The sequence below is a fragment of the Campylobacter sp. RKI_CA19_01121 genome (genome assembly GCF_025771295.1).
GTDB lineage: Bacteria > Campylobacterota > Campylobacteria > Campylobacterales > Campylobacteraceae > Campylobacter_D.
This window is the reverse complement of sequence record NZ_JAKMQA010000009.1, coordinates 1-57,671: the sequence shown is the minus strand read 5'-3', so window position 1 is coordinate 57,671 and position 57,671 is coordinate 1. Positions and strand designations below refer to the sequence as shown.

Sequence of the window (57,671 nt, the reverse complement as noted above, 5' to 3'; positions counted from 1 at the left end):
TTTAGGAAAATCAATTTTTGTTTCATTTGTTATTTTTAGATTTTCATCAATACTTGCAAATGGAGCATTGCTAATATTATTATCAAATTGAATACCTAGTTTTTCACTAGCAGGCGCAAAAGCAAAGTCAGGTTCTTTAACGTCGCGTTTTCCTAAGAAAGAAATGCTTTTCCAGCTTTTGCTCCAACCTGAATCATCCCAAATGATATATTTTGGATTTAAACTAAAACGAACCGGATCGCCTTGTCCGCTATATGGAACAGGACCAGTGCTTACAAAAGCTTGGAATACATTTGAAGCTACAATAAAAGCAACAATAACCATAGCAGCTAGATTAAATTTAGTTAATTTTCTAAAGCTAGATCCTTCCATTTCTTTTTCAAAAGAACCAAATTTTGGAGCAAAGGCAAAAATAACACCAAGTAGTAAAACTACAGCCCAAAATACCACTTCAGCCCAAAAATAAGTATGTAAACCAAAAATAGGTAAACCAAAACCTTGATCAAGATCACGGTGTGCATGGCCGCTTATATGATTAAATGATTGCCATAAACCAAAAGCTGTTGCGATTAAAAGGAAAGCTAAAAATTTACCTTTCATACCATAACGTACAACAAATAAAGCCGCTACGCCGATGAAAATCATTGATTCTCTTTGACCCCAGCAAGAAGTACAAGGGCTATCACCTAGCATATAGCCAAAGATTAAATTTGCAATTCCAACAGGCAATAAAATAACCAAAAAGCCTGCTAAGCACATTAAAAAATAAAAGAATTTAGTTTTGTTAATATCACACATATTTGCCACCTTATAGATTCATTAGGCCTAAGATTGCGCCTGATTTACGACCTAAATAGTCAAATACCATAATAGCCCATGAAATTACAAGTATAGAAAAAGCTAATTTTTCTTTTTCTGGTTTAACTATCATGAGGACTATGGCGATAAAGATTAACAAAAGTTCTAAAAACTCCATCATTTCCCCTTTAAAATAAAATAAAAACCGCCGATTTTACTATATTAGAATAAATAAAAATAAAATATTAAACTGAAAAAGAGATTTGATTTAAAAAGTATAAAAAAATGAGTAGTTTTGAGACTTAGAAGTCATCAAAACTTAAGCTTCCTTTGGAGTAATTTGTAACCTTGCTTTCAAAGAAATTACTCTTTTGATCATTAAATTTAGAAAAATCATCTACCCATTTAATAGGATGTTTTGCATTATAGATTTTATCAAGATTAATTGCAATTAGTCTTTGATCAACAAGATAATGAATATATTCTTCTATAATATCATCTGTAAAACCCATGATTTGATTTTGAGTGATGTATTTACCCCATTTAATTTCAAGTTCACCTGCTTTTTTAAACATATCATAGATTTTATTTACATTGGTATCATTAAACAAATCAGGTCTTTCTTTGCGCACAGAATTAATCATATTTTGAAATAATAGCAAATGTGTAATCTCATCTCTTTGTATAAAGCGTATCATTTGTGCTGATCCTAGCATTTTCCCTGCGCGCGCTAAAGCATAAATAGCAGTAAAACCACTATAAAAATATACTCCTTCTAAGATTTGATTTGCTACCATTGCAAGTAATAGTTTGTTATCATCTACTTCACCGGCTAATTCTTCATAAATGCTTGAAATGAAATCATTTTTTTCTCTTAAAGTTTCATCATGTTTTTCCATTTCATAAATTAAGTCTGTATTTTCACAGATTGCTTCAACCATTACTGCATAAGATTTTGAGTGATTTGCTTCTTCATAAGCTTGTCTTGCTAAAACTGCATTGATTTCAGGTGCTGTGATGTAAGGATTAATATTATCAGCAAGATTGTTTGTTTGAAAACTATCCATTGAGATAAGTTGAGACCAAACTAAATCATACATTCTTTTTTCTGCTACGGTTAGATTACAGCGATAATCAAGTGCATCTTTGGTTGTATCTACTTCTTTTGGAAACCAAGTATTTGCCTCCATTAAATCCCAAAGCTTTAAAGCCCAAGTGTATTTTGCTTTAGTAAAATTTAAAATCCCATGAGGATTACCATTAAATACTTTTCTATCATTTAAAGTTTCATTTGATTTTGGATTATAAATTCTTTTTCTATTCATTTTTCTACCTTTGTGACAATAACACTTTGGCTTAAAATATCATGCAAAGCCAAAGTATCTTTTCTTAAAAAACTTACCAAAAACCCAATCAATAAACCAAAACTTACGATAAAAATTATATAGCGTAAGAGTATTCTAAAAAAATTAAGTTTTTGGCCATTTTTAAGATCAATTAAATATAAATCATAAGCTTTAAGTCCAGGACTTTGAGCTTTTTTTGCTAAAAATAAGGCCTGTATAAGCCCAAAAAGCAAAGAACATAAAAAAATTATAAGTTGATTGTTTAAAAAGGCTTCTTTAGAGCCAAGTGTAAAATAAAATAAATACAAAACAGGCACATAAAGCAAAAATAGATCAATCAAAAAAGCTTTAAATCTTAAAAAGCGAGTAGCTATTTTTGCTTTAGTTTTCATTAGTTTCCACGACTACCAGGCTTGATAGCTTTGGTGCCTTTTTCACAAAGTGGACAAGCATTTGCTTCATAAATATCAAATTCGAAATTTCCTAGTGCAAAAAGTGGTAAATTTTCAGGCAGTTTTGCATTTTCTTTTCTAGGGTTGTTTAAATTTTTTACCGCACAAAAACCACGATTTGCTAAAGCTGCAAAGCCTACTACTTCCCCACCTAAGCTTTTGATGATTTTTGCACTCTCAAGTGCAGAACCACCTGTTGTAATAATATCTTCACAAACGATAAATTTTTCGCCTTTTTTTACTTCAAAACCACGTCTAAGACTCATCACTCCTTCTACGCGCTCAGTGAAAATAAAGCGTTTATTGCAAGCTCTAGCAAGCTCATAACCTGCTAAAATTCCACCCAAGGCAGGAGAACAAATGCTATCAAATTCAATGTTAAAACTAGCAATAACTTTTGCAAGCTCCTCACAAAGTTCACCTGCTAGTTTTGGATTTTCTAAAACTTTAGCACTTTGAAGGTAAAACTCAGAGTGTTTCCCTGAGCTAAGCAAGAAATGCCCTTGTAGGTATGCCCCACAATCTTTATAAATTTGTTCTAAGTTCATTATCAAACCTTTAAAAGTTCTGCTTCTTTATTTTTAACTAATTCATCTACTTTTGCTGTGTAATTATCAGTTTGTTTTTGAACCTCATCATAAGCTTTTTTGGCTTCATCTTCTGAAATTGCTTTATCTTTTTCTAATTTTTTAACCGCATCATTTGCGTCTTTTCTAATGTTTCTAATGGCTACTTTAGCCTTTTCTCCCATAGCTTTGGCATTTTTAGCATTTTCTTCTCTTTGTTCTCTTGTCATAGGTGGAAAGAATAATTTCACACTTTCACCATCATTGTTTGGATTTACTCCTATATTTGCTGCAGCTATGGCACTTTCTATAGCTTTTAGCATTGATTTTTCCCAAGGAGTAATGCTTATGGTTGAAGCATCGGTTGCTAAAACTGTTGCTACCTGATTAAGCGGGGTTGCACTACCATAATAATCAACATGAATATGATCAAGTATGTTGATATTTACTTTACCAGTTCTTATAGTGGTAAAATCTTTTTTTAAGGCCTCTAAGCTTTTATCTGATTGTTGTTTTTGTTTGGTATAAATTTCATTTAGCATGGTTTATCCTTTTTATTTGCTAGTGTTGCTTTCGCTAATTGGGGCACTTGGTGCAACTGGAATGTTAGTTGTGTTTGTCTCAGGTGCTTTTGGTAAAATTTGTTCTGCTTTTTCAGCAAGTGAGTTAGAATTAGCATTATTATACATATAGCTAAGAGCAATTGTATTAGCAATAAGTAAAACACCCATTACAAAAGTAAATTTAGCTAAAAATCCCGCAGGACCTTTTGCTCCAAATAAACTTTCATTACTTCCACTATAAGCTCCAAGTCCTATGCTTGAACTTTTTTGTAATAAAACTGCAATACAAATAATTACAACAATTGCAAATTGCAAAATAATTAAAAGAGTAGTCATGAATTTTCCTTATTGAAAATAAAATGAGTATTTTAACTTAAAAAGTTTGATAAAAACTTGAAAGAGGTAAAGAAAATTTGCGAGAAAAAATCTCGCAAATTTTTATCTGCTATTAAAGCTTCTTAAAATATTAAGAAGAGAGATGAAAAGGTTGATAAAATCAAGATAAAGAGCAACTGCGCCTTCGATTGGTGTTTCATAGTTTCCTCTAATGATGTTTTGAGTATCATAAAGGATGTAAAAAGAAAATAAAATCGCACCAATACCAGAAATAACTAAACTCACAAGTGAGCTTTGGAAAAATAGATTAATTAAAGAAGCCACTACGATAACGATTAAAGCTATAAAAAGCATTTTTCCCATCATAGTAAAATCTCTTTTTGTATTCATAGCAAATACACTTAAAGCACCAAAAGCTACTGTTGTTAAAGCAAAAGCTTGAGCGATGATGCTAGCCCCTGCAGGAAGTGCTAAAACTGAATATAAAAGTGGTGTTAAAGTAAGCCCTGAAACAAAAGTAAAGGTAAAAAGTAAAATTAAATTAAGCGGAGTTTCTCTTTTTTTCCATTGTAATGCAAACAATAAACCAATTTCAACAACAAATAAAATCCAAAAAGTTGCTTGAGATTGTGCAAATAAATGCGCTAGAGCAAAAATTCCTATGTAAGCGCCCGCTGTTGCAGCTAATAATGAAGCAGCAAAAAGCTGATAAGTTTGTTTTATAAAAATGCTTAAATCACTTCTAGCATAACCTTCAAATTCTTGAGTTTTAGAGTTAGAATAATCTCTATCATAAAGACTCATTAAAATCCTCCAATAATTTTTAAAACCAAAATTTACAAAAAAAAGATAAATGAAAGATTAAAACTACATAAAAATATAACAAAAAATAAATTTATTGATTTGGTTTAAGTAAAAATAATTTTAGTATAATGTCTTGTTAAAATACAAAAAAGGACTATTCTTGAAAGACTTGATCGATGGTGCTTTAAAATTTATGCAAGAAGATTTTAAAGAGCATGCAGAGCTTTTTGAAAGTTTAAAAAACAAGCAAAATCCTCATACGCTTTTTATAGGTTGTGCTGATTCAAGAGTGATACCAAACTTAATCACTAATACAGGTCCAGGCGAGCTTTTTGTTGTAAGAAATATAGGCAATATCGTTCCACCTTATAGAGTCGGGGATGATTTTTTAGCAACTACTTCAGCTATTGAATATGCTTTTAATTCTTTACATATAAAAAATATTATAGTTTGCGGTCATAGTAATTGCGGAGGCTGCGCGGCTTTATATGCAAATGAAAATGATTTAAAAAATATGCCTAATGTCAAAAAATGGCTTACTTTGCTTGAGCCTATAAAAAATAAGGTTTTAAAGATTGCAGGTAGTGATTTAGCTATGCGTTCTTGGATGACTGAAAAAATGAATTTGGTAAATTCTTTGCAAAATTTATTAACTTATCCAGGCGTTGAAGAAGCTTTAAATAAAAAAGAAATTGAACTCCATGCTTGGTATTACATCATAGAAACGGGTGAAATTTATGAGTATGATTTTAATTTTGAAAATTTTGTTTTAATTCAAGAGAGAGCGAGAAAACCATGAAAAAGATTCTTAGCATTATTTTGCTTTTTTTATTTGTTAATGCTTTATATGCACAAGAAAAAAACGCTTTAGAGGATAAAAATAGTATTTTTGCCCTAGTGCAAAATTACATAGAGCTAAATTTACTTTTAGAAAGTTTTAAAAATAGCGATACAAATAGCAGTGAATTTCAAGATAATATTAAAGAAATAGAAAAACAAAAAGCTGCAATTTTAACTACTTTACCTTTAAAAATGGTATCTCAAAAAATTGATGATAAAGAGGCGAAAGACTTTTTGCAAACTAAAAATGCTTTGCAAAAAAGTGTTGAAAATGCTCAAGCTAAGAAAAGATATTATGATTATGTGGATAATAAAATTAAACTTTTAAATTTAACCTCTGCAGAACATTTTTACCTATGTATCTTTGAATTAGAAAAAGTTTTTATCGAAGGAGCACAAAGTCAGACTATAAGAAGCATTATTGATAAAAGTATTGATGTGCTTAAAGAAGATATGGTTTTTAATTTTACCTTAGATAAAGAAAAAATTAATGATATTACTCAGCTTAGAACCTTAGAAATCAATGAAAATAATTTAAGAAATGCTATTAAATCTTATAATGAAATTTTAGTTTATCTAAGAAACAATGCAAGCTTGCTTGAAACTAACTTTTTATTTACAGGTTTGGGTTTGCAAAATGCGATTAATTATATTAATGAACAAACTTCTATTAGTAGCGTAAATCTTGGAAAAATAGTCATTTCTATCGCTGTAATTGTCTTTTTTTATTCTTTGAAATTTTATCTAGCAAAGATTTTATATTTTATACTTATACGCTTATTTGGAAAAAATTCAGCTAATATGGAGATAAAAACTCATTTTCTAGAAAAACTTCAAGGGCCGGTAGGTTGGTTTTTATTTGCTTATGCTATAGGAATTTGTTTTACTATTTTTTACTATCCTGCGCCTGTAGATATAAGAATTAGCAATATTTTATCTATTGCTTATGTTATTTTAACTGCTTGGCTTGTGATAAATATCTTTGATAGTTATGGCATGGTGATTGTTGCAAAGCTTGCTGAAAAAAGTGGTAAGCGTGAAGTGGTTAATTTAATCATTAAAATTTTATATTTTATCATTATAGTGATAGCTGTTTTATTTGTTTTAGCGCATTTAGGGTTTAATATTTCAGCATTAATTGCATCTTTAGGTATTGGTGGTTTAGCTGTGGCATTAGCAGCTAAGGATATTATCGCAAATTTCTTTGCTTCCGTGCTTTTGCTTTTTGATAATAGTTTTAATCAAGGCGATTGGGTGGAAATTTCAGGTATAGAAGGAACCATAGTAGAAATTGGACTTAGAAAAACCACTATTAGAACTTTTGATAATTCTTTAGTATTTTTACCAAACTCAACCATCATGGGAACAAATATAAAAAATTGGAGCAAAAGAAAAATAGGACGCCATGTAAAATTATTTATCGGTGTCACTTATGATGCAAGACCTGAGCAACTTGAACAATGTGTAGAAGATATAAGATATTTATTAGCAACTAGTCCTTTGATAGCCCAAGTTGATGATAGCGCGTTAAATCATGGTGGAACGCGTGCTAGATACAGACAAAATTTGGTTTCAGTAAATGACTTAGAAGGGTATAAAAATAACACTTATGTGGCTGTGAGTGGTTTTGGTGCAAGTTCTATTGATATAGAAGTATATTTTTATACCAAAGCAGTAGATGCAGGTGGTTTTAGAGAGGCAAGACAAAGTATTTTGCTTGAGTTAATGAAAATTGTTGAAAGAAATAAACTCAGCTTTGCTTTTCCTTCGCAAAGTCTTTATATAGAAAAAATCAATAAAGAAGACAAAGAAGAGCTATTATCTTAATAAGCTCTTCTTTGATTATCGCATTCAACTATAATTTTTTCAGCGATGATAATACTTCCATTTTTACTGCCTTTAATTTTAACAAGGCTTCCTTTTTTTAAATCTTGTACATTAGCTTGTTTTTTATTGCTTCCAAAAATTCCACAATTATAAATATCAATACGTGTTTGGGGTAAAATTGTGATGATTAAATTATTATCAAAACTTGTTTGAATGCTTATTGTGTGAGCTGTGGTGTTTTTTAAGATGCCTTGAACTTTATAAGCAAATGCAAAAGTGCTAATGCAAACTAGTATAAGAAAAAAACGCATTAAAATAACTCCTTTTTAGGAGTTATTTTGCTTAATAAGCTCTTTTTTTGCATTCGATTTTGATTTCTTTAGCAGTTATATTTTGAACTTGATTTGGTGTTTGTGGATTTGGTGTTGTTTGAGCATAGCCATGGAAAACTTCAGCTTCTATAAAAGTTCCTACTTTTAAATCTCTAAAAGTGCCGTATTTATCCATACCAAAAATACCACAATCATCCATATCAATTTCAGTATTTGGTAGAATTTTTACATTCATTTTTTGACCGTAAGTGGTGTCAATTAAAATGGTTTTTGCACCATCATTTACATCTACTATCACTCCATAAATTCCATCTGCATAAGCAAGACTTGAAAGACCTAAAACTGTTAATAATGTAGCGATTTTCTTTTTCATTTTTTCTCCTTTATTTTTTATGCAAGAATTATATAATTTTTTGAGTGAAGCAAGAGTGAATTTAGATATAATTTGAAAAATTTACTAAAATGAGGTATTTATGAGAGGGTTTTTACATTGTTTTTTTGCATTTTTGCTTGCAAGTTTATTGTTTGCTTGTTCTAAAAATGAAGATAAAAGCTCTGCTATAAGAGCTTATGGTTTTAATGAAAACACGCAAAGTATTTTTATAGAGTTTAATACTAATATTATTAATCAAGAAATAGGCGTTATAAAAGAAAGAGAAATTATTGTTAATAATCAAAATACAAAAGTAAAATATGAGCTTGAAACACCCACAAGATTAAATATTTTTACAGCTTTAAAAGCAAATCAAGCATATGATATTTTTATAAACTTAAATGATATTTTAGCAAATGAAAAAGTGCAATTAAAAGTCCAAACTCCTTTTGAAAAACTAGATATTAAAGGATATTTTCAAAATATTTCAAATGATGAGAGTGTATTAATTTTAAATATTCAAAGTTTTTATACTCTTAATAAAGATGAATTGTTAAAAGCTATTAAAATTACTGCACAAGAAAAAGAAATTCAAATAGATAAAATCATTATCCAAGGTGATATAGCAAGTATATATTCTAAAGCACTAAGTATCAAAAATACTAATACTAATGTAAAAGTAGTTTTTGATAAAGAAATTTTAGGTTTAGAGAAAAATATAGATTTAGAGTATATTTTGCTTGCAAAGAGCGAATTTGTTTTTCAAAATGCAAATATAGTTAATAAAAACATAGAATTGCTTTTTTCTCAAAATATTTCACAAGATCAGAATTTAAAAGAATTGATTTTTATTACCCCAGAAGTAGATTTTAAAGCATTAGCTTTTGGAAATAAAATCAAGCTTACAGGTAATTTTTCCCCAAATAAAACTTATGAAATTCAACTTGCTCAAGGGATTAAAAGTGCTGATGGAATTAGTACAAAAGAAAATTACAAAACTCAAGTAAGTTTAAAAGACTATGAGCCTGCTATAAGTTTTACAAATCAAGGAGTGTTTTTATCTAGCAAGGCGAGTAAAAAAATAGCTTTTAAGAGTATGAATATTAAAAAGGTTCGTTTGGAAGTTTATCAAGTATTTTCAAATAACTTAAGTGAATATTTAAGATATAAAAATCTTCAAGGTGCTAAAAATTTAAGCGATTATGATAGTGATATTTTTTCAGAGAGTGATTATACTAGTGAAATAGTGTTAAAAAAAGACTTTGATATAAAAAATACCAAAAATCAATGGCAAGAAAATGAGATCGTATTAGATGGTTTGAAAGATTTAAGTGGCGTGTTTATAGTCAAGCTTTATTTTAAAGAAGAGGATGTTGATTATGTTTTTGATGAGGGAATGGAGAGTTGGAAAAAATATAGATTTTTTAACCAAAAAGCAAAAGTAAGCAAGAACTTAATTTTTTCAGATATAGCTTTGATTGCTCAAAATTTAAATAAAAAGCTTTTTGTAGATGTGAGAGATTTTACCACGCAAAAGGCTTTAGATGGGATCAAGGTTGATGTTATTAGCAAAAGTAATCAAGTTTTAGCTTCTAAAATGAGTGATGATAATGGTTTGGCTGTTTTTGATGATATTGATGAATCAAAAGCTTTATTTATCATTGCTTCAAAAGATAAACAAGCTTCTATTTTACGTTTAAGTTCGCCTTTATTGTATGATGGTTTTGATGTAGATGGTTTTGATTTAACTTCTCAAAATAAAGTATTTATTTACACAGAAAGAGGGGTTTATAGACCAGGTGATGATATCCATTTAACTATGGTTGCAAGAAATGATAAAGGAGTTGTTAATCATCCTATATTTTTAAGTTTTTTTGACCCACGCAATAAAAAGCTTTTGGATAAAATCAAGCTTGAACCTTTAAGTAATGGAACTTTTTATAAAAAGATTTCACTCGATCAACAAGCTTTAAGTGGAGTGTATTTAGCTAGAGTAGAATTTGCAAATATGGTTTTTGATAAAGAAATTTTAGTGCAAAATATAGTGCCAAATCGTATAAAAGTATCCATGCAAGCTCCAAAAAGTATAAAAGAAAATGAAAAATTAGATTTTAATATTAGCTCAAAATATCTTTTTGGAACACCAGCGAGTAATTTGCAATATCAAGCTGATTTATTTGTGAGTAAAAAAGAATATAAAAATTCAAAATACCCAGAATATATTTTTTCAAATCCTAGTGTTTTAGTACAAAAATATCAAGATAATTTAAAAGGTATGTTAGATAAAAATGGCTTTACAAAGCAAGAATTTACTTTAAATGACTTTTTAAAAAATACCCCATATAATTTAGAAGCTAGTATAAGGGCTAGAGTTTTTGAAAAAGGTTCAAGATCGGTTGAAGCACTTGTAAATTCACAAGTAATATTGCATGAGTATTTTGTAGGTATTAAGCGTTTAAAAAATCACTATTTAAGCTCAGGTTCTATTATCAATTTTGAAGCCATTGTAAGTGATTTAGATGAGAATTTGATAGCAAATAGGGAAATTAAATATACTATTTATGCAAATGATTATTCTTGGTGGTGGGATTATGATAATTATGATGATTTTTTAAAATCACTCAAAAAAGATAAAAACACACAAATCATTACTCAAGGAAGTATTTTAAGTAAGGATAAACCGGTTAAAATAGAATTTGATCCAAAAGAATATCATGGTGAAATGTTCATAGAGCTTGAAGATGTACAAAGTAAAACAAGCACAGGAGAGTTTTTTTATATTAGTAGTTTTGGTGCGCCAAGTAATGCTGATATAGTGAGTTCTTTAAAAATAAAAAGTGATAAAAAAGAATACAAGCCAAATGAAACAGCTTTTGTAGAATTTGAAAGTGTTAAGGGCGCAAAAGCCGTTGTTACTTTAAATGATAATGCAAAGGTTTTAAAACGCTTTGTGATAGATACGCATGAAGATATTACAAAGGTTGAAATTCCTATTCTTAAAGAATATATGCCAAATGTTTATGTGAGCGTGATTTTACTTCAAGATTATGATCAATATACCAATGATAGAGCCTTAAGACTTTTTGGTGTGGTGCCTTTAAATGTAGTAGATGAGCAAAGTAAAATTGAACTTGATTTAAAAGTACCGGATAAAATCATGCCAAAACAAGATTTTGAAGTAGAAATTCAAAGTAAAAACAAGCAAAGTTATACTTATACTGTAGCTATTGTAGATGAGGGCTTGCTTGATGTGAATGCTTTTAAAACCCCAGATATTTGGGAATATTTTTATCAAAAAATTCGCTTTAATATGAGCATATATGATACCTATGATAAAATCATTGCTAAAAATATTTCTAATGCTTCTAAGGTATTAACTACGGGTGGTGATGTTTTCTTAGAAAGTAGAGCAAATAAAAGCAAAAATGATGAAAAAGCAAGACGCTTTAAGCCTGTTGTGTTGTTTCAAGAGCCAGTACAAAGTGATGAAAATGGTTATGCAAAATTAAAATTTAATATGCCATCATACTTAGGTTCGGTTAGGGTTATGGTAGTGGCAAACAACTTAGCAGGTTTTGGCAGTGCTTCTAAAGATATCCAAGTTAGCGCACCTGCTGTAATGCTTGAAACTTTGCCAAGGGCTTTAAGGCTTGATGATGAGTTTAAGCTTTTGGTGCAAGTATTTAAAGTAGATGATGATGTAAAAAATGCAAAACTTAAACTAAAAACAAAAAATTCACTCATAAATTTTGAAAACGATGAAATTTTAATTGATTTTGGTAATGAAAAAACAAAAGATATTTATGTTAATGCAAAAGTAAATTCAAACAAGCTTGGAGTGGAAGAAATAGAGTTAAGTTTAAATGCAAAAGATTACACCTATGCTCAAAATACGCAAATTGATATAAAAGCGCTAAATACCATTACTTATGAGGGTAAATCTTTTAAAATTCCTGCAAATACTTCTATGGAATTTAAAATCACACAAGATTATATTAATCCAGTGGCATTTTTAAGTGTGAGTTCTAAGCCTATTTTAAATATAAATCATAGATTAAAATACTTGCAAAATTATCCTTATGGATGTATAGAGCAAAGTACTTCAGCAGTTTTACCACAACTTTTTTTACAAAAACTTGATCAAGGAGCAAGTGAGCAAAAAAATATTAACAATATCAATGCATTGTTAAGTAAATACGCAAATTTTCAAACCGCTAATGGTGGTTTTGCTTATTGGCAAGGACTTAAAGATTCTGATGCTTGGGGAAGTAATTATGCGGGTATGTTTATGATTTTGGCTAAAGAAAGAGGCTATTATGTGAGTGAGGGTATGTTTAAAGCATGGCTTGATTATCAAAAACGCTATGTTTTAAAAGCTCAAACAAATAAAGAAATAAGAATAAATTCTTTATATCTTCTGGCCTTAGCCAAAGAGCCAAATTTAAGCATAATGAATGCTATTTATGAAGATAGTGCTTATTTGCAAAGCCTAAATAATGTAAGTCTTTGGCAACTTAGCGCAGCTTATAAATTAGCAGGTTTTGATGAGGTAGCTTTAAATATAGCTAAAAATTTAAGCACAAAGCCTGATGAAAAAGCTAATTATACTCACACCTATGGATCTTTTCTAAGAGATGAAGCTATTATTGCAAATGCGTATAAAATAATCTATGGTAAAGATAATGATGAATTATTAGATGATATTAAAAAAACTTTAGAAAGCCAAGCTTGGCTTAGTACTCAAAGCACAGGTTATGCTTTATATGCTTTGGCAAATAGTTTTAGTGATGAAAACTCTAAAACTATCAATGCAAGAGTAAAAATTAATGGTGAGGATAAAAAGCTCAATACAACTTTTTCTAAATTTGAATTTAATCAAGGCAGCGCTTTGATAGAAGCTAAAGAAGATACTTATGTACATTTTGGAGTAGAGGGTATTAAAAAAGGTATTGCCGAGCCTTTTGCGCAGCGTATGTATATAGAAAGAAGTTTTTATGATGAAAATGGAAATGAAATAGATGAAAGTGCTATAAAAAGTTCTCAAATTTTTTATATGAAATTAAAAATATCAAATAAAAATTATCCAGGCGCTTCTAATATAGCTTTAACTCAAATTTTACCAAGTGGATGGGAGATAGTGCATGATCTTTTAGATGATGAAACTCCTGATTTTGTGAAAAATTCTTATTATGATTTTGTCGATATAAGAGATGATAAAATCATGTATTTCTTTCCTTTATATTCTGATGAATCAAGAGAATTTTTTGTGAAATTAAGTGCTGTTACTCCAGGTGTTTATACTTTGAGTGGAGCTTATGCTGAAGCAATGTATGATAATGCTTATAAAGCTTTAAGTGAGAGTAAAAGAGTCAAAGTAGTGCAGTGAAAATCAAAATAAGCCTTGCAATATGCTTTTTAAGCCTATGTTTTTACATAGGCTTAGTTTATTTTAGTTTTGATAGCAAGGATTTATTTAAAGGCACTTATAGCAAGGTTTTGCTTGATAAAAACAAAGAAATTCTTAGTGTATTTTTAGATTCTAACGAACAATGGCATTTAGAGAGTGAGTTTATACCGCAAAAATTAAAAAGTGCAGTTCTTTTATATGAAGATAAAAATTTTTATTCTCATTATGGAGTAGATTTTTTAGCGCTTATAAGAGCTTTTAAAAATAATCTTTTTTCAAGCAAAAGAAGTGGTGCAAGTACAATTTCTATGCAAACAATCAAACTTCTAGAGCAAAATAAACGTACATATTTTAATAAATTTAACGAAATCATCAAAGCTTTTGCTTTAGAAAGTGCTTATGAAAAAGATGAAATTCTAAAGCTTTATTTAAACAATGCCCCTTATGGAGGAAATTTAGTAGGTGTTGCAAGTGCGGGTTTGTTTTATTTTGAAAAAGATTTAAAAGATCTTACTTGGAGTGAAGCAGCCTTGCTTGCTGTGCTTCCTAATAATCCAGGTTTGATTAATCTTGAAAAAAACAAAGATAAGCTTTTAAAAAAACGCAATGCCTTGCTTGATAGGCTTTTTGAAAAGGGATATTTTTCTAAAGATATCTTAACTCTTGCAAAGGCTGAAAAACTTCCTAGTTTTAAAGCAAGAAAAAACTTAGCTCCGCATTTAGCACGTAGGCTTTTAGCGGATAAAGAAAAAATCATTTCTAGTATAGATAAAAAAATTCAAATCAAATTTGAAGAAAAAGCTAAGGAATATTCTTATAAATTAGAGCAAAAGGGTATAAAAAATTTAGCTATATTATTAGCAGATACCAAAACAAATAAAGTTTTAGCTTATGTAGGTTCTAATGATTTTTATGATTTTTCAAGTTTTGGTCAAGTTGATGGAGTTATTGCAAAGCGTAGTGTGGGTTCAACCTTAAAACCTTTGCTTTTTGCTTTTGCCATAGATGAGGGGTTTATAGTACCTGAATCTTTAATGCTTGATGTGCCTACATATTTTTCTAATTTTGCTCCACAAAATGCAAATAAAAAATACCATGGTTTTGTTAGCGCAAAAGAATCTTTGCAAAAATCACTTAATATCCCTTTTGTAAGCTTGCTTGCAGAATATGGGTATGAGAAGTTTTTTTATAAACTCAAAGATATTTTAGATTTTGAAGATGAAAATTTTAAAAAATACGGACTTTCTTTGATTTTAGGTACAAAAGAATTGAGTTTAGAAGATATGGTAAAAATTTATCTGGGACTTGGAAATTATGGAAATTTTAAAGAGCTTTTGTATGAAGAAAATACATTTGTTAAAAAAGATAAAAAACTTATTAGTGATGGAGCAAGCTTTTTAACCTTACAAACCTTAAAGGATTTAGATAGAGTAGGTTTAAGACAATATGATTTTAATACTATCATCTCTTGGAAAACAGGTACAAGTTATGGTAGAAAAGATGCCTGGGCTATAGGAACTTCTCCAAAATACACTTTAGGAGTATGGGTTGGAAATTTTAATGGCGAAGCAAATGCAAATTTATATGGTGTGAGTATAGCAGGAGAATTGTTTTTTGAGCTTTTAGCTTTACTTGAGGGAGTTAATTTAGAATTTGAAAAACCTAGTGATTTGGTTGCTATAAAGATAGAAAATCAAACAGGGTATAGATATGATTATAAATTTGATTTTAAAGAGGTACTTTACCCACAAAGTGCAAATGTTTTAAGGACTTCACCATTTTTAAAAGAAGTTTTTATGTATAAAAACAAAGAAGTTGATTCTTTAGATGAAAATTTCATCCATACAAAGAAAAAGATTATATTAAATTTACCTTCTAATGCACAAGCGTTTTTTGCAAAAGAAAGGCAAAATTTGCAAAATTATAATCAAAATTTAAAAATTATTTATCCATTAAATAATCTTAATATCATTTTACCAAAAGATTTAAAAGGTTCACAAAAATTATTAATAAAGCTTACAAATCCTAGAAAAGAAAAGCTTTTTTGGTATTTAAATCAAGAGCTAATTTTCGAAGGTAAGGAAGAATCTTTGGCCTTAAATTTAAAAAAAGGTAAATATACTCTTAATATTATTAGCGAAAATGGACAAAGTGATTTTGTAACTTTTAATATATTTTAAATATAAATAGTAAAAAATACTAACTAAAAATCCATTACCCCCCCCCTATTTTATAGTATTTTAAGCGATAAAAAATAAAAGTAATTATAATTCTTATAAAATAAATAAAAATAAAATAATTTTTTATATTTTTTTAATAAAAATTATTTATAATAACAAGAATATTTTACCACTTAATATCTAAGGAGAGAAAATGCGAAATTGGAGTCTTGGTGCAAAAATTGTCTTCGTGGCAATTATTACTGTTATTTTAATTTTGAGTGCTTTGTCTTTGCTTATTATTAACAGATCTACTGCTATTTTAAACACGCAGATAGAAAATACACTTACAGCTTCTGTACATCGCTATGGAAATCAAGCTGAAGCAAGTATCAAGTCTTTATTTGTAAGTGCTATTGGTACTCAAAGAACATTAAACAATCTTATTTCAGAAGGTGCTATAAACCCAAAAAGGATAGAAAATATTCTAGGGGAAGCTATTGATGCAAACCATGATGTATCTTATGGTTATTATTATTTGCAAGATGGTTCTGTATATAAAAATTTAGGTGTTGATACAAAATACTTTACAAATAATAATGAATTTATGGTTTTGATGAAAGATAATGACGCAAACAATGCTGGCGGTATGCAAACTATAGCAGCGAGTGAAGAAATAGCTTCAACACAAGCTATTAAAAATTTAATGGGTGGTGATAAGCTTTATTTTGGTGAACCAAGATGGTATAACATCCAAGGTAATAAATTTTTAGGACTTAATGTAGCTGCACCTATTGTAAATAAAGAAGGCAAGGCAATAGGTGTTGTTGGTATGCTTTATGATCTTAAACCTATTGCAGATTTTTTAAATGATCCATCAAGATCAATTTATCAAGGAGCAAGAAGGATTTTAATAGCAAGCAACGGTGTCATAGCTACACATCCAAATGCAGATTTTGTTACTAAGAAAATTACGGATGTTAATAAAAATGCAGCTCATGTGATAGAAGCTCAAAAAACTATCCATGCAGGAGCTATTGATTATATAGCAGATGATGGCAGTGAATATCATGGAGCTATAAGGGTATTTGAAGTGTGGCCAAATACTGGAATTCATTGGGCTATGTTGGCTGTTGTGCCTAATGAATCTGTGTATGCACCAATCGTAGATCTTAGAAATATCATCTTGGTAAGTTCTGTTATAGCGGTTATTTTTATCGTGATTGCAATCAGTATTTCTGTAAAAAGAATTGTTTCTGTTAGAGTACAAAGACTTCAAAGTCATTTAATGAAATTTTTTAGATACCTAAATCATGAGGTTGCAACAGTAGAAGTTTTAAAACCTAGATATAATGATGAAATAGGCAAAATGGCTGGTGTGATTAATGATAATGTTCAGTATATTCAAACTTGCTTGGAAAAAGATGACATTACTGTGCAAAATATTTTAGAAGTTTCTTGTGAAATAGAAAAAGGATATTTCACTCAAAGAATAGAGGCAAATCCTGTAAATCCAAAACTTGTAGAATTAAAAGAAGTATTAAACAAAATGCTTGAGGATATGGAATTAAAAATAGGTAGGGATTTAAATGAAATAGAAAGAGTTTTTGCAAGTTTTAAAAATCTTGATTTTTCCGATAAGCTTGAAAATGCAGAAGGTGAGATAGAAAAATCACTTAATGCAGTAGGCGCAGAGATTAGAAAAATGCTTCAAGCTTCATTAAGTCAAGGTGAAATGCTTCAAACTAAAGCTGATGCTTTAAAAGAGAGTGTTTTAAAACTTAATGATGGTGCGCAAAAACAAGCTGATTCTTTACAAGAAAGTGCCGCTGCAGTTGAAGAGATGAGCGCTTCTATGAATGCAGTAGCAGCAAGAACTGAAGAGGTTATTAAGCAAAGTAGTGATATTAAAGATGTAACCGATGTTATTAGAGATATTGCTGATCAAATTAACCTACTTGCATTAAATGCAGCTATTGAAGCAGCACGTGCTGGTGAACATGGACGTGGCTTTGCTGTTGTTGCTGATGAAGTTAGAAATCTAGCAGAAAGAACTCAAAAGTCTTTAGGTGAGATTGAAGCTAATACTAATATCTTAGTTCAATCTATTAATGAAATGGGTGAGAGTATTAAGGAGCAAGCTTTAGGAATTTCGCAAATTAATCAATCTGTTTCAGTAATTGATGGTTTAACTAAAGAAAACTCACAAATTGCTCATGCGACTAATTCTGTAGCTAATGAAGTTGATTCTATGTCAGCTGATATTGTAGCAGAGGTTAGAAGAAAGAAATTCTAAAAAACTACCCTTTAAAGGGTAGTTTAATTTATAAAATATTCTTGAATTTTATTTTTATCTTCAAAAGCCATGCTTTGGAAAATTTTATCTTTAAAGCCTATTTTGTATTTTGTATTATTTTGAGTTTTAGCATAAGTTAGTGCTATGCTTAGAGCAAGTTCAAGATCTTGTGGATTGATGTTTTCATCCACCAAAGAATAAGCACCTATTAAATCAAAAAGTTTTAATTCTTCATATTTTTGAGTTTTTAATTCTTTTAAAAATTGATTTTCTAGCTCATTTCTACCCACTATCATTTTAGAGCCATTTGGAAGTCTTAAGTGGCGTCCGTATTTTAAAAGTTGAGCATCATTAACTTGCATATTTTTATCAAATTTAATGAAATCTTTGATTTTATTTGAAAAACTCTCAAGTGTGAGCAAACATCCACCACCTGGACTTTCAAAATCTTCAAAACCAAATTTGGCAGCTAGTTCAAGTTGTCTTTTTCTACTTCTTCCACTTATGTTTTCTAACTTTTCTCTATCAACCCAACCTTCACGCTCAGGTTTGGTTAGAGGTAAATTTTTAGCACACATTGGACGCAAGATTAAATCTTCTTCATCAAGAGCTAGTTTTTTAACCTTGGCCATAGCATCATTTCTTTGACTCATTGGGCGTTGACCAACTACTTCCCCTGTGATGATAAAACTTGCATTTTCATCTTTTAACATAGAAAGAGCAGTTTTAAACATAAAAGCATGACAATCTATACAAGGGTTAAAATGTTTTCCATATCCATATTGAGGGTTAAATAAAACTTCTTGCAAATATGCATTTCTTACATCTATCATCTCAAAACTAGCTCCTGCCATGGCAGCGCGCTTTGCCATGAGTTCGCTTTTATCGCTTGTGCTACCAAAGCCTATATTGATATTTAAAGCTTTTACTTCTATACCTTGAGAGCTTATGAGTTTTATAGCAAGCATAGAATCAAGCCCACCACTAAAAAGTGCTAATGCTTTCATTTTTTCCTTTCGAAATTTTTGGCATATTGTAATGAATATTTTTTAATTTTTGTGCAAGTTTTTATTTAAAAAACTTCTTCTTCAAAGTTATAATGAATTGCTTTTTTATCTTTGATATTTTTTTGTAATCTATTTAAAAATAATTCCAAGCTTTTCTCATCATCTAAAAAATGCACGCTTTTTAAAACTTCTATCAAGTGATTAAAAAAAACTTCATCATTTTGATAGCTTTTTTTGATTTTTTCTAAATTTTGATTGAGTAAATTATAAATTTGTTTTTTAAAGGCTTGTTTTAAATTTAAACTTTTTAATTTATTAAAATATGCAAGGTTGATCTTGCAAATAGCATATAAAAATTCTTCTAAATTGCTTAAGTTTTTGATATTTTCAAATTCATAAAGCTCTCTTATACTAGGATCTTCAAAGTTTTTTTGTTCTAAAATAGCTTTAGTAATATCTTGGTGTAAAAAATATTCTTTTGTGCTTAAAAGCTTAAAAAGCCCTATGGTTTCATTATTTTCATATAAAAATTTCAAAAGCTCTAACTCGCTTATATTGTTGATTTTACTTTGTTTTATAGGATTAATGAAGCTTATTTTTCTTGTATTTTTAGAAAGTTTAATATCATTAATATTTACACCCAAAAGATTTGCTACTAAAGTAGTGTAGGAATTTGCTATTAAAGGCTCAAGGTTAAAAGTGTATTTTTGTACCTCTTCTAAAGCCTTTTGTTTGCTAAGTGCTGAGTTTAAATCACAACTTGCAATCAAGCTTCTTATATAAAATTCTCCAAGTTCTATACCTTTTTCTAAAATATTAAAAAGTAATTTTTCTTGATGGCTTGCTACAAGTTCAGCCGGATCTTTTCCACCTTCTATTAAGACTACTTTTCCATCAATTTTTGCTAAACTTAGCAAATGTGCTGAACGCACAGCGGCATTAAGTCCTGCATTATCATTGTCAAAACACAAAATTACTCTTGCTTCTAATCTTTTTATTAAAGGTATGTGATTTTCACCCAAAGCTGTTCCCAAAACCGCTACAGCATTTTTAAATCCTGCTTTATGAAAGGCTATAGCATCCATATAGCCCTCACAAATTATCATTTCTTTTTGTTTATAAATGGCATCTTTTGCTAAATTGAGTGCATAAAAAACGCGTGATTTATCAAAAAGTTTGCTTTGGGGAGAATTAACATATTTTGCCATATTTGTTTCATCTAAAGTTCTACCACCAAAGCCTATAAGCAAATTTTTATGATCATAAATACTAAAAGTAATGCGGTTGATAAAACTTGCATAAGCGCCATTTTCATTTTGTTTTATCGCACCTACCTCTAAAGCTTCTTCTTGAGTGATTTGCTCATTTTGTAAAAGTCTTAGTGTTTCATTGGAACTTGGCGCAAAGCCTAGTTCAAAGGTTCTAATATCCTCATCATTTAAGCCTCTTTTATAAAGATAAGCTAAAGCTTCTTTGTTTTTAGCTAGGTTTTGTTTGTAAAAAGCATTAAGAGTAGGCAAGATATGAATGATGGATTTTTTATTATCTTGTTTTTGCGAGGTATAAGTAAGTGAAAAATTACTCCATGAAGCAACTTTTTCCACCGCTTCAACAAAGTTTAATTTCTCATAATCCATTACAAATTTAAAAACATTACCCCCAGCCTTGCATGCAAAACAATGATAAAATCCTTTAATAGAATTAATATGCATACTAGGATTTTTATCATCATGAAAAGGACAAACGCAAACATAGCTTGAGCCTTGTTTTTTTACTTCAACATAATGAGCTATGATATCAACAATATCTGTTTTTTGTAAAAGTTGTTCTATACTTGCTTGTTCTATCATCTTTAAACCTTAAAGAAAATTATATAAGCATTTAGCTATAATTGTTATAAATTTGAAAATTAAGTTGTAAGGTTATGGATTTTTTCTTTGTAGAATACCGCGATCCTTTATTTGGTCTTATTGTTTTGACTGCTTTGGTTTTTATCATAGCTAGCTCACATTATATATGGCGTATTTTTGCAAGTAAAGACCAAAAAAGCAAACTTGATCGTTTTGTAAAAAAATTTGAAATTAATTCCACACACCAACAAATTTTAAAAAATGCCAATTTAAGCATAGAAAATTTAAATTTCTTAGCTCAAATTTTTACCAAAAGTGGTGAATTTGAAAAAGCTGTGGGGATTTATCTCATAGCTTTGCAAAAAGCAAATGAAGCAAGCCAAAAAGAATTTATCTTTTTTTCACTAGCACAAGTTTATCTAAAAGCAGGATTTTTAGAGCGTAGTGTAGAAGCTTTGTTAAATGCCTTAAAAATTAAAGCACGCAATAAAGAAAGCTTAAAACTTTTAAAAATTGTTTATTTAAAACTCAAAGATTATGACAAGGTTTTAGATGTTTTAGAGTGTTTGTTTGAGCTAGGAGAAAATATATATGCAGAAAAAGCCTTGATAAAAGCTTTAAAAATTCAAGCAAGTTCTAAAGAGCAAAAACAAAAACTAAAAGAAATTTTAGCTTTGAGCAAGGATAATGAATATATTTTAAGACTTTGCTTTTTGCATTATAAAGATAAACTTACTCAAATGCCTCAATTTGAAAATGTCATTGATTTGCTTAATGAATGCAAAAGTCCGCTTAATCTTGAAGATGAAAAATACCATGAGTTTTTTTATGCAAAAAATTTAAGCACAAAAGCTATTCCTATCAAAAATCATAAACTAAAAATTTTAAAAATTTTAAACGATAATAAGCTAAGTGCAAATCTTAGCTTTACTTATGTGTGTAATAATTGTAAAAATCAAAGTCCTTTGTTTTTTTATCATTGTCCATTTTGTTATGAATTTGGAAAATGCGAGATTTATTATGAGGTAAAAGCTTGAAAAATATTGAAATTTATACTGATGGTTCTTGCTTAAATAACCCTGGCTTTGGAGGGTGGGCTTATGTTTTAGCTTATAAAAATCATCAAAAAGAACAAAGTGGGGCGTGTGAGAATACAACAAACAACCGTATGGAATTAATGGCTATTATAGAGGCTTTGAAAGCTTTAAAAGAACCATGTGAGGTAAAGTTATACACAGATTCAAATTTAATGGTACAAAGTATTAATGAATGGCTTGAAGGTTGGGTAAAAAAAGATTTTAAGGGTAAAAAAAATATTGATCTTTGGAAAGAGTATTTAAATGTAGCTAAAGATCATAAAATAACTGCTTTTTGGATCAAAGCACACAATGGCCATGAATTAAATGAGCGTTGTGATGAGCTAGCAAGAAATGCAGCCTTAAAGCTCCAAGAAGAAAGGTCAATAAATGCTTAAAAAACTCCAAGAAAGATTAAATTATCATTTTAAAAATGAGCAATTGCTTATCGAAGCTTTGACGCATAAAAGCTATAAAAAGCCTTATAATAACGAAAGATTAGAGTTTTTAGGTGATGCTGTAATGGATTTAGTAGTAGGGGAGTTTTTGTTTTTTAAATTTCAAAAAGACTCAGAAGGAAATCTTTCTAAACTTAGAGCAGCTTTGGTGAATGAAAAATCTTTTGCAACTTTAGCGCAAAAACTTGATCTTGGAGCATGTATTTTTATGTCTATTGCAGAAGAAAATAACGATGGACGCAATAAACCTTCCATACTTTCTGATGCTTTTGAAGCACTAATGGGGGCTTTGTATTTAGAAATAGGTTTTGAAAAAACTAAAAATATAGCATTAAATTTGCTTAATGAAGTTTATCCGCATATTGATACACAAAGTTTGTTTAAAGACTATAAAACAAGACTTCAAGAAATTACACAAGCAAATATGGCAGGCACACCTGAGTATGTTGTAGTAAAGGCTTTTGGGCCTGATCATAAAAAGCAATTTGAAATCGCAGTGAAAATTCAAAGCATAGAAGTAGCAAGATCTATAGCAGGTAGTAAAAAAGAAGCCCAACAACAATGTGCTAAAATCGCACTTGAGAAATTAGGAAAACTATGAATAGCTTTGGAGTAAGATTTAAATTTACAAGCTTTGGCGAATCTCATGGTCAAGCTATAGGTTGTGTGATAGATGGTATGCCAGCAGGGGTGAAATTTGATTTTGATTTTTTGCAAGAAATGCTAGATAAAAGAAAGCCAGGTCAAAATAAATTTAGCACTCCTAGAAAAGAAGGAGATAAAGCTCAAGTTTTAAGTGGGGTTTTTGAGGGTTATACAACAGGAACTCCTATAAGTGTTTTGGTGTATAATGAAAATACACGCTCAAAAGATTATGAAAAAGATGTATTTCGTCCTGCACATGCTGATTTTACTTATTATCATAAATATGGCATTAGAGATTATAGAGGCGGTGGAAGAGCTAGTGCTAGAGAAAGTGTAGCAAGGGTAGCAGCAGGTGCTGTGGCACAAATGCTTTTAAAAGAATTTGACATAGAGATAATGAGTGGAGTTTTTGGGGTAGGAAGTATTGATAGCAAACTTAGCAATGATGAGTTTGATTTTGATTGTGCTAAAAATAGTGAAGTTTATGCTTTAGATAAAAATTTAGAGCAAAGTTTTAAAGATGAAATTTTAAAAGCTAAAAAAGCTAAAAACAGCATAGGTGCTAGAGTTTTTACTAGAGTAAAAAATCCTATCATAGGCTTAGGCGAGCCTTTGTATGATAAGCTTGATTCTAAACTTACTCATGCGATTATGGGGGTAAATGCGGTTAAGGCTATAGAAATAGGAAGTGGTTTTCAAAGTAGTTATATGTATGGAAGTCAAAATAATGATGAACTAAAAGATGGGGTGTTTTTAAGCAATCATAGTGGTGGGATCTTAGGCGGAATTTCTAATGGGGATTTTATCGATATAAAAACATATTTTAAGCCAACTCCTTCTATATTTTTACCCCAACAAACGCAAAATACTCAAGGAAAAAATGTTATACATGAGTTAAAAGGCAGACATGATCCTTGTGTGGGTATAAGAGGCAGTGTTGTGGTAAATGCTATGGTAGCAATTTGCATGGCTGATGCTTTGCTTTTAAATGCAAGCTCAAATTTGCAAAATTTACAACGAGTTTATGGAAAAAACAAATAAAAATTTAATACTTATTTAGATATGATGATAAAATATCTTTAAAAAGGGAGAAATATGAAAAAAAATATTGTGTTTTTTGAAGTTAGAGGTGGTAGCGATAAAGGTGAAGATGGCCATAGAAAAGATACTATGCCTATGGTAAATGCCTTAAAAGAACAAGGTTGGAATGCTGAGGTTATCTTTTTTGAAGTAGAAAAAAAAGATGAAATTTATGAATATGTAAAAAACAATGCCGATGCTTATGTTTCTAGAATCAACCCTGGAAATTTAAAAGAAGAAAACGAGTATTTTGATATGCTTAGAAAACTTTGTGCAAATGGTGTTATAGGTATGCCTCATCCTGATGCGATGATAGGATATGGCGCTAAAGATGCGCTTACCAAGCTTAATAAAACGGCTTTAGTACCTGAAGATACTTATGCGTATTATGATATCAAAACTTTTAAAGAAAGTTTTCCAAAAACTTTAGCAAAGGGTGAGAGGGTTTTAAAACAAAATCGTGGTTCAACGGGTGAGGGAATTTGGCGCGTGAGATTGATAGATGAGCTACCAGCAGGGGCTGTGAGCGTGCCATTAAATGCAAAAATCAAATGCACAGAAGCAAAAGATAATCACACAGAAGAAAGAGAGCTTGGTGAGTTTATGGATTTTTGTGAGCAATACATTATAGGTGATAATGGTATGCTTGTAGATATGACTTTCTTACCGCGTATTAAAGAAGGTGAAATTAGAATTTTAATGCTTTATCATACTCCAATTTATGTAGTGCATAAAAAGCCTGCAGAAGGTGCTGATGCATTCTCTGCTACACTTTTTTCAGGTGCAAAATACAGATATGATGAGCCAAAAGATTGGCAAGGATTGGTTGATTGGTTTTTAGCAACCTTACCTGAAATTCGTTCAAAACTTGGAAATTATGATATTCCTTTGATTTGGACCGCTGATTTTATCTTAGATACAGATGAAAATGGTAAAGATAAATATGTTTTAGGTGAGATTAACTGCTCTTGTGTAGGATTTACCTCTCCTGCTGAATTTGTTGATCCTATTGCTAAAAAAGTAGCTCAAAATATCATTGATATCGTAAGTAAAAATTAACCCTTGTTTTAACAAGGGTCTTTTTGAAAACTCATTATGCTTTTAACTATACTTTATATTATCGGAATTACTGTTGATGCAATGACAGGAGCTATTGCTGCAGGAAGACATAAAATGGATCTTTTTGGAGTGATATTTATAGCTTTAGTAACAGCTATTGGCGGAGGTTCTATTAGAGATATTTTACTTGATCATCATCCGCTAACTTGGATTAAAACTCCTGAGTATGTGATTTTAATTTGTGTTGCAGCTATGATTACAACAAAAATTGCCAAATATGTTATAAGGCTTGAAAAACTTTTTTTGATTTTAGATGCTATAGGTTTGGTTGTTTTTAGTGTTTTAGGCGCACAAATTGCAATACAAATGGGGTATGGTTTTATAGTGGCTGTGAGTTCAGCTGTGATTACTGGTGTGTTTGGTGGGATATTAAGAGATATATTGTGTGCTAGGATACCACTTGTATTTCAAAAAGAAATTTATGCGGGTGTTGCTATATTAACAGGGGCTTTGTATTATATATTGTATATTTTAGGCGTAGATGAGTTGTGGGTAATTCTTGCTTCATTGATTGTAGGAACCATAGCAAGACTTTTGGCTATATATTATGGTTTAAGTTTGCCTATATTTTCTTTTAAAGATGGAGAAAATAAAGAAAGTTAAAATTCTATCTTATAAACTCTTAAAGGATAAGCCTTATTATCCATAGTATTTTCATAAAATCTTACAAGCTTGTCAGTAGGTAAATTTATTTATATTTTTTACTTTTAGAATATTTATTTGATGTATTGGTTATAAATTAAGCTTAGTTATGAAAAATTATTATTTTTGATATTTTTGTAATTAGAAGTTAAAAAGTGGTGACCCATACGAGACTCGAACTCGTGTTACCGCCGTGAAAGGGCGATGTCCTAACCGCTAGACGAATGGGCCAAATATTAAATAAGAAATGAAATTATATCTTATTTAATTTAAAAAAAACTTAATTATTTTACAAAGCGCAGATAAAAATAGCCAAATACACCCGAAGCTAAGGAAGCTAGTAAAATAGCAAAATTATCCACAAAATTAAATATATCACTTACTTCATAGGCAAGGGCGTCTATAAAAAAGCTCATGGTAAAACCTATACCTGTGAGTATGCAAACTCCATAGAGTTGTTTAAAATTAGCATCTTTTGGTAGTTTTGCAAGTTTAAATTTAATTGCCATATAAGCAAAGCCAAATACACCTAGTTGTTTTCCAACAAACAAGCCTAAGAAAATCCCTACACTTACACCGCTAAATAGCATATGTACTTCAATTTTTGAAAGATCAACCCCTGCATTGGCAAAAGCAAAAAGTGGTAGTATTATAAAAGCTATCCAAAATTTTAAACCATGCTCGATTTCTTCTAATAAAGCATGGTTGTTTTTTGTATATACAGGTATAAATAAAGCTGTGATAATACCTGCTAAAGTTGCATGCACTCCACTTTTTAATACACTAAGCCAAAGTAATGCTCCAAGTATATAATAAAATGATTTTCTTTCATTACCCAAGCGATTAAGTAAAAATAGACCCACAATACAGCAAAAGGCAACAAAAAAGGCTAAAGTTGAAAGCTCTCCTGTATAAAAAATAGCAATGATTAAAATAGCTCCTACATCATCAAAAATCGCTAAAGATACTAAGAATATTTTTAAAGAACTTGGTATGCGTTGTTTTAGCATTGTAAGTATAACTAGAGCAAATGCAGTATCAGTTGCCGTTGGTATAGCCCAACCTTTTAAAACATAAGCATCGTTAAAATTGATAGCGCAAAATATCAAAGCAGGTGCAACTATACCGCCTATAGCAGCCATTAAGGGTAGGGTAATATTACTAAGAGTTTTAAACTCTCCTTGAACAAATTCTTTTTTTAATTCAAGTCCTATGGCAAAGAAAAAGATTGCAATAAGACCATCATTAATCCACAATAAAGAAGGCTTAAAAAGTTCCCAAGCACCTACTTTTACACCCATTTCTACACTTAAAAAATCCATATAGTGTTGTCCATAAGGACTATTTTTAAGTAGCAAGGCAAAGATCGTTGCTAATAAAAGCAACAATCCTCCTAAAATTTCAAGTGATAAAAAGTTTTGGAAACTTCTTAATTTCATTTTTTAAAACTATAAATAAGTTTTAGGTAAACATATCCAACTATAGCGCTTAATAATGAAGCTACTAAAATTGCAAGTTTGTCTGAATATGCAAAAATATCACTATTTTGATAAGCTAGGCCATCTATAAAAAAGCTCATAGTAAAACCTATACCTGTGAGTATACAAACCCCGTAAAGTTGTTTGAAATTAACATTTTGTGGAAGTTTTGCTAGTCCTAGTTTTATACTAATATATGAAAATAAAAATACTCCAATTTGTTTTCCCAAAAATAATCCTAAAATAATACCTAAGCTAACCGAAGAAAACATAAAGCTTGGATCCATATCTTTTAAATCAACTCCCGCATTTGCAAAAGCAAAAATAGGCAAGATGAAATAACTCACCCAAGGTGCTAAGTCGTGTTCGATTTCTTTTAAAAAAGACTCACCGCTTTTTGTTTGAAGTGGTATAAATAAAGCAGTAATCACACCTGCCAAAGTTGCATGCACCCCACTTTTTAACATGCTTATCCAAAATACTATAGCTATTATGATATAAAAAGATTTTTTGGTAACATGGAAGTGATTTAGCAAATAAAGCGCTAGAATACACACCAAAGCAGCAATCATAGCAAAAACTGAAAGTTCGCTTGTATAAAATAAAGCAATTACAATAATCGCGCCTAAATCATCAAAAATAGCTAAAGAAAGTAAGAATAATTTTAAAGAAGTAGGTACTCTTTTGCCTAAAAGCATTAAAATACCAACCGCAAAAGCTACATCAGTAGCCGTTGGTATAGCCCAGCCTTGTAAAGCAAAATGATCCTTATAGTTAAAAAACGCAAAAATCAAAGCAGGCACTATCATACCGCCAAGTGCAGCAAATACAGGTAAAGACATAGCCTTTATACTATTGAGTTGCCCTCTTGTTACTTCATATTTTAATTCAAGTCCTATGGCAAAGAAAAAGATTGCAATAAGTCCATCATTAATCCATAAAAGTAAAGGTTTGAAAATTTCTAAACTTCCAGCTTGAAAGCCAAAAGGAATATTTAAAAAGTTAGTATATTGATCCGTTAAAGAACTATTTTGTAAAATGAGTGCAAGTACGGTAAAAAATATTAGTAAAACACCAGGAAAAGTTTCACTTTTAACAAAGGTTTGAAGTCTTTGCATAAATAGCCTTTTTAAATTTTTATTAACGTGTTATTTTAACATAAAAAGGCTTGAAATTTAAAGTTTAAGCAGAAAAACTGCTTAAACAGGTATAACGCGTATATTTGGACTAAGTTCTTCTTGTAAGATATTTTCTATAGCATATAAGGTTGCACCACTCCCACTTGAACAGCCGCTACATGCTCCAAGATAACGTATATATATATCTATATTTTTATTGTCACTTTTTTGGATATCAATTACTTCTAAATCTCCACCGTCTCCATGTAGCATAGGACGCACATCGCTATCTAAAACAGCCTCTACTGCTTTTAGTTGTTTAACCATGGTCATATCATCAAAAGCAATATCTGTTTTACTTTGATCTTTTAGCTTTTCTCTTTCCATTTCAGCCCTAGTTTCAGCTAAAATATCTACAAGATAATAATCTTTTTTCTCATGTCCTCCAGGCTTAACACAAGATTTACAAAAAGCACCTGCTTTAGTAAATTGCGTGATTTCTTCTACTGTATGTAAATCATTTAGTTTGATTACTTCTTTGATAGTTCCAAGGCTTACCCTAGCACACTCACAAACTATGATTTGATCTTCAAAATCCTCAGGATTAACACCTTTATAATGCGCTGCAGCTTGTTTGATAACATCATAAGCCATAACTGAGCAGTGCATTTTTTGCGGTGGAACTGCAGGAGTTTCAGGGTTATCTCTCATAGCAAATTCAACATCTAAATTTGTAATTTTTACAGCCTCATCTACGGTTTTACCTATACAAAGATCAACCATAGTATCACTACTTGCTATCGCTGTACCACAGCCAAAACTTTTAAATTTAGCATCAATGATTTTATCAGTTTTTTCATCTACCAACCAATAAAGTCTAACTGCATCACCACAGCTTTCAGCTCCAAAATCTGCAACAATAAGTTTTGCATTTGCTTTTTGTGCATCTTCTTGTGTGAATTCGCCCATATGTTGAGGGTTATTCATTCTATCTTGTACTTTTTGAGAATACTCATCCCAAATTGATCCGCCAATTAAATTATTCTTTGCCATTTTTTATCCTTTAAATATTTTCAGGCTTATATGCATAAGTACTTGAGATTGCTCTAAGTCTTTGTGTTGCTTTTTTTATTTGCTCTGCTGCATAATCAATTTCATCTTCTGTGTTAAATCTTGATAAAGAAAGTCTTAGGGCAGTATGAGCTAAATCATTTTCAGCACCAATTGCCTCCATGATAGGATTACTCTCAAGTGCTTCGCTAGCACAGGCTGAACCGGTGCTTGCTGCTATACCATTTTTGTTTAAATCCCAAAGCATAGCCTCGCCTTCTACGCCTTTAATGCTTGCTAAGATGGTATTAGGAACCCTTCTTGATCTATCTCCAACTACACTTGTATCAGGCATAGCTAAAATTAAATCTTCTAATTTATCTCTTAATCTTCTAATGTGTGAGTTTTCAAAATCAAGCATAGTATTTGCAATTCTTAAAGCTTCTGCCATTGCTATAATATATGGCACATTTAAAGTTCCGCTTCTTCTACCACCCATATGCTCACCACCATGTAAAAGCGGAGTTAATTCTATATCTTTTTTAATATAAAGTCCACCTACACCTTTTGGACCATGGAATTTATGTGCAGAAAATGAAGCAAAATCAACCCCAGCTTTTGCAAAATTAACCTTGATTTTCCCAACAGCTTGAGTTGCATCAGTATGAAATAATGCTCCATATTCATGAGCAATTTGAGCCATTTCTTCTATAGGAAAAATCATACCAGTTTCATTATTTGCCCACATAATGCTTACTAGCGCAGTTTTATCTGAAATAGCTTCTTTTAAATCTTTTACACTAGAAACACCTTCATGATCAACGCCAAGTTCTATGACTTTTACTCCTAAAGATTTTAAAAACATAGCACTAGCTGCTACTGCAGGATGTTCTACACTAGAAATAATTACTTCATTTCTATCGCTATTTAAAATTCTATCAAAATACACACCTTTTAATACCCAATTAATACTTTCTGTAGCACAGGAAGTGATAATGATATCATCTAAATCGCTTGCTCCAAGTCCTGCATAAAGTTTATCCATAGCTTCTTTTAAAGCAGGATGAGTTGCACTACCCCATTGATGAAGACTGTTTGGATTGCCATAATGTTCTTTTAAAAAAGGTTTCATAAGCTCATAAGCTTCTGGTGCGAGCTGTGTTGTTGCATTGTTATCTAAATATACTTTCAAATTATACTCCTTTAATTAGGATAATTTTTATCTTTTTTGTTAATATACACTAAAATGTTAAATTTAACATTAAACTAAATGGATTTAACTTGTGTAAAATTTTTTATTATTTTAGCACAAGTTAAGCCATTGCATTTAAATATGAGTGTAAAATTTTATTAATGCTTGCTTGTCTTTTGCGATTTTCTAAAAATTGAGTATCTAAAAGTTCTTTTTGAGTATTAATTTTTTCAAGATCGATATTAGAATCATTTTGATTAAACTCTTTTTTTAAAGCTTCAAAATCTTTGCTAATTTGCTCACTATAAAGACTATAAATAGAACTTGAATTAGCAAATTCTTGCATGTTGATACTGTGTTGATAGTTAATGTATTGTTGAAAGAAAACTGAAAGTTTATCTTCTGTGGTGTTGTTTTTATCTACTCCATTGATATATAAATATAAATCAAAACTCATTTTTTCTTTATTGCTTTCACTTAGATAATCTTGCATGCTCATTTGACCTCTCATGAGTTTTTGAAAATTTACATTAGAAGACATATCTAACTCAATAGGAGTTAAAAAGAAATTGGCCTTTTGATTATTTTGTTCTTTTAAATCATGATAAATATAATTAAGCAATAATCCACTTTTAGAAACTTCGCCTTGTCGGTTTAGATAAGGTCTTATGATAGGATTGCTAGCCGTGTTTTCAATGCTCGCATTGAATGCAAAGTCTCCTATTTTGTTATCAAGCATTAAGGTATTGAGATTTTTATTTACTTCTTTTGCATTTTGTAAACTTTTGGCATTTTCATAAACTTTTAAAATTTTTCCTTCATAAGTATAGCTATAACCTTGATTTAATTCTGAAATTTGTGCTTTACTTAAAAAATTATTATCATTTTTTTGAAATTCATGATTGATGGTTTTTAGTGTATTATGATAAGTGTTTAAAAGTCTTGGTAAGTCTATTTTGTTATAGTTTAAATTTTTATCAAGTTTTATAAGTTGTTTTGAAATTTCTCTTATACTTTTTATATTAATATCATAATCAAGAGGCAAAGCAGCCGTTTTATTAAGATCTTTTTCAAAAAAACCTTGCTCGTTGATTCTAAAACCAAACTCGCTTGCATAGCTTACTTCATAATCTAAATTAGAACCTTTTATATCAAGTAAATCACTTTTAATATTGGTATTTTCTTTTTTTTCTTCCGCGTGTCCAGTCTTTGCAAAAGGATAATTTGCAAAATTCTGATACGGATTGACATTAGAATTTACAAACATAACTCTTCTCTTCAAAAATATTGCTTAGCCTTAAAAAAGCAAAAGCTATGCCAAAATTTTTGAATCGAAGAGAAAAATTAAGCGTAAATGTCAAGCAATCCTGAACTAGTGCTAGGAGTAGTAGTTGGAGCAGGGTTTGCATTTACGCCTTCAAGTACTTGCATTACTGCATTTTCATTGGCTTCTATGGTTTTTTTCATCATAGTAGTTGCAATGTTAAGCATTAAACTTGCTTGGTTGTTAGTAACTTCGCCCATAACATACTCCTTTTGTTTGGATTAGTAGTATTATCGGCAAAGTTTGGTTAATATTAAGCTATATTATAAATTTTTGATAAGTAGTGATTGTGAGTGTTTTCTTTTGCTTCAAGCATATCGATATAGTTTTTAAACTCATCCATATCTTTAAAAAGATTTTTCATGGTAGTGTTAATTTCGCTAGAAAAATTTTGAAGATTGCTTTGTGTTTTTAAATATCTTTCTATTTGATAAATTCTAGCGATTTCTCTTTCATATTCATCTTGAGTTATTCTTTTTGCACTAAATTCTGCATTTAGTATTTTTTTATCATTGATAATAAATGATTTTTTTTGATTATTAATTTTAAATTCAACGATAAATTCTTCTTTTGAATTAATAATTTTTAAGTATTTTAATTTAGCTTTATTTTCTAATAAAAGATAACTTATACACTCTAAAAACATATGTGTAAAAATTTCTCTTTCAAAGATATTTTGACAAATATCGGTGTATTTTAAACCCAAGCTTTGTTGATGATCTAAAAAAGCTATATTTGACATGATCCATCCTTTTTTCATGACTTTTTATCATAAAAAAAGCAAAAATCATTCCAATTATTGCATATCAATCATCTTTAGCATATTGATAGTATCTTCAAATTCAAAACTTTCTTCAGGATTTTGACTTAAAAATTGTTGCATAAAGTCTTTTTTAGCGATAGCCTGATCAAGTTCTTTATCAGTGCCTTTTTGATAAGCACCAATTCTAAGTAAAACCTCATTTTCTTTAAGCAAAGAATTTAAACGTTTAAATTTTCTAGCAGCTAGTTTGTGTTCATCACTAATAATATCACCCATAACCCTTGAGGCTGAATTTTGTATATTTATAGGTGGATAAATTCCAAAGTCAGTAAGTTCGCGACTAAGCACTATATGCCCATCAAGTATTGATCTGCTTTGATCAGCTATTGGATCACTCATATCATCTCCATCAACCAACACGGTAAAAAATGCTGTTATAGTGCCTTTACCTTCTTCTTTTCCTGCGCGCTCCATAAGCTGAGGTAAAAGACTTAAAACGCTTGGCGGATAGCCTTTTGTTGTAGGTGGTTCACCTAGAGCTAGGCCTATTTCTCTTTGAGCCATAGCAAAACGCGTTACACTATCCATGATAAATAACACATCTTTGCCTTGTTCTTTAAAATACTCAGCCACACTCATAGCGCAAAATGCTCCGTATTTTCTCATCAGCGCACTATCATCACTTGTTGCAACGATTATGACAGTATCATCAAGTTTACCACCAAGATTTTTTTGTATAAACTCAGGAATTTCTCTACCACGTTCCCCGATTAAAGCTATGACTTTAATCGGAGCTTTGGAATTTTTTACTATCATGCCCATAAGGGTTGATTTACCAACCCCGCTTCCTGCAAAAATCCCAAGCTTTTGTCCTACCCCACAAGTTAAAAGCGCATCTATTGTTTTAACTCCTACTGGAAAGACTTCCTCTATCAAACCTCGTTTCATTGCATCAATAGGTGCACGCATAATAGGCATAAATTTACTCGCCTCAATAGGTCCTTTACCATCTTTTGGTCGCATAAAAGGATCAACCACCCTTCCTAAAAGTTCATCGCTAACTCCTATTTGCATACCCGCATCATTAATAAAAGCACGATCGCCTATTTTAAAACCTTCCACAAAACCAAAAGGACTTAAATAGCTTAAATTCTCATCTACTTCTACCACCATAGCCATAGCTTCTTTACTCTCATCTTCACTAGAAACTATTTTAATGATATCACCTATGCTAGTTTTTAAGCCATTTATTTCTATACTAGTGCTTGAAATTTTAGTAATTTGTCCAAAAACACTAGCAAGATTTTGTGAAGCAATTTTGCTACGAAGTTTTTCTAAACCCATTAAAATCTAACCTGTTTTGCTGAGTTAATTAAAGTGAAAAATTCTTTTCTTGTTTTTTCACTTTTTAAAAAGCTACCTCTTAATGCTGAAGTACTAGTAGTAGAATTTGCCTTTTGTACTCCACGCATTTCAACACACATATGTCTTGCTTCAATAACTACCCCAACGCCTTTTGCACCTACATGTTCCATTAAAGCTTCTGCGATTTGCTCTGTAAGTTGTTCTTGAATTTGTAAGCGTCTTGCAAAAACTTCTACAAGGCGTGGGATTTTACTAAGTCCTACGACTTTTTTATCTGGTATATATGCAACATGCACGCGCCCAAAAAAAGGCAAAAGATGATGTTCACAAAGACTATAAAATTCTATATCTCTTACTAAAACCATTTCATTGTTTGAACTTTCAAATAAAGCATCATTTAGTATTTGTTTTGGATCTTGTTTATAACCGCTATTTAAAAATTCAAAAGCCTTAAAAACTCTAGTAGGAGTTTTTAAAAGTCCTTCTCTTTGTGGATTTTCCCCAATAATCTCTAACATATTTTTTACTGATTGTTCAAATTTTTCTTGCATTTTTTCTCCATCAAAAATTAAAATTTTAACATATTTTTATTTTTATATAAAGTGATAAGGAAAATTTTGGTATATTATCAAAAAATTTTATTTAGAAAAGGGAAAATATTATGGAAGTTACAGCAAAACTAATTGATTTTGCAAATGCAAATGCTACTGTGAAAATTGCTCAAGGAGCTATTAAAGCAGAAGTTGAAAAATTAGCTAAAAAAGCATCTAGAACTATGAAAATGGATGGTTTTAGAGCAGGAAAAGTTCCTGTTGCTGCTATACTTAAAAGATATGAAAAAGAGCTTACAAGAGATGCGGAGCAAGATCTTTTAAGAAATGCTGTAGATGGTGCTTTAAAAGAAGTTAAAAAAGAGGCTAAAGATTTAGTAGGTGAGCCGTATTTTGAAAAATTTGATAGAAAAGATGGTGCTATTGAGGCTCAAATGGTATTATCTTTTAGACCAGAAGTAAAATTAGATGGATATGAAGAACTAATTCCAACTTATAATACACCAAAAGTAACTCAAAAAGAAATTGATGCAAAAAAAGAAGAATTATTAAAAAGATTTGCTACTCCTGAAGCGATTAAAGAAGCAAGAGCTTTAAAAGAAGGCGATTTTACTAAATTTGATTTTGAAGGTTTTGTTGATGGTAAAGCTTTTGATGGTGGAAAAGCTCAAAATTATGTTTTAGAAATTGGTTCAAAACAATTCATACCAGGATTTGAAGAAGGTATGATTGGTTTAAAAGCAGGTGAGGAAAAAGATATTAATGTAACTTTTCCAAAAGAATATGGCGCAGCGCATTTAGCAGGAAAAGATGCGGTATTTAAAGTAAAAATTCACGAAATTCAAGAACTTAAATTACCTGAGTTAAATGAAGAGCTTTTAAAAAGCTTGTTACCTGAAGAAAAAGAACCAAGTGTTGAAAAATTAGATGCAAAATTAAAAGAACAACTAAAAAATGAAAAAATCTTTAAACTTATCAATGATGAGCTTAAAAATCAATTTGCAGAAGCTTTGGTAGCTAAGTTTGACTTTGTTTTACCAAGAAATATAGTAGAGCAAGAAACAGATATGCAATTTAGAAGCTCTTTGAGAACTTTAAGCGAAGAAGAATTAAAAGAATTTAAAGATGAGGCTAAATATAAAGAAAAAAGAGAAAGTTTCAAAGAAGATGCACAAAAAAGCGTAAAATTAACTTTCATTGTAGATGAGCTAGCAAAACTTAGAAATGTTACAGTAAGCGATCAAGAATTAATCCAAGCGATTTATTTTGAAGCTTATAGATATGGCTTTAACCCACAAGAACATTTAGATAATTATAAAAAACAAGGTGCATTACCTGCTATTAAAATGTCTTTAATTGAAGAAAAACTTTTTGCTGATATTTTCAAAAAAAACGATAAAAAGAAAACTGAAAAAGAAAGTGAAAAATAATGAGCTCATACATACCTTATGTGGTTGAAAAAACAAGCAGGGGCGAAAGAAGTTATGATATTTATTCAAGACTTTTAAAAGATAGAATTATCATGCTAAGTGGCGAGATCAATGATGATCTTGCTGCTTCTATTGTAGCTCAGCTTTTGTTTTTAGAGGCTGAAGATCCTCAAAAAGATATTTATCTTTATATTAACTCACCAGGTGGGGTTGTAACCAGTGGATTTAGTATTTATGATACGATGAATTATATTAAAGCTGATGTAAGTACTATTTGTATTGGTCAAGCTGCTTCAATGGGTGCATTTTTGCTTAGTTGTGGTGCTCCAGGGAAAAGATTTGCTCTGCCAAATTCAAGAATTATGATCCATCAACCACTAGGTGGTGCAAGAGGGCAAGCAACTGATATAGAAATTCAAGCAAAAGAAATTCTAAGATTAAAAGCGATTTTAAATGATATTTTGGCTAAAAACACCAAACAAAAACTCTCCAAAATAGAAAAAGACACTGATAGAGACTTTTTTATGAGTGCTGTAGAAGCTAAGGAATATGGCTTAATCGATAAGGTTTTGGAAAAAAGTTTTAAATAAGGAAAAGCATAGCAATGTTAGATGATGATTTATTTGCTGATTTAAATTTAAGTAGTGATCCAACTCCAGCCAAAGAAGCTCCAAAAATTCAAAAAATTAGTGGAGGTGAATTTGAAAAATTTGCAAAGTCTATTTTGACTGAGCTTGTGAAAGATAATGTACCTCCAACACCAACTAATTACGGAGTTTATTTTCAAAAAATGCTTGAAGAACGTCCGGTAGCTTTTAAGAAAAAAGTTAGCGAGATTATGGAATTTGAGCAAAATGATGATGGTATCAAACGTGCAAATATAGAACAAGAAATCAAAAAAAGTTTTAGTTCTACTTCGGCATTATTGCAATACATTGCTATGATTTATAGACATCTTGAAACAGTTAAAGATATGTTAAGAAGGCGTAATTCAGAACTTGCTATTAGTACAGGAAATTTAGCTGTTTCTAATGTAATTCACGCTCTTGAAGCAGATCTTTCAAGATTTTCTAGTATTTTAGATAAATATTCAGATGAGATTAAAGAAAGTTTTGATGAGGTTAGACAAACTTATAAACATATAGAAGAGCAAAGTGATTTTGACTCTAAATTTGGAGTTTATAATAAAAAATATTTTTTAGAAAATTTAGAAAAAAGCATTGAAAGTAATGCAAAATATAATTATCATACTTCCTTAATATTTTTTAGAGTAAAAGAAGAAATTCTTGAGCAAACTTATACTCAAAAAGAAAAAAATGCTTTTTTAAAAGGTGTGTGTAGAATTTTTAGTAAAAATGTCTCTTCAAGCGATATAGTAGCCCATTGTGGAAACAATATTTTTGCTATGATGATTTCTCATACAAATTTAGAAAAAGCACAAGAAATATGTAATAAAATTTTAGAATCTTTAGAAAATTCAAATTTTTTCCTAGCAGATAAAGAAATAGATGTAGATGTTGAAGTGGCTATAAGTGCTGTTAATCAAGATAGTAAGGGTGAAGAATTAATAGAAAAATGTATTGAAGCTTTAAAAGATTCAGGAAAAAATTTAGAACCCTTTATAATAGTGGAAAAAGAAAAATGATAAGAAAGATAATTACCTATCCTAATCCAAGATTATTTTTAGAGTCAAAAAAAGTAGAAAATTTTGATAAAGATTTACATATACTTTTAGATGATATGTATGAAACAATGATAGCTAATAAGGGCGTAGGCTTGGCTGCTATTCAAGTTGATGTGCCAATTAGAGCTTTGCTTGTAGATATTGGTGATGAAGAAGGTGAGCAAAAAGAAGATAAACAAACTCTTTTAGAAATTATTAATCCTATTATAACACCTTTAGATGATGAAAAAATTTCTTGCAATGAAGGTTGTTTAAGCATACCAGGTTTTTATGAAGATGTAATGCGTTATAAAAATATACAACTTGATTATCAAGATAGATTTGGCAAGCCACAAAGTTTGCAAGCGCATGATTTTTTAGCAGTGGCTATTCAACATGAAGTTGATCATCTTGATGGGCATTTGTTTATAGAAAAACTTTCTTTTTTAAAACGCCAAAAATTTGATAAAGACTTTAAGAAAAAATCCAAAAAGAACAAATGAAAAAACTAAAATGTGCAAGTTTTTCTACAGAGCTTGATATTATCGATGTAGAATCAACTTTCACAAGAGGTTTGCCAGGTTTTAGTATAGTGGGTCTTGCAAATTCTACCATCAAAGAAAGCACAGAAAGAGTTAAGGCAACTTTACTAAGTCAAAATTTCAATTTCCCAGCTCAAAAAATCACTATCAATCTTAGTCCATCAGATATCCCTAAAAATGGCTCTCATTTTGATTTGGCTATTGCGATTTTGATTTTATTTCAAAAAGAAAATTTAGATGACTTTTTTGTTTTTGGAGAACTTGGTTTAGATGGGAGTATTAAAAGTACTGCTAGTTTATTTTCTATCTTGCTTTTTTTAAGTGCAAAAGTACAAAATGCCAAAGTAGTAGTACCAAAAGCTATAGCACAAAAAGCTTCGATGATACCCAACTTAACAATCTATGCTTTGGAAAATTTAGCTCAAGCTATGGATTTTTTTAAAGAAAAAAATTATGAAAATTATCATATAAATAATGCTCATCCTTTATTTGAAAATGCCATAGAAATTAATAATCAAAAATATATAAAAAATTCTACTTACCCTTATGATTTTAAAGAAGTTAAGGGTCAAGAAAATGCTAAATTTGCTTGTATAATAGCAGCTTTGGGTATGCATAATATTTTATTTGAAGGTAGTCCAGGTAGTGGTAAAAGTATGTGTGCTAAAAGACTTCCTTTCATCATGCCACCACAAAGTTTGAAAGAAATTTTAGCTCAAAATGCCTATAAGTCATTAAATTCTTTAGACGATGATTTTAGTGCTAGTAGGGTTTTTAGAAGTCCTCATCATACAAGTACTAGGGCTAGTATTTTTGGTGGAGGAACCAAAAATGCCAAGATAGGAGAAATAGCACTTGCAAATGGAGGGGTTTTGTTTTTTGATGAGTTTCCCCATTTTTCAAAACAAATTATAGAAAGTTTAAGAGAACCACTAGAGGATTTTAAAATTCTTATTTCAAGAGTTAATACCAAGGTGATTTATGAAACTAAATTTTTATTTGCTTGTGCGCAAAATCCTTGTCCTTGTGGAAATTTATTTTCTAAAAGTCTTGCATGTCGTTGCCAAGAGATAGAAATTAAAAAATACAAAAATAAAATTTCATCTCCTATTTTAGATAGGATTGATCTTTATGTAGCTATGGATGAGATTTCACATGAAGATAAAACAAGTTTAAGCTCTGAACAAATGAGTGAAATGGTTTTTAAAGGATTTTTATTTCAAAAGCAAAGAAAACAAGAAGAATTTAATGCTAAATTAAATGATGAACAGCTGAAACAATTTTGTATTTTAGATTCTACTGCGAATGAAATTTTACAAAAGGCTATAAATTCACATAATCTTTCTCAAAGAGGGGTAAATAAAACCATAAAAGTAGCAAGAACTATTGCAGATTTAGAGCAAAGTGAGTTGATCTTAAAAACTCATATTTTAAAAGCATTAAGTTTTAGAATGAGAACTACATAGGAGAAAAAATGGATAATAAAAGTGTGGCGATCTTTATTGATGCAGAAAATATTCCTTCAAAATATGCAAAATCTATTTTTGACATCGCCTCTGATTATGGAGAAATTGTTATAAAACGAATTTATGGAGATTGGACACAAAAAAATATACAAAATTGGAAAGAACAAATCGCACAATATTCTATCATCGCTATGCAACAATTTAATTTTATAGCTAATAAAAACTCAAGTGATATGTACTTAATCACTGAGATTATGAGTTTTTTTTATGAAAAAGATATTGATATTTTTGTCATTGTTTCAAGCGATAGCGATTATACTAGTTTAATCCAAAGACTTAAAGAAGGTAAAAAGCAAGTTATAGGTATGGGTTTAAAACAAGCTGTAAAATCTTATGTGAATTCTTTTAGTGAATTTTTTTATTTAGATCAAGATGAATCTAAAGAAAAAATATTAAGCACTAAAGAATATATCAAAGATTTAATCAATATCACAGAAGCCTTAATAGAAGAAAAAGGCCGTGCTGAATATGCTCAAATTCGCACCAATATGAATAGAAAACACGCAAATTTTATCCCTCAAAATTTTGGTTTTAAAAATTTTAGAGCATTGGTAAAAGAGTTTTTACCACAAATGAAACAATTTAAAGAAGGTAATGAAAAAAATATTTATTTTCTTATTGAAAAAACAAAGGCTTAAAAATGGAAAATATCTTGATAGCCTTTTTAGCTGTTGTAGTTTTAGTTTTTATATGGTATGCGTTTAAAAGTCAAAAAGAAAAAGCAAAATTAGAGTTTTTAAACCAAAGTAATATAGCTTTGCAAAATCAACTTGCTAATTTAGAGTTTGAAAAAACTACACTCATAGAAAAAAATTCCAAACTTTTAGATGAAAAAATATTATATTTGTCTAAAAATGAGGCTTTAGAAGTAAAATTAGCTCAAAAAGAACAAACCCAGCAAGAACTTTTAAATATACATTTAAAAGAGCGTGCGAATTTAAAAGAAGAATATACTCAAACTTTAATAAAACTAGAAGAAAAATACAAGCAAAGCTTAGTAGAATTAAAACAAGAATTAGAACAAAATTTACAAAAACAAAATGCTAGTATTTTAAACCAAAACAAACTTATGCTTAATGAGGATACAAAAAAAATCTTAGAAGAAATTTTCTTGCCTGTGAAAAAAAGCGTTAAAGAATACAATGAAAGACTAAATTCAAATGAAGTTAGTCTTAAAACTCATATTGATAATATGTTTAAATTTAGCCAAAATATGACAGAAAATGCAGATAAGTTAGCTAAAATTTTAAAGGGCGATAAAAAAATTCGTGGTAATTTTGCAGAATTGCAACTAAAATCAGTTTTAGAAAATAGTGGTTTGGTAGAGGGCGTGCAGTATAAATTGCAAGAGAGATTTCAAGATGAGGGTAAAACCTATATTCCTGATGCGGTTGTGTTTTTAGATAAACAAAAAAGTATAATCATAGATGCAAAATTTTCTTTACCAAGTGATTTTGCTTTTGAAGATATTAGTCAAAATACCTGCCTTGATTTGGCTTATAATCTAAAATCAAGGATTGACGAGTTAGCCAAAAAGCCTTATATGCAGTATGATAAACACACTTATGAGTTTGTTTTGCTTTTTATACCTTATCAAAATATCTTAGATTTGATTTTAAATGTAGATCTTGAAATTTATCAATATGCTTATAAAAAAAAGGTTTATTTAACTACACCAAATACTCTTTTTATGGCACTAAATACGATAAATATTTCATGGAAAAATATACAAAGTAATGAAAATATCCTAAAAGCTTTTGATGAGCTTGGCAAATTTCATGATAAATTTGCAGGTGTTTTAGATGATTTTGAAAAAATCAAAGAAAACATCAAAAGATTAAATACAAATGTAGATAATATGCAAACAAAGCTTACTCATGGAAGTGGAAATATTGCTTCAAGAGTGATAAAACTTAAAGAGCTAGGCGCTAAAACCCAAAAGCTTATAAAATGTGAGATGAGCGATGAAAGTAGTATTTAAAGATAATATTTCTTATGAAAAAGAGCTTATTGAAAAAGGTTTGGATGAGTTTTTAATGATGGAAAATGCAGGCATAGAGCTTGCAAATTTGATTAAGAAAAAAAGTAAAAACATAAAAAATGCTAAAATTTTATTTTTGCTTGGTACTGGTGGAAATGGAGCTGATGGACTTGTGGCCATTAGACACTTAAAAAAAGCTTTTGCTTTTGTTATGCCATATAAAAAAAGTACAGTGTTTACCAAGCAAGAGCAAATTTTAAAAAATATAGGTTTTAATTTCTTAAAAAAAGAACCTAAATTTAAAGATTTTGACATTATAGTTGATTGTGTTTTTGGAAGTGGTTTAAATAAAGCTTTAGATGAAAATTTGCAAAGAATTTTTAAAAAAATTGCTAAAAGTAAGGCTTTAAAAATAGCTTGTGATATTCCTAGCGGGCTTGGACAAGAACTATGTTTTAAGGCTGATTATACTCTTTGCATGGGGGTAATTAAAGAAATTTTGCTAGAAGATTTTGCAAAAGAATTTGTAGGTAAAATTAAAATTGCGAATTTGGGTTTAAAACCTTATATGCAAAATACTTCAAGTTTTTTACTAGAAAAAAAAGATTTAAAACTCATTACCAAAAAAGCTAGCTCAAATAAAGGTGATTTTGGTCATGTTTATATTTTTGCCAATAAAAGCGCAGGTACTTTAGCTGGACTTGGTGCTTTAGAGTTTGGGGCAGGGCTTGTATCTTTAGTGGCCAAAGAAAGCTTTTCGCCTTTGATTATGCTAAAAGATGATATTGAAGGCAAAATAAATGCAGCTACTATAGGTATGGGGCTTGATGATTTAAGTATTTTAAAAGATGAAAGATTAAAAAATATTCCTTTAGTCTTAGATGCAAATTGCTTCCAAAGTGAAAATTTGTTTTCATATCTTGATAGAGAAGATGTTGTTTTAACTCCTCATCCTAAAGAGTTTTCTATGCTTTTAAAACTTTGTTTTAATGAGGATGTAAGTGTAGAAGAAATTCAAAACAAACGCTTTTTTTATGCAAGAAAATTTAGTTCTAAATTCCAATGTGCTTTGGTGTTAAAAGGGGCTAACCCCATCATCACTCAAAAAGAAAAACTTTTTGTAGTAAATTGTGGCAATGAGGCTTTGGCAAAAGGTGGAAGTGGGGATGTGCTAAGTGGTATGATAGTAGCTTTACTTGGGGCGAAATTTAATGCTTTAGAAGCTGCTAAAAATGCAGTATTAGCTCATGCTTTGGTGGCTAAAAATTATAAGAAAAATAAAATTAGTTTTGATGCTTTAAAATTAATAAAGGGGTTAAAATGCTTATAAAATTAGCAGTTTTATTTAGTGGTAATGGAAGTAATTTGGAAAATATTTTAGAAAAATTACATAAAAAAACTTTTGGTAAAAATACCTTTGAAGTAGTTTTGTGTGTATGCAATAAAAAAGAAGCTTATGGCATACAAAGAGCTTTAAAATATGGTCTTGAAACTAAAATCATAGAACATGAAAAATTTACTTCAAGAGAAGAATTTGACGCAGAATTAGTAAAAATTATAAAAGAAAGTCAAGTAGATTTGACTATCCTAGCAGGATTTATGCGAATTTTAAGTCCTGTTTTCACTCAAAATATAAAAGCTATTAATCTTCATCCTTCTTTGCTTCCTTTATTTAAAGGTGCTCATGCTATCAAAGAAAGCTATAAAAGTGATATGAAAGTAGCAGGCATTAGCGTGCATTGGGTTAATGAAGAGCTTGATGGTGGTAAAATCATTGCACAAAAGGCGTTTGAAAAAGCTAAGTTAAGCTTTGAAGAGTTTGAAGATAAAATTCACCAGCTCGAACATACACTTTTACCCGAAACCATTGTAAAAATTTTTGAAAATGATTAATTTTTCATCATTATAATTACGCTTTTTGTTTAAGGAAAGTAAATGTTTGAATGGATTTTTAGTGTAGATGCTTGGGTGGTATTACTTACTCTTACAGCTTTGGAGATTGTACTAGGGATTGATAATATCATTTTTCTAGCGATTTTAGTTTCTAAATTACCACCAGAACATAGAGATAAGGGTAGAATTCTAGGTCTTGCTTTTGCGATGATTACTAGAATTTTATTGTTATTGTCTTTATTTTGGGTGATGAAACTTGTCACACCTTTATTTAGTATATTGGGTAATGAAATTTCAGGTAGAGATTTGGTGCTTTTGCTTGGAGGTTTGTTTTTAATAGTTAAGTCTATTAAGGAAATTAAAGAAAGTATAATGCACCAAGAGGAAAGTCAAAGCAATATAAAAATTAGCAATAAACTTTGGGTTGTAGTTGCTGAAATAGCTGTGATAGACATAGTATTTTCTCTTGATAGTGTTATTACTGCTGTGGGCATTGCTCAAGATATAGAGATTATGATTATTGCTGTGATTATTGCAGTTTTAGTTATGCTTTTTGCCTCTAAACCAATTGCAGATTTTGTAGAAAAATATTCAAGTATTAAAATCTTAGCCTTGGCATTTTTAGTAATGATAGGCTTTGTTTTAGTATGTGAAAGTTTTGATATCCATATAGATAAAGCATATATTTATACAGCTATGGCTTTTTCTTTGATAGTAGAAATTTTAAATATCATTTCACAAAAAAAACAAACAGACAATTCTTAAAATATTTAGCATTTTTTATGCTAAATATTTTTTTATCTTGACTTTTAATATTTTTTTATGTAAAATAACGCTTTATTTTTGTACATCGGGGTGTAGCGCAGTCTGGTTAGCGCACTTGGTTTGGGACCAAGGGGCCGAAGGTTCGAATCCTTTCACCCCGACCATTTTTATAAATGGTGAGTGTAGCTCAGTCGGTTAGAGCATCAGATTGTGGTCCTGAGGGTCGTGGGTTCGATTCCCATCACTCACCCCATCAGCGCTCGTAGCTCAACTGGATAGAGCGACAGACTTCGGATCTGTAGGTTATGGGTTCGATTCCTATCGGGCGCACCATAAGCCCATTGTTACTTTTATTTTTATGCGCTCATAGCTCAGCTGGATAGAGCAACGGCCTTCTAAGCCGTAGGTCAGAGGTTCGAATCCTCTTGAGCGTACCACTTTTGCGGATGTGGTGAAATTGGCAGACACGCCAGACTTAGGATCTGGTGCAGCAATGCGTGAAGGTTCAAGTCCTTTCATCCGCACCACTCTAAGCCCTATTTTACCATAGTTTGAGAGATTTAGCTTAAATTACGCTGAAGTCTTTGAAGTCCTATTGTATCATTTCGAATTATTTCAAAAAGGTAACCTTTTAGCAGGTAACTTTTTAAAGTAACCGGATGAAAGGATAGTTAAAAAATCGTCCTTTTTATCTATTTAAGTTTAGCGGTAAAAAAGGTCAATTTTGGCTTTAACCTTAAAGCAAAGGTAACTTATAATAATTTAATTAAACTTACAGGGCTTTTGAATACGCTATAATACAGCAAAAATACAAGGTTAAAAATGGCGATTGATAGAAAGGATTATAATATATCCATAGGAAAAGGAACACATCTAAAAAGACACAAAAATAAAATCAACGCCTTTTTATTTAGAATGCAAAACGGCGGTAAAGAAAAACAACACGCTTTCACTATCCCCTTACGCCCTACTTGGAATGAAAACGAATATATAAGAATAGCACTTGCAAGAGCTAAAGAATATGAAAACGAGTTTAAAAAGCTTTTTAGTGCCACTTATACTTTAAACTCTAGTATTTTAATAAAAAACCTTTTTGAAGTCTTTATAAAAGCTAATTATAATATTAAAGATTTAAACGAGCAACACAAAGGTCACATTAGAAACTTAATAAGCATTTTTAATAATCATATTTTAGAACCTTTAGGAAATATACATTTAGATGAACTTACGCTTTATAAGGTGCAAGAGTTTTATAATGATATGAAAAATAAGGGATTAGAACCAAAAACATATAATAGAGCCATTAAAGAAGTTTTAAACCCTATGATTAAATATGCTATAAAAAACAAATGGATTAATGAAAATGTTACTCTAGGTTTAAAACTTGATAAGGTGCAAAATAAAAAGCTTGTTACCAATCCTAAAGGCAAATATGAAGCTATTTTAAATGCTATTTTAGAACTATACAAAGACAATTCACTTTATAAGGCTTTGTTTTTACTTATACATAGTGGTAGGCGTAGGGATGAGGTTTTAAGTCTTCTTTGGCAAAATGTAGATTTAGAAAGAAAAACTATATTTTTACCAAAAACAAAAAACGGCGAAGCACAAGAGTATGCCTTAGATGATGAGTGTTATAAGGCTTTAAAAGCTTTAAAAGATGAGGTTAAACAAGATAAAGGCTTAGTCTTTGTTTCTAGTGTTAGTGGTAAAAAAATATCAAACTTAGCAAGACAAGAAATTAAAATAAGAGAGCTTAGCGGTGTAAGAGAATGGACGCCTCATTTTTCAAGGCATATAAAAGCTACTTTGCTAATACAAAATGGAGTTAATCCTGCAGTAATTAGCGGGACTTTGGGGCATAGAGACTTAAGCACTATAAACATTTATGCAACTAATGATACACTTAAGGCAAGTCAAAAAGCTAACGAGGCTTTAAAGAAATTACAAGAAGAGTAAATGCAAGATTTAGAGTTTATCTTTTCAAAACAAAGATTAGAGTATTACAAAGATATAAACGAGCATTTTGAGAACTTAAAATTAATATCTAAGATAATTCCTAAAATAGCTATACTTGAGATTTATATAAGAAATGCGTTAGATTATGAACTAAGCTTTAAATGCAAGGAGTGGATAAAAATAAGCGATAATCCTTTTTTACTGGCAAAAATAAATGAGTTTAAAGACAAAGAAAGTTTAGAACCTCATCAAATATTGTCACGCCTTAGCTTAGGTGTGGTAGCTAAATTAATCGTATCTTATAAGGTGCAAAACAAGATTTTAGAGTTAAAGACTTTTGATTTTAGAAAGTATAGTCCTAGCAATAGAAACTTTTTTATTTATAAAAACACAAAACAGGGTTTTGATAATATAGATAAGGTTAATATTGTTTTAAACTTGTTACATACTCTAAGAAATAGAGCTTGTCATTTTGAAAATCTTTTAAAGCTTAGAGAAAATAATAATAAACTATATCCCCGCATAAGCACAAAAGAAAAAGGAACAAATATAGGTCTAATGCCTGATAAAATAGAAGATTTTTTGAATGATTTAATTTGTGGAATAAATAAAGATTTGTTAGATTATATTAAGTAGGGGTTGAGCCCCCCTTTGAATGTAAAAAAATTATAAAACACAAATACTTAATAAAATATAAAATACCTTATAAGGCTTTAAAATGCTTTAAGATAATTCTATATAATACATATATGAGTAATAAAGAAAAGTTAATTAAAGAACTAGAAAATAACCCTAAAAACGCAAGTTTTGCCAATATAGAAAAGCTTTTAAGTTGGTATGGTTATAAACTTGTTAGCATTAAGGGAAGTCATCATAAGTTTAAGAAAAATGGAAAAAGTATTATTGTGCCTTTGCATAAACATATAAAAGAAATTTATGTAAAGCAAATACTAAAGCACTTAAAAGGGGAAAAATGAAAAAAGATATAAATTATTATTTGAACTTACCTTATAAGATTAATTTGGTAAGACTTGAAGATGGAGACTACTTTGCGCAATTTGATGATAAAGAGCTAAATAAACTTGTTTTAATGGCAGGATATGGTAAAACACCAAATGAAGCAATAGAAGATTTAAAAAACGCTTTTGCTTGTTATTTAGAAGAAGCTTTAGAAAAAAACGAGTTTATACCTGAACCTATGAAATGATAAAAGTAAGAACCTAGCTATCACTTTAAAAAATAGTCTTATAGATGAGATAGATTTTTATTCTAAGAAAATGGGCTTATCACGCAGTGCTTTTTTGGCTATTTCTGCTAAGGCATATATTAAAAACCTTTAAAGATATTGGCTTGTTATGAAAAAAAATAGAAAATATGAGTAAAATTTTTGTTACTTTTTAGAAAAATATCGCTAGTAATTTAAGTTTAAAATTGTTTCTTATAAAAAAAGGCGAAATAAAAGAAATATAACAAAACAAAAGAAACCTAAGAAACCAAAAATAGTTACAAATGGTAATAAATTTGCATTAAGGCAAAATACTTTGAAAACTGCTAGAATACTTCGTAAATATTCAAAAGAATATTTTTTTAATTTAATGGAATTTGAAAAGCTTCAAAAGGCTTTCAAGTAAGTGCGTTTTAACCCAGTCACCAAACAAAATTAAAACGCACAATTTCATTATAAGAGCTTTAGTTGAAGCCCTTAAAAGAATTGTATTGTAATTTAACTTATCTATTTCTTTTAAAGGCTTTATGAACTCCATAAGTAATTTTAAAAGGATAGAAAATGGAAAACAATACAAACAAAGATTTTTTAACTATACAAGAGGTAGTTACGCTTTATAATCTAAGCAAAGAAACACAAAACAAATATAGAATGCAAAACAAAATTCCTTATATTAAAATAGGTAAAAAAGTATTTTATGATAAAGCTAGACTTGATGAGTGGTTTAGAAGTCACACTATGAATTAAAGGCTTTATAATGAGTGCAAGCCTTTTTAATGATGAGGTAAAATCATATACAAAAAATTACCATTTTGTAACCAACTTCTTACTATACCGCTATGGGTTAAGTTTTGATAGAAGTGGTAATGAAAAATACAACACAAGTCTTAAAATCAAACCAAACACAAGCTTAATAACTGATTTTAACGGCAGTTTTAGTGGAGATGTGATTGATTTTATAGTTTTTAAAGAAAATGTTAGCACAAAAGAAGCTTTAGAGATTTTTGTTGATTTTCATAAGCTACCCACGCATAAGGTGGATAGTTTTAAATCTATAAAAGAAGTTGTAAAAGATGATAGCTATTTAAAAAATATGGCTTATTCTTTACAGGCTGATTATAACTTATACTATGATGATATTTTGAGAAATGAATTATTAGATAAAACCTTTTTTGGTAATTTTAGGCTTTTTATGGATTTATGCAAAATATTAGATTTTGTAAAAATAAATGAGTTTGAAAATATCATAAATGAATACTTTGGATTTTCTAAAAACGACAAAAGCTTAGCACTTATCTTAAGAGATAAAGGTGAGATTAAGAGCATAGCTATAAAAGAAAAAATAGTCAAAGATAAGACAATAAAATGGTTTAAACTAAAAGGAAGCAATGCTAAGTTTATAAAGTTTGTAAAAGCTAAAGAAAATGGATTGCTAAAAGATTGTTGCTTTATATTTAGTGGCATAAAAGAAATAATCATCAGTGAGCTTTTAGGTATAAATGCGATTTGCTTTCAAAGCGATAGCACGATGAAATATATACAAACACACGAGCAAATAAATGAGCTTTTGAGCTTCATAGATGAAAAGTTTTTGTATTTTATTATTGAGAACGATGAAAGTAGTTTTAATGCCAATTTAGGTCTTTTAAAAGAGTTAGCAAAGTTAAAACCAAGTGTGTTAAATAGTTTTTCTGTTCTTAATTATGATGAGTATAAAAATGCTGATTTTGTGGATTTTATAGTTTATTTAATGAAAGAATTAAAAAAAGATTATGAGAAAGACAGAAAGGAGCTAAATACCTTTTTGGCTTTTGCACAAAAGTATTTTAAAAGTTATTTTATGAAAGGCTTAAGCTTTTTAGAAAGGAGTAAAAATGGATAGATTTAAAAGTCAAAGTCAAGATGCAAAACTCAACTTTGATGCTTTTAAAGATATTAAAAAAATAACAAGTAGTCCGAATAGTATTTTACCACAAAATATTAAAAATGCTGATTTTATAGATTTAACAATATGGGCTATAAGAAATAAAGACTTAACTAATGTTGATTTTATATCTTTGATAGATAATTTTTTAGATAAAGGTAGCATTAGTTTTTTAATTAGTGAAGCCAATAAAGGAAAAACATTTTTAAGTCTTGCTATTTGTAAGTATTTATTGGAGTTTGATAAGGTTAAAAAGATTGTTTATTTTGATGGAGATAATAGCAAAATAACCATTAAAAGCAGGATTAAAGAAACAATGCAAATAAAAGGGTGTTGTTTTTTAGATTATGCAGATTTTAATTATATACAAACTAGCAATTCTTTGGAGTATGGAGATGATGAAATAGATGTAGATTTTGATTTTATTGTTAAAAGGTATTTGGAACCTTTAGCACAAAAAGGCAGTTTATCTGATTGTTTTGTTGTTTTTGATAGTCTTTTTAATTTCTTTAAAGGCGATATGAATGATAATAAAAAAGTAGCTGAGTTTATGAAAATAATCAAAAAAATAAGCCATAAAAGCGGTGGGACTTTTTTATTTATTCATCATAAAGGAAAAAGTGTAGAAAATGATTTTATAGGCGGAGTTAATTTTGCAAATGCTACTGATAATCTTTTTATAATACAAACAAGCAATAATGATGGTTTAAAGCTAGATATGGAGTTAAAAACCAAAAAAGCAAGGAACTTTCTACCTCATCCTCTAAAAATAGATATAGACCTAAAAACTCTTGATTTAAAAGTAGAAAAGCTTGTAAATGAAGCTGATACAAACTTTCTTTTAAAGGCTCAGAAAATCATAGAGCAAAGAGGGGAGATTTTGCAAGGGGATTTGTTAGAACTTTTAGGAAAAGCAAAGACTGATACTTATGCCATTAAAAAGCTAGAAAATGGGAAAATGCTATATTATGAAATCTTAGAAAAATCAAGAAGCACGGGCGGAAAAGCATTAAAATACTATATGCCTTTAAAAGAGAACAAAACTATCATTAATGGCATAGAAATAAACGCTACACAAACTTTATTTACTGAATAAAGCTACTTAGTTTTTTAAGCTATGTAGGTTTAACCTATGTAGCTTTGATTAACAAAAATATCCCTTAAATGCAAAAAGTATTTTTACTAATATAAAATTGATTAAAAAACAAAAATCGTTTAAAGCAGCTTTGATTGATTTAACATATATATTTTTATACCTTGCTAGTTTTTAATTATAAAAAATATTTATCATTTTTATAATTTATGTTATAAAAAACATTTGCTTTTAAACCTATTTGCTGAAAAAATATACATAGTGTTTATTAAGCCATAAATGCCTTTTAAATTGATTATATTAAAAGAATAATTCCAACATACAAGCACTAAGACATAGTTTTCTTACAAAGCTAAAAATAAAATTAATTATTTTGGAAGTAAAAATAAGTAAAATTATACTTTCAAAGGAGCTTTTTTTGATGAATTATGATGATAAGTTTAATAAATGGAATAAAAAAAAGAAAGAAATACATTTAAAAGAAAATAAAAAAATAAGCATAGGAAAAATTTATTGGGTTCAAGTAGGTCAAAATATAGGAAGTGAGGTTTATGGAAAGCATAGTGATTTTAAAAGACCTGTGTTGGTTTTAAATAAAATTTATATTCCAAATTATATTAATCTTTTCATAGGAATACCGTTATCGAGCAAAATAGTAAACAAGACAGGTTATCTTTACCATCACTTTATAGATAGTAAAAATAAAAATCAAGTTGCATTACTATCTCAAATAAGGTCTTTTGATACAAAAAGAATAGTAAGTCACTATAATGGTAAAATCAAAAAAGAAGATTTAGAAAAGATAAAAGAAAAAATAACTAAAAATATAATATCCCCGCACTAAGCGGGGTAACTCTCTAACTAAAGATAAAGAGCCAAATCTCCTTTATAAGAAGAAGTCTAAAACCTAACTACATAATAAGTTTCACAATTCTTTTTACTTGTGTTAATTATATCACAATTATAATAAAAAGTATATTATATATGAAAACAACAAAAATATTATTTTTAATTATTTATGTTCAATATTTATCTTATAAAAGGTTTTATGGATTTTGAAATTTCATCTAAAACCTTTTCTACATATCATCTTTTATTAAGTCTTTGATTTTATTGTATTTTTGTGCTTTGATGTAGTTTTCAAGCCAAGATTTAACCCAGTAAGGATAATCCCTACCATTAGTCCCCCAACCATTTATAGCATTATAGCTTACTTCCAATTTTTCGGCAAAATCTTTTTTAGATAAGTTAGCATTATTCATTAGTTTTTTAAACTCATCTTTACTTAGCATAGTCATCCCTTATCATTTTAAATATAAAATTATATCATAATATTTAGTTTTAAATACAAATATACTTTAATTAAGCTATTTATAAATATAAAAATATATAATTATGATTTAAAATAAATACATTTGTATTTTTAATCATAAAAAAGGAATTACAAAAATGGAAAATGTAAGTTATTGTAGAATGGGTATAGCTATTTCTTAGAGGTTTGCTCTAAATTATCTTCTTTTTTGTATTTTTCTAAGATTGTCAATAACTCATCAAAAGCTAAGCATTTTTCATAATAATATAAAAAGGGTTCTACCCAAGCGGGAATTTCTTTATCATCTTTCCAATTTGTAGAAATCCCGCTATAACTTACCTTTGCTATATCTGCAAATGTTTTCCTTGTTAATCCTAGTTTCTTAATTTTTTCATCAAATTCTAATCTTGTCATTTTGTAACCTTTATTTTTGTTTATTAGTTACCTTTTAAAGCTTGTGTCAATTCATCATATTTTTTTGCTTTGATGTAATAGTTTAAAAAAGGCTCTACCCACTTCGCATATGTATTTTTAGTACCCCAATTCACAACGCTGTTATAGTTCATATTAGTTAGTTTTGCAAACTCTTTTTTAGTTAATCCCGCTTGTTTTAGAAGCTTTTCAAATTCGCCCACTTCCATTTTTAACCTTTCTATATAAAATAATTATTTATTATAATTAAATAATCTTTTATTAACTTTAAATAATAAAAAGTGTATTAATTAAGTTATAATTAATAATATTTAATGTAAAATTTCATAAATAATTAATTTGAAGCAATAAAAAAGGAATTACAAAAATGGAAAATGTAAGTTATTGTAGAATGAGTTGTTTAGATGGCAAGATAAATGGGCTTAAATACTTTTTAGATGTGTTTTTGAGCGATTTAGATAGTAAAAGCGATGTTAAGTCTTGTGTAATGTTTGATAATGAGGCAAGTATTTGCGATATAAAAGATATGATTATGGCAATGCTTGATAATATAAAAGATATTACAATCGAGCAAGATAATTGTCTTTATAATGTAAGTCAGCGTGAAAGCACTTATAAAGGTATTGTAAAAGATGAGCTAGGCAAAGAGTTTAGTTTTGAAGAGCTTGAGAAAATACACCAAATACAAGAAGAAAGAATATTAAGAGAAATGTTGGAAGAAGATAAAAATAAAAGGTGTGTGAGTTAAACTCATACATCTTATGATGTAGATAATATCTACACTACTACACTATAAACAAGCTTTAAAATATCCAAAAAACTACATTGTATTAAGCAATATTTAAGAAAATGTTATACGATAAGAATACGATAAAAAGGGCATTTTGCTGATGAGCTAACTATTAATTAGGTCATCTTTTAACCTTTAAATATAAAAGGGTGTAAGTTAAATACTTCCTTATCAACATTTAGCTCCTAAGTTTAATCTAGGTGTTAAAAAAACTGCATAGCTTTGTCAAGGTATTTAAAATTAAATAGCTTTCTTTTAAAGGCATATAAAATAAAATGAGTTATAATAACTAAAAGTGGTTGAAGAGGGTATATCCAAATTTGGAGACACCTACCAAAACCCACAAAATAAACAGTCTTACAAGTGTTACCGCTTGCCAAAAAGAGAAGTGCTAATTTTAGTTAGTGGATATAGTGCAAATCCTATAAAGTCTTTAGCCTTTAATGATGAAAGAGAAAGAGATTTTATTTTTAAAGGCTATGTAATACCTTACAAAATAGATAAATAAAAAGATTTAATTATTATCTTAGGTATTTAGAAAGAAAACCTACCAAACTTTTAAAAATTACTTTTAAGCTTTAGAAAAAAAATACATTTAAGTTTCAAACCAAAAATGCTTAAAAAAGCAAGAAAACTTAAACCAAAAATCCGTGAAACATTCAATTTAAGCTAAATAAACTTAAAATACTTCAAAAAGACTTAAAAGACATTTTGTTAAAATATCGCCAAATAAGGCTTTGGTGCTTATATAAATATAAAAAAGTTTGAAAAGTGTAATTTTCAAAAACTATTTAAGTTTTATAAGAAATAAAGATTGATATGGTTGCATAAAAAAGGTAACTTACAAAAGGTAACCATTATAAAACTATTGTAATATAGATGTTTATTTTTAGTTATATATTTCAAGTCCTTTCATCCGCACCACTTATATAAATCTTGAAAATTGAAAATAGATCTACAAAATTATTTAAATAATTTTTGTGTATTGTAATAATGAAATATTTAGCATTAGTTTTTAAGTTATAATTTGATAAAATTATAACCTTTTTTTAAATCAAAATATGGATCAGTGTTTTATGGATGAATTGGTAAGTATTCTAAGTCATGCTCTTGGAGTTTCAAGGGATGAGATTTTCAGTGTAGAGAAAATTGGAGGTATGACAAATCAAAACTACCTTGTGAAAATCCAAAAAAAATCCACTAATTTAGAGAGCTATTGTTTAAGATTAACAAATCAAAAAACAAACCAACTGATTCATAGAAAAAATGAAAAAATTAATGATTTTCTAGCAAGTCAAGCAAAATTTAGTGTAGAAAGTGTTTATTTTGATGAAAAAACAGGGGTTAAAATTACTAAATTTCTGCATAATTCTTATGCACTTAATCACGAGAAAATCCAAAATAAAACCATATTAAAAGAAATAGCATTTAAACTTGAAGAATTTCACAAAAGTGATTTAGAATTTAAAAACACCTTTAATGTATTTAATTTGTATGAGCAATATTTTTCTTTGTTAAACAACAAAAGTATTTTTTACAAGTATCATAGACAAATGGATTATATTTTAAAAGTTTTTAATAAAATTGCATTGTATTTTCAAAAGCAAAATATTACTGTTTTACCGTGCCATAATGATCTCGTCCCTGAAAATATTTTAATAAAAGATAGAGTTTATTTTATTGATTGGGAGTATTCTGGAAAAAATGATATTTTATGGGAATTAGCAAATTTTATGATAGAATGCAGATTGGATGAAGAGTTAAAGAGATATTTTTTAGAATGTTATTTTAATCGCGATGTCACAAAAAAAGAAAAAATGCATTTAGATTTTTATGCTTTTTCGTGTGATGTTTTATGGACGCTTTGGACTGCCTTAAAAGAAGAAAATAATGAATTTTATGGTAACTATGGTTTTATTAGGATCAATAGAGCATACCAGCGATTAGAAAGTTTAAATTTATAATGAATAAAATAGGATATATTTCTGGTATTTTATCCGGATTGTTTTGGGCTTTAGCTGGAATATTTTATGTAAAAGTTACAGATAGGGTTGTTGATTCTTCTTATTTTGTTTTTGTATTGCTTTTTTGTATTGAGTTTATACCTTGGCTATTTTTAACATTGCTTATTTTATTTTTTAAAAAAGAAGTTGTTTTTAAAAGAAAACTTATATTTCCGTTTTTCGCTGGATTGCTCGCAGGTCCTGTTGCAATGTATTGTTATCTTAATGCAATTTCACTTATAGGCTTAAGTTTCAGTGCTTCAATTACTAGTTTATATCCAGTTTTTGCAACTTTTTTAGCATTTGTATTTTTAAAACAAAAAATAAACATACAAGGTTTTTTTGGTTTATTATTGGCTTTAACATCTTTATTTTTGTTATTTTTTAATGGTTTAAGTTTTAATTTTTTTGGGATAATTTTGGCTTTAATATGTGCATTATCTTGGGGAACTGAATTGGTTTTAAGTTCTATTGTTTTAAAGGAGTTGTCTACGACGAGTGTTTATTATTCAAGGCAAACTGGAGCAAGTTTTGGATATGCGATATTAATTTTTGTTCAAGAACCAAATTTTGCTTTCGATGATATCTTATCATTTAATTTTATTGTATTGCTGTTATGTGCTGTATCTTTTTGGGGGTTATCTTATTTTTTATATTATTTTACGATTTCAAAAATTGGATTAATAAAAGCTATGATGTTGAATATCTCTTATGTAATATGGTTTGTTATAATACAAAGTGAGTTTGACTTTAAACAAATAGCTTTAATTTTTTTAGTGTTTATTGGAGCAAATTTGGTTTTATTTTCTAAAAAGGATAAAGATTGAATGCGATTATTTTAGCAGCTGGGTCAGGAAGCAGATTTCAAGAACTTTCAAAGATAACTCATAAAGCTATGCTTAAAATACAAGGAGTCGCCAACATAGAGCGTACTATTGTTTATCTTAAAGAAGCAATGGTTGATGATATTTATATAGTAATAGGACATCTAAAAGAGCAATTTTTATATCTAGAAGAAAAATATAATGTCAAATTAATCTTTAATGAAAATTATGGAAAATATAATAGCATTTATTCTTTTTATAAAGCTAGTAGTTTTTTCAGTGATAGTTTTGTGATTGATTGTGATGTGGTTTTAAATGAAAATATTTTTTTGCAAAAACAAACTTTGAGTACCTATTATTGTATCCTAAGAAATTCTAAAGGTGAGTGGTATGTAAAAACAAAAGATGGGCTGATAGAAGGAATCGATACTACTTTATCGAGCGGACTTGCTTTATTGGGAGTTTCTTATTTTTGTACAGAAGATTGTAAAAAAATAAGAAAAAATTTAAAAAAATATCTTACATCTAGTTATTTGTTAAACGAGAAAATGTATTGGGATAATATTGTCTTGGATTTACTCTCAGAGCTTAAAATACAAGCAATTGAAGTTGAAAAATGTTATGAAATGGACAATTTGGAAGAATATAAGGAGATTTTAAATAAATGCAAGAGATAACTTCAAACGAACAGAAAAAAGTCTTGATGGATCTTCTTAGATATTTTGATAAATTTTGTAAAAAATATAATATTATTTATTCTTTAGGTGGTGGAACATTAATAGGTGCTGTAAGGCATAAAGGATTTATTCCATGGGATGATGATATAGATATTTATATGCATTATGATGAGTATGATAAATTAAGAAAATATTGGAAAAATTCAGAAAATATATATATGGAAGATATTTATGATAGAAACTGTAGATATTTTTATTTTCTTGCAAAAATTTACAATGAAAATTATTTGATAGAAGATTATGAAGGGCAAAGATGTCCATTTTTTTTAGATATTTTTATTTATGATTATATACCAAACGATATTGATTTGGTGAGAAAAACAGCTAAAAAAATAAAATTTTTAAGAAAACTTATCAGATCTTTTGTTAAACGTTCAGAGGAGTTTGCTTTTTTAAGTAAATTTTGTATTTACTGTTCTAAATATCTTAACAAGCAACTCGATAAAACACTAAAAAATTGGCGTTCAACATACACAAACAATAGTTGTGAAAATATAGCGTTATTTATAAGCGAATGCTCAGAATGGAACAATTCTATTATGCATAAAAAATATTTTAGCAAAACTATTGATCTTTGCTTTGAAGATGAAAACTATCCATGCATGAATGGCTATGGCGAGCATTTAAGAAAATATTATGGTAACTACATGAAACTACCTCCAGAGGATCAAAGAATACCAAAACATGGTTTTAAATTTTATAAGCTATATTGATAAGATAAATCATAAAAATATTTTTATTTGGCTCGTGATTTT

The 57,671-nt window shown here is 29.2% G+C and carries 56 protein-coding genes, 6 tRNA genes and 4 pseudogenes (1 of these 66 running past the window's edge); 41 read left to right on the top strand and 25 right to left on the bottom strand.

Annotation, left to right across the window (positions count from 1 at the left end; all coding sequences use genetic code 11):
* From L8T90_RS06110 to L8T90_RS06075, 8 genes are all read right to left on the bottom strand, one after another.
* Positions 1–798, bottom strand: partial view of a disulfide bond formation protein B gene (locus L8T90_RS06110; protein WP_263736999.1) — the 5' portion only. Its footprint begins 720 nt before the window's first position; the window shows 798 of its 1,518 coding nt (coding positions 1–798); its start codon is at positions 796–798; its stop codon lies off the left edge, out of view.
* A gap of 10 nt (positions 799–808) precedes the next feature.
* Positions 809–976 (bottom strand): hypothetical protein, encoded by a 168-nt coding sequence (locus L8T90_RS06105; RefSeq protein WP_039619427.1) that lies wholly within the window; start codon positions 974–976, stop codon positions 809–811.
* Between the two features lie 124 nt (positions 977–1,100).
* The gene (locus L8T90_RS06100) at positions 1,101–2,123 is read right to left on the bottom strand and encodes a ribonucleotide-diphosphate reductase subunit beta (protein WP_263664043.1); all 1,023 of its coding nucleotides are present in this window, start codon (positions 2,121–2,123) and stop codon (positions 1,101–1,103) included.
* A complete protein-coding gene (locus L8T90_RS06095) occupies positions 2,120–2,536 on the bottom strand; it encodes an RDD family protein (RefSeq protein ID WP_263664044.1) in 417 nt (138 codons plus the stop codon). The genes L8T90_RS06100 and L8T90_RS06095 overlap by 4 nt, the downstream gene beginning before the upstream one ends.
* A complete protein-coding gene (pyrE, locus tag L8T90_RS06090; protein WP_263736998.1) occupies positions 2,536–3,144 on the bottom strand; it encodes an orotate phosphoribosyltransferase in 609 nt (202 codons plus the stop codon). The genes L8T90_RS06095 and pyrE overlap by 1 nt, the downstream gene beginning before the upstream one ends.
* A 2-nt stretch (positions 3,145–3,146) precedes the next feature.
* Positions 3,147–3,704: a ribosome recycling factor gene (gene frr / locus L8T90_RS06085; protein ID WP_039668941.1), complete on the bottom strand. Its 558-nt coding sequence runs from the start codon at positions 3,702–3,704 to the stop codon at positions 3,147–3,149.
* Positions 3,705–3,716: 12 nt separating this feature from the next.
* Entirely contained in the window at positions 3,717–4,061 is a 345-nt protein-coding gene (gene secG / locus L8T90_RS06080) for a preprotein translocase subunit SecG (protein ID WP_012662194.1), read from the bottom strand.
* A gap of 102 nt (positions 4,062–4,163) precedes the next feature.
* Positions 4,164–4,865 (bottom strand): Bax inhibitor-1/YccA family protein, encoded by a 702-nt coding sequence (locus L8T90_RS06075; RefSeq protein WP_263736997.1) that lies wholly within the window; start codon positions 4,863–4,865, stop codon positions 4,164–4,166.
* Positions 4,866–5,025: 160 nt separating this feature from the next.
* Here L8T90_RS06075 and L8T90_RS06070 point away from each other — a divergent pair, with 160 nt between their 5' ends.
* Together L8T90_RS06070 and L8T90_RS06065 are read left to right on the top strand one after the other, a co-directional pair.
* Entirely contained in the window at positions 5,026–5,664 is a 639-nt protein-coding gene (locus tag L8T90_RS06070) for a carbonic anhydrase (RefSeq protein ID WP_263664047.1), read from the top strand.
* Positions 5,661–7,532, top strand: coding sequence for a mechanosensitive ion channel family protein (locus L8T90_RS06065; RefSeq protein WP_263736996.1), 1,872 nt, complete (start codon positions 5,661–5,663; stop codon positions 7,530–7,532). Before L8T90_RS06070 ends, L8T90_RS06065 begins: the two co-directional genes overlap by 4 nt.
* Here L8T90_RS06065 and L8T90_RS06060 read toward each other — a convergent pair.
* Entirely contained in the window at positions 7,529–7,843 is a 315-nt protein-coding gene (locus L8T90_RS06060) for a hypothetical protein (RefSeq protein ID WP_263736995.1), read from the bottom strand. The genes L8T90_RS06065 and L8T90_RS06060 overlap by 4 nt on opposite strands.
* Before the next feature lie 31 nt (positions 7,844–7,874).
* Positions 7,875–8,237: a hypothetical protein gene (locus tag L8T90_RS06055; RefSeq protein WP_263664050.1), complete on the bottom strand. Its 363-nt coding sequence runs from the start codon at positions 8,235–8,237 to the stop codon at positions 7,875–7,877.
* Between the two features lie 100 nt (positions 8,238–8,337).
* Here L8T90_RS06055 and L8T90_RS06050 point away from each other — a divergent pair, with 100 nt between their 5' ends.
* The 4 genes and pseudogenes from L8T90_RS06050 to L8T90_RS07930 all read left to right on the top strand — a co-directional run.
* Complete coding sequence (locus L8T90_RS06050) at positions 8,338–13,623, top strand: MG2 domain-containing protein (protein WP_263736994.1); 5,286 nt, start codon at positions 8,338–8,340, stop codon at positions 13,621–13,623.
* On the top strand, positions 13,620–15,824 hold the full coding sequence (gene pbpC / locus L8T90_RS06045; protein ID WP_263736993.1) for a penicillin-binding protein 1C: 2,205 nt from the start codon (positions 13,620–13,622) through the stop codon (positions 15,822–15,824). The genes L8T90_RS06050 and pbpC overlap by 4 nt, the downstream gene beginning before the upstream one ends.
* Positions 15,825–16,017: 193 nt before the next feature.
* Positions 16,018–16,650: pseudogene (locus tag L8T90_RS07935) on the top strand (PDC sensor domain-containing protein); the annotation flags it as partial.
* A 1,068-nt stretch (positions 16,651–17,718) separates the two neighbouring features.
* A pseudogene (locus tag L8T90_RS07930) lies at positions 17,719–18,099 on the top strand (methyl-accepting chemotaxis protein); the annotation flags it as partial.
* Positions 18,100–18,122: 23 nt separating this feature from the next.
* Here L8T90_RS07930 and L8T90_RS06035 read toward each other — a convergent pair.
* Together L8T90_RS06035 and dnaG are read right to left on the bottom strand one after the other, a co-directional pair.
* On the bottom strand, positions 18,123–19,106 hold the full coding sequence (locus L8T90_RS06035) for an MnmA/TRMU family protein (RefSeq protein WP_133319009.1): 984 nt from the start codon (positions 19,104–19,106) through the stop codon (positions 18,123–18,125).
* A 65-nt stretch (positions 19,107–19,171) separates the two neighbouring features.
* Complete coding sequence (gene dnaG, locus L8T90_RS06030) at positions 19,172–20,956, bottom strand: DNA primase (RefSeq protein ID WP_263736991.1); 1,785 nt, start codon at positions 20,954–20,956, stop codon at positions 19,172–19,174.
* A 74-nt stretch (positions 20,957–21,030) separates the two neighbouring features.
* Here dnaG and L8T90_RS06025 point away from each other — a divergent pair, with 74 nt between their 5' ends.
* The 6 genes from L8T90_RS06025 to L8T90_RS06000 are packed head-to-tail and all read left to right on the top strand — an operon-like array spanning position 21,031 to position 25,937.
* The gene (locus L8T90_RS06025) at positions 21,031–21,993 is read left to right on the top strand and encodes a hypothetical protein (RefSeq protein WP_263736990.1); all 963 of its coding nucleotides are present in this window, start codon (positions 21,031–21,033) and stop codon (positions 21,991–21,993) included.
* Complete coding sequence (rnhA, locus tag L8T90_RS06020; protein ID WP_263736989.1) at positions 21,990–22,430, top strand: ribonuclease HI; 441 nt, start codon at positions 21,990–21,992, stop codon at positions 22,428–22,430. Before L8T90_RS06025 ends, rnhA begins: the two co-directional genes overlap by 4 nt.
* On the top strand, positions 22,423–23,091 hold the full coding sequence (gene rnc / locus L8T90_RS06015) for a ribonuclease III (RefSeq protein ID WP_263736988.1): 669 nt from the start codon (positions 22,423–22,425) through the stop codon (positions 23,089–23,091). The genes rnhA and rnc overlap by 8 nt, the downstream gene beginning before the upstream one ends.
* Positions 23,088–24,176, top strand: a complete 1,089-nt coding sequence (aroC, locus tag L8T90_RS06010; protein WP_263736987.1) for a chorismate synthase — start codon at positions 23,088–23,090, stop codon at positions 24,174–24,176. The genes rnc and aroC overlap by 4 nt, the downstream gene beginning before the upstream one ends.
* A gap of 54 nt (positions 24,177–24,230) precedes the next feature.
* A complete protein-coding gene (locus L8T90_RS06005; protein WP_263736986.1) occupies positions 24,231–25,274 on the top strand; it encodes a Cj0069 family protein in 1,044 nt (347 codons plus the stop codon).
* Between the two features lie 36 nt (positions 25,275–25,310).
* Complete coding sequence (locus L8T90_RS06000; protein ID WP_039629140.1) at positions 25,311–25,937, top strand: trimeric intracellular cation channel family protein; 627 nt, start codon at positions 25,311–25,313, stop codon at positions 25,935–25,937.
* Between the two features lie 195 nt (positions 25,938–26,132).
* On the opposite strand, the gene L8T90_RS05995 is transcribed toward L8T90_RS06000, so the two are convergent.
* The 10 genes from L8T90_RS05995 to folE all read right to left on the bottom strand — a co-directional run bounded on the left by L8T90_RS05995 (position 26,133) and on the right by folE (position 34,817).
* A tRNA-Glu gene (locus L8T90_RS05995) sits at positions 26,133–26,207 on the bottom strand.
* Positions 26,208–26,260: 53 nt separating this feature from the next.
* Positions 26,261–27,415 carry a Na+/H+ antiporter NhaA gene (gene nhaA / locus L8T90_RS05990; protein ID WP_263736985.1) on the bottom strand — a complete coding sequence of 385 codons (1,155 nt, stop codon included), beginning with the start codon at positions 27,413–27,415 and terminating at the stop codon, positions 26,261–26,263.
* Positions 27,412–28,572 carry a Na+/H+ antiporter NhaA gene (nhaA, locus tag L8T90_RS05985; protein ID WP_263736984.1) on the bottom strand — a complete coding sequence of 387 codons (1,161 nt, stop codon included), beginning with the start codon at positions 28,570–28,572 and terminating at the stop codon, positions 27,412–27,414. The genes nhaA (L8T90_RS05990) and nhaA (L8T90_RS05985) overlap by 4 nt, the downstream gene beginning before the upstream one ends.
* An 81-nt stretch (positions 28,573–28,653) precedes the next feature.
* On the bottom strand, positions 28,654–29,625 hold the full coding sequence (locus L8T90_RS05980) for an iron-sulfur cluster assembly scaffold protein (RefSeq protein WP_087685319.1): 972 nt from the start codon (positions 29,623–29,625) through the stop codon (positions 28,654–28,656).
* A 10-nt stretch (positions 29,626–29,635) separates the two neighbouring features.
* Positions 29,636–30,814 (bottom strand): NifS family cysteine desulfurase, encoded by a 1,179-nt coding sequence (locus L8T90_RS05975; protein ID WP_115646283.1) that lies wholly within the window; start codon positions 30,812–30,814, stop codon positions 29,636–29,638.
* Positions 30,815–30,935: 121 nt separating this feature from the next.
* Positions 30,936–32,081 carry a hypothetical protein gene (locus tag L8T90_RS05970; RefSeq protein ID WP_263737009.1) on the bottom strand — a complete coding sequence of 382 codons (1,146 nt, stop codon included), beginning with the start codon at positions 32,079–32,081 and terminating at the stop codon, positions 30,936–30,938.
* Positions 32,082–32,158: 77 nt separating this feature from the next.
* Entirely contained in the window at positions 32,159–32,338 is a 180-nt protein-coding gene (locus L8T90_RS05965; protein ID WP_039619394.1) for a putative motility protein, read from the bottom strand.
* A gap of 53 nt (positions 32,339–32,391) precedes the next feature.
* Positions 32,392–32,880, bottom strand: a complete 489-nt coding sequence (locus L8T90_RS05960) for a hypothetical protein (RefSeq protein WP_263664075.1) — start codon at positions 32,878–32,880, stop codon at positions 32,392–32,394.
* A 54-nt stretch (positions 32,881–32,934) separates the two neighbouring features.
* On the bottom strand, positions 32,935–34,245 hold the full coding sequence (gene fliI, locus L8T90_RS05955) for a flagellar protein export ATPase FliI (protein WP_039619391.1): 1,311 nt from the start codon (positions 34,243–34,245) through the stop codon (positions 32,935–32,937).
* Positions 34,245–34,817, bottom strand: coding sequence for a GTP cyclohydrolase I FolE (folE, locus tag L8T90_RS05950; RefSeq protein ID WP_012662169.1), 573 nt, complete (start codon positions 34,815–34,817; stop codon positions 34,245–34,247). The genes fliI and folE overlap by 1 nt, the downstream gene beginning before the upstream one ends.
* A 110-nt stretch (positions 34,818–34,927) precedes the next feature.
* Here folE and tig point away from each other — a divergent pair, with 110 nt between their 5' ends.
* The 23 genes and pseudogenes from tig (at position 34,928) to L8T90_RS05835 (ending at position 51,662) form a co-directional block, all read left to right on the top strand.
* Positions 34,928–36,247, top strand: coding sequence for a trigger factor (gene tig / locus L8T90_RS05945; RefSeq protein WP_263736983.1), 1,320 nt, complete (start codon positions 34,928–34,930; stop codon positions 36,245–36,247).
* Positions 36,247–36,837: an ATP-dependent Clp endopeptidase proteolytic subunit ClpP gene (gene clpP / locus L8T90_RS05940; protein WP_087699173.1), complete on the top strand. Its 591-nt coding sequence runs from the start codon at positions 36,247–36,249 to the stop codon at positions 36,835–36,837. Before tig ends, clpP begins: the two co-directional genes overlap by 1 nt.
* A 14-nt stretch (positions 36,838–36,851) precedes the next feature.
* On the top strand, positions 36,852–37,892 hold the full coding sequence (locus L8T90_RS05935; RefSeq protein ID WP_263664077.1) for a GGDEF domain-containing protein: 1,041 nt from the start codon (positions 36,852–36,854) through the stop codon (positions 37,890–37,892).
* A complete protein-coding gene (gene def, locus L8T90_RS05930; protein WP_039642414.1) occupies positions 37,889–38,413 on the top strand; it encodes a peptide deformylase in 525 nt (174 codons plus the stop codon). Before L8T90_RS05935 ends, def begins: the two co-directional genes overlap by 4 nt.
* Positions 38,410–39,918 carry a YifB family Mg chelatase-like AAA ATPase gene (locus L8T90_RS05925; RefSeq protein WP_263736982.1) on the top strand — a complete coding sequence of 503 codons (1,509 nt, stop codon included), beginning with the start codon at positions 38,410–38,412 and terminating at the stop codon, positions 39,916–39,918. The genes def and L8T90_RS05925 overlap by 4 nt, the downstream gene beginning before the upstream one ends.
* 8 nt (positions 39,919–39,926) lie before the next feature.
* A complete protein-coding gene (locus L8T90_RS05920; protein ID WP_039619378.1) occupies positions 39,927–40,616 on the top strand; it encodes an NYN domain-containing protein in 690 nt (229 codons plus the stop codon).
* 2 nt (positions 40,617–40,618) lie between these two features.
* The gene (rmuC, locus tag L8T90_RS05915; RefSeq protein ID WP_263736981.1) at positions 40,619–41,959 is read left to right on the top strand and encodes a DNA recombination protein RmuC; all 1,341 of its coding nucleotides are present in this window, start codon (positions 40,619–40,621) and stop codon (positions 41,957–41,959) included.
* Positions 41,943–43,289 (top strand): NAD(P)H-hydrate dehydratase, encoded by a 1,347-nt coding sequence (locus L8T90_RS05910; RefSeq protein ID WP_263736980.1) that lies wholly within the window; start codon positions 41,943–41,945, stop codon positions 43,287–43,289. Before rmuC ends, L8T90_RS05910 begins: the two co-directional genes overlap by 17 nt.
* Positions 43,280–43,852: a phosphoribosylglycinamide formyltransferase gene (gene purN, locus L8T90_RS05905; protein ID WP_263725293.1), complete on the top strand. Its 573-nt coding sequence runs from the start codon at positions 43,280–43,282 to the stop codon at positions 43,850–43,852. Before L8T90_RS05910 ends, purN begins: the two co-directional genes overlap by 10 nt.
* Before the next feature lie 42 nt (positions 43,853–43,894).
* Entirely contained in the window at positions 43,895–44,617 is a 723-nt protein-coding gene (locus L8T90_RS05900; protein WP_263736979.1) for a TerC family protein, read from the top strand.
* An 86-nt stretch (positions 44,618–44,703) separates the two neighbouring features.
* Positions 44,704–44,781: transfer RNA gene (locus tag L8T90_RS05895), tRNA-Pro, on the top strand.
* A gap of 12 nt (positions 44,782–44,793) precedes the next feature.
* Positions 44,794–44,870, top strand: a tRNA-His gene (locus L8T90_RS05890).
* A 3-nt stretch (positions 44,871–44,873) separates the two neighbouring features.
* Positions 44,874–44,950, top strand: a tRNA-Arg gene (locus tag L8T90_RS05885).
* 27 nt (positions 44,951–44,977) lie between these two features.
* Positions 44,978–45,054 (top strand) — tRNA-Arg (locus L8T90_RS05880).
* Between the two features lie 5 nt (positions 45,055–45,059).
* Positions 45,060–45,144: transfer RNA gene (locus L8T90_RS05875), tRNA-Leu, on the top strand.
* Between the two features lie 295 nt (positions 45,145–45,439).
* Entirely contained in the window at positions 45,440–46,576 is a 1,137-nt protein-coding gene (locus tag L8T90_RS05870) for a tyrosine-type recombinase/integrase (RefSeq protein ID WP_263666688.1), read from the top strand.
* The gene (locus tag L8T90_RS05865) at positions 46,577–47,212 is read left to right on the top strand and encodes a hypothetical protein (RefSeq protein ID WP_039642408.1); all 636 of its coding nucleotides are present in this window, start codon (positions 46,577–46,579) and stop codon (positions 47,210–47,212) included.
* A 113-nt stretch (positions 47,213–47,325) separates the two neighbouring features.
* Positions 47,326–47,553 carry a type II toxin-antitoxin system HicA family toxin gene (locus L8T90_RS05860; RefSeq protein ID WP_263736978.1) on the top strand — a complete coding sequence of 76 codons (228 nt, stop codon included), beginning with the start codon at positions 47,326–47,328 and terminating at the stop codon, positions 47,551–47,553.
* A pseudogene (locus tag L8T90_RS07890) lies at positions 47,550–47,916 on the top strand (type II toxin-antitoxin system HicB family antitoxin). The gene L8T90_RS05860 and the pseudogene L8T90_RS07890 overlap by 4 nt, the downstream one beginning before the upstream one ends.
* A gap of 446 nt (positions 47,917–48,362) precedes the next feature.
* A complete protein-coding gene (locus tag L8T90_RS05850) occupies positions 48,363–48,548 on the top strand; it encodes a helix-turn-helix domain-containing protein (protein ID WP_039642406.1) in 186 nt (61 codons plus the stop codon).
* 10 nt (positions 48,549–48,558) lie between these two features.
* Positions 48,559–49,683 carry a hypothetical protein gene (locus tag L8T90_RS05845; protein ID WP_263736976.1) on the top strand — a complete coding sequence of 375 codons (1,125 nt, stop codon included), beginning with the start codon at positions 48,559–48,561 and terminating at the stop codon, positions 49,681–49,683.
* Entirely contained in the window at positions 49,676–50,821 is a 1,146-nt protein-coding gene (locus tag L8T90_RS05840; RefSeq protein WP_263670270.1) for an AAA family ATPase, read from the top strand. The genes L8T90_RS05845 and L8T90_RS05840 overlap by 8 nt, the downstream gene beginning before the upstream one ends.
* A 415-nt stretch (positions 50,822–51,236) precedes the next feature.
* Positions 51,237–51,662, top strand: a complete 426-nt coding sequence (locus tag L8T90_RS05835; protein WP_318529939.1) for a type II toxin-antitoxin system PemK/MazF family toxin — start codon at positions 51,237–51,239, stop codon at positions 51,660–51,662.
* A 235-nt stretch (positions 51,663–51,897) separates the two neighbouring features.
* On the opposite strand, the gene L8T90_RS05830 is transcribed toward L8T90_RS05835, so the two are convergent.
* From L8T90_RS05830 to L8T90_RS05820, 3 genes are all read right to left on the bottom strand, one after another.
* Positions 51,898–52,110 (bottom strand): hypothetical protein, encoded by a 213-nt coding sequence (locus L8T90_RS05830; RefSeq protein ID WP_039664629.1) that lies wholly within the window; start codon positions 52,108–52,110, stop codon positions 51,898–51,900.
* Positions 52,111–52,301: 191 nt separating this feature from the next.
* Positions 52,302–52,544, bottom strand: coding sequence for a hypothetical protein (locus L8T90_RS05825; RefSeq protein ID WP_039642400.1), 243 nt, complete (start codon positions 52,542–52,544; stop codon positions 52,302–52,304).
* 23 nt (positions 52,545–52,567) lie between these two features.
* The gene (locus L8T90_RS05820; protein ID WP_039642399.1) at positions 52,568–52,771 is read right to left on the bottom strand and encodes a hypothetical protein; all 204 of its coding nucleotides are present in this window, start codon (positions 52,769–52,771) and stop codon (positions 52,568–52,570) included.
* A gap of 158 nt (positions 52,772–52,929) precedes the next feature.
* Between L8T90_RS05820 and L8T90_RS05815 the strand changes: the two genes are divergently transcribed.
* From L8T90_RS05815 to L8T90_RS05790, 6 genes and pseudogenes are all read left to right on the top strand, one after another.
* Entirely contained in the window at positions 52,930–53,310 is a 381-nt protein-coding gene (locus L8T90_RS05815; RefSeq protein ID WP_263736974.1) for a hypothetical protein, read from the top strand.
* A gap of 469 nt (positions 53,311–53,779) precedes the next feature.
* Positions 53,780–53,860: pseudogene (locus tag L8T90_RS05810) on the top strand (type II toxin-antitoxin system RelE/ParE family toxin); the annotation flags it as partial.
* Positions 53,861–54,428: 568 nt separating this feature from the next.
* The gene (locus L8T90_RS05805; protein ID WP_263736973.1) at positions 54,429–55,316 is read left to right on the top strand and encodes a choline kinase family protein; all 888 of its coding nucleotides are present in this window, start codon (positions 54,429–54,431) and stop codon (positions 55,314–55,316) included.
* A complete protein-coding gene (locus L8T90_RS05800) occupies positions 55,316–56,182 on the top strand; it encodes a DMT family transporter (protein WP_263736972.1) in 867 nt (288 codons plus the stop codon). The genes L8T90_RS05805 and L8T90_RS05800 overlap by 1 nt, the downstream gene beginning before the upstream one ends.
* Positions 56,179–56,856 carry an NTP transferase domain-containing protein gene (locus tag L8T90_RS05795; RefSeq protein WP_263736971.1) on the top strand — a complete coding sequence of 226 codons (678 nt, stop codon included), beginning with the start codon at positions 56,179–56,181 and terminating at the stop codon, positions 56,854–56,856. Before L8T90_RS05800 ends, L8T90_RS05795 begins: the two co-directional genes overlap by 4 nt.
* A complete protein-coding gene (locus tag L8T90_RS05790; protein ID WP_263736970.1) occupies positions 56,844–57,629 on the top strand; it encodes a LicD family protein in 786 nt (261 codons plus the stop codon). Before L8T90_RS05795 ends, L8T90_RS05790 begins: the two co-directional genes overlap by 13 nt.
* Positions 57,630–57,671 lie beyond the last annotated feature (42 nt).

Bases quoted from the DNA above. Each gene is read 5' to 3' on its own strand.
- L8T90_RS06105 (WP_039619427.1), bottom strand. From the start codon at position 976: ATGGAGTTTTTAGAACTTTTGTTAATCTTTATCGCCATAGTCCTCATG.
- L8T90_RS06100 (WP_263664043.1), bottom strand. From the start codon at position 2,123: ATGAATAGAAAAAGAATTTATAATCCAAAATCAAATGAAACTTTAAAT.
- L8T90_RS06095 (WP_263664044.1), bottom strand. From the start codon at position 2,536: ATGAAAACTAAAGCAAAAATAGCTACTCGCTTTTTAAGATTTAAAGCT.
- pyrE (WP_263736998.1), bottom strand. From the start codon at position 3,144: ATGAACTTAGAACAAATTTATAAAGATTGTGGGGCATACCTACAAGGG.
- frr (WP_039668941.1), bottom strand. From the start codon at position 3,704: ATGCTAAATGAAATTTATACCAAACAAAAACAACAATCAGATAAAAGC.
- secG (WP_012662194.1), bottom strand. From the start codon at position 4,061: ATGACTACTCTTTTAATTATTTTGCAATTTGCAATTGTTGTAATTATT.
- L8T90_RS06075 (WP_263736997.1), bottom strand. From the start codon at position 4,865: ATGAGTCTTTATGATAGAGATTATTCTAACTCTAAAACTCAAGAATTT.
- L8T90_RS06065 (WP_263736996.1), top strand. From the start codon at position 5,661: ATGAAAAAGATTCTTAGCATTATTTTGCTTTTTTTATTTGTTAATGCT.
- L8T90_RS06060 (WP_263736995.1), bottom strand. From the start codon at position 7,843: ATGCGTTTTTTTCTTATACTAGTTTGCATTAGCACTTTTGCATTTGCT.
- L8T90_RS06055 (WP_263664050.1), bottom strand. From the start codon at position 8,237: ATGAAAAAGAAAATCGCTACATTATTAACAGTTTTAGGTCTTTCAAGT.
- L8T90_RS06050 (WP_263736994.1), top strand. From the start codon at position 8,338: ATGAGAGGGTTTTTACATTGTTTTTTTGCATTTTTGCTTGCAAGTTTA.
- L8T90_RS06035 (WP_133319009.1), bottom strand. From the start codon at position 19,106: ATGAAAGCATTAGCACTTTTTAGTGGTGGGCTTGATTCTATGCTTGCT.
- dnaG (WP_263736991.1), bottom strand. From the start codon at position 20,956: ATGATAGAACAAGCAAGTATAGAACAACTTTTACAAAAAACAGATATT.
- L8T90_RS06025 (WP_263736990.1), top strand. From the start codon at position 21,031: ATGGATTTTTTCTTTGTAGAATACCGCGATCCTTTATTTGGTCTTATT.
- rnc (WP_263736988.1), top strand. From the start codon at position 22,423: ATGCTTAAAAAACTCCAAGAAAGATTAAATTATCATTTTAAAAATGAG.
- aroC (WP_263736987.1), top strand. From the start codon at position 23,088: ATGAATAGCTTTGGAGTAAGATTTAAATTTACAAGCTTTGGCGAATCT.
- L8T90_RS06005 (WP_263736986.1), top strand. From the start codon at position 24,231: ATGAAAAAAAATATTGTGTTTTTTGAAGTTAGAGGTGGTAGCGATAAA.
- L8T90_RS06000 (WP_039629140.1), top strand. From the start codon at position 25,311: ATGCTTTTAACTATACTTTATATTATCGGAATTACTGTTGATGCAATG.
- nhaA (WP_263736985.1), bottom strand. From the start codon at position 27,415: ATGAAATTAAGAAGTTTCCAAAACTTTTTATCACTTGAAATTTTAGGA.
- nhaA (WP_263736984.1), bottom strand. From the start codon at position 28,572: ATGCAAAGACTTCAAACCTTTGTTAAAAGTGAAACTTTTCCTGGTGTT.
- L8T90_RS05980 (WP_087685319.1), bottom strand. From the start codon at position 29,625: ATGGCAAAGAATAATTTAATTGGCGGATCAATTTGGGATGAGTATTCT.
- L8T90_RS05970 (WP_263737009.1), bottom strand. From the start codon at position 32,081: ATGTTTGTAAATTCTAATGTCAATCCGTATCAGAATTTTGCAAATTAT.
- L8T90_RS05965 (WP_039619394.1), bottom strand. From the start codon at position 32,338: ATGGGCGAAGTTACTAACAACCAAGCAAGTTTAATGCTTAACATTGCA.
- L8T90_RS05960 (WP_263664075.1), bottom strand. From the start codon at position 32,880: ATGTCAAATATAGCTTTTTTAGATCATCAACAAAGCTTGGGTTTAAAA.
- fliI (WP_039619391.1), bottom strand. From the start codon at position 34,245: ATGGGTTTAGAAAAACTTCGTAGCAAAATTGCTTCACAAAATCTTGCT.
- folE (WP_012662169.1), bottom strand. From the start codon at position 34,817: ATGCAAGAAAAATTTGAACAATCAGTAAAAAATATGTTAGAGATTATT.
- tig (WP_263736983.1), top strand. From the start codon at position 34,928: ATGGAAGTTACAGCAAAACTAATTGATTTTGCAAATGCAAATGCTACT.
- clpP (WP_087699173.1), top strand. From the start codon at position 36,247: ATGAGCTCATACATACCTTATGTGGTTGAAAAAACAAGCAGGGGCGAA.
- L8T90_RS05935 (WP_263664077.1), top strand. From the start codon at position 36,852: ATGTTAGATGATGATTTATTTGCTGATTTAAATTTAAGTAGTGATCCA.
- def (WP_039642414.1), top strand. From the start codon at position 37,889: ATGATAAGAAAGATAATTACCTATCCTAATCCAAGATTATTTTTAGAG.
- L8T90_RS05925 (WP_263736982.1), top strand. From the start codon at position 38,410: ATGAAAAAACTAAAATGTGCAAGTTTTTCTACAGAGCTTGATATTATC.
- L8T90_RS05920 (WP_039619378.1), top strand. From the start codon at position 39,927: ATGGATAATAAAAGTGTGGCGATCTTTATTGATGCAGAAAATATTCCT.
- rmuC (WP_263736981.1), top strand. From the start codon at position 40,619: ATGGAAAATATCTTGATAGCCTTTTTAGCTGTTGTAGTTTTAGTTTTT.
- L8T90_RS05910 (WP_263736980.1), top strand. From the start codon at position 41,943: ATGAAAGTAGTATTTAAAGATAATATTTCTTATGAAAAAGAGCTTATT.
- purN (WP_263725293.1), top strand. From the start codon at position 43,280: ATGCTTATAAAATTAGCAGTTTTATTTAGTGGTAATGGAAGTAATTTG.
- L8T90_RS05900 (WP_263736979.1), top strand. From the start codon at position 43,895: ATGTTTGAATGGATTTTTAGTGTAGATGCTTGGGTGGTATTACTTACT.
- L8T90_RS05870 (WP_263666688.1), top strand. From the start codon at position 45,440: ATGGCGATTGATAGAAAGGATTATAATATATCCATAGGAAAAGGAACA.
- L8T90_RS05865 (WP_039642408.1), top strand. From the start codon at position 46,577: ATGCAAGATTTAGAGTTTATCTTTTCAAAACAAAGATTAGAGTATTAC.
- L8T90_RS05860 (WP_263736978.1), top strand. From the start codon at position 47,326: ATGAGTAATAAAGAAAAGTTAATTAAAGAACTAGAAAATAACCCTAAA.
- L8T90_RS05850 (WP_039642406.1), top strand. From the start codon at position 48,363: ATGGAAAACAATACAAACAAAGATTTTTTAACTATACAAGAGGTAGTT.
- L8T90_RS05845 (WP_263736976.1), top strand. From the start codon at position 48,559: ATGAGTGCAAGCCTTTTTAATGATGAGGTAAAATCATATACAAAAAAT.
- L8T90_RS05840 (WP_263670270.1), top strand. From the start codon at position 49,676: ATGGATAGATTTAAAAGTCAAAGTCAAGATGCAAAACTCAACTTTGAT.
- L8T90_RS05830 (WP_039664629.1), bottom strand. From the start codon at position 52,110: ATGCTAAGTAAAGATGAGTTTAAAAAACTAATGAATAATGCTAACTTA.
- L8T90_RS05825 (WP_039642400.1), bottom strand. From the start codon at position 52,544: ATGACAAGATTAGAATTTGATGAAAAAATTAAGAAACTAGGATTAACA.
- L8T90_RS05820 (WP_039642399.1), bottom strand. From the start codon at position 52,771: ATGGAAGTGGGCGAATTTGAAAAGCTTCTAAAACAAGCGGGATTAACT.
- L8T90_RS05815 (WP_263736974.1), top strand. From the start codon at position 52,930: ATGGAAAATGTAAGTTATTGTAGAATGAGTTGTTTAGATGGCAAGATA.
- L8T90_RS05805 (WP_263736973.1), top strand. From the start codon at position 54,429: ATGGATGAATTGGTAAGTATTCTAAGTCATGCTCTTGGAGTTTCAAGG.
- L8T90_RS05800 (WP_263736972.1), top strand. From the start codon at position 55,316: ATGAATAAAATAGGATATATTTCTGGTATTTTATCCGGATTGTTTTGG.
- L8T90_RS05790 (WP_263736970.1), top strand. From the start codon at position 56,844: ATGCAAGAGATAACTTCAAACGAACAGAAAAAAGTCTTGATGGATCTT.